Source organism: Malikia sp. (genome assembly GCF_028687635.1).
Taxonomy (GTDB): domain Bacteria; phylum Pseudomonadota; class Gammaproteobacteria; order Burkholderiales; family Burkholderiaceae_C; genus Malikia.
On record NZ_JAQTZS010000027.1, the window covers coordinates 1 to 42,335 of the forward strand.

39 protein-coding genes and 1 pseudogene are annotated in these 42,335 nt (G+C 66.5%); 14 read left to right on the top strand and 26 right to left on the bottom strand.

Annotated features, from left to right (window positions below; all coding sequences use genetic code 11):
• Window positions 1-122: 122 nt before the first annotated feature.
• A pseudogene (locus tag PHR85_RS12860) lies at window positions 123-488 on the top strand (ABC transporter permease); the annotation flags it as partial.
• Between the two features lie 21 nt (window positions 489-509).
• On the opposite strand, the gene PHR85_RS12865 reads toward PHR85_RS12860, so the two are convergent.
• The 10 genes from PHR85_RS12865 to PHR85_RS12910 form a co-directional block, all read right to left on the bottom strand.
• On the bottom strand, window positions 510-1,286 hold the full coding sequence (locus PHR85_RS12865; protein ID WP_300054853.1) for an ABC transporter ATP-binding protein: 777 nt from the start codon (window positions 1,284-1,286) through the stop codon (window positions 510-512).
• A gap of 64 nt (window positions 1,287-1,350) precedes the next feature.
• On the bottom strand, window positions 1,351-2,682 hold the full coding sequence (locus tag PHR85_RS12870) for an ABC transporter substrate-binding protein (protein WP_300054855.1): 1,332 nt from the start codon (window positions 2,680-2,682) through the stop codon (window positions 1,351-1,353).
• 40 nt (window positions 2,683-2,722) lie between these two features.
• Window positions 2,723-3,790: a branched-chain amino acid ABC transporter permease gene (locus tag PHR85_RS12875; RefSeq protein WP_300054857.1), complete on the bottom strand. Its 1,068-nt coding sequence runs from the start codon at window positions 3,788-3,790 to the stop codon at window positions 2,723-2,725.
• Window positions 3,791-3,795: 5 nt separating this feature from the next.
• On the bottom strand, window positions 3,796-4,677 hold the full coding sequence (locus PHR85_RS12880; RefSeq protein WP_300054859.1) for a branched-chain amino acid ABC transporter permease: 882 nt from the start codon (window positions 4,675-4,677) through the stop codon (window positions 3,796-3,798).
• 13 nt (window positions 4,678-4,690) lie between these two features.
• Window positions 4,691-5,482 carry an ABC transporter ATP-binding protein gene (locus PHR85_RS12885; RefSeq protein ID WP_300054860.1) on the bottom strand — a complete coding sequence of 264 codons (792 nt, stop codon included), beginning with the start codon at window positions 5,480-5,482 and terminating at the stop codon, window positions 4,691-4,693.
• Window positions 5,479-6,444 (bottom strand): AMP-binding protein, encoded by a 966-nt coding sequence (locus PHR85_RS12890; RefSeq protein ID WP_300054861.1) that lies wholly within the window; start codon window positions 6,442-6,444, stop codon window positions 5,479-5,481. The genes PHR85_RS12885 and PHR85_RS12890 overlap by 4 nt, the downstream gene beginning before the upstream one ends.
• A gap of 49 nt (window positions 6,445-6,493) precedes the next feature.
• Window positions 6,494-7,507, bottom strand: coding sequence for a porin (locus PHR85_RS12895; RefSeq protein WP_300054863.1), 1,014 nt, complete (start codon window positions 7,505-7,507; stop codon window positions 6,494-6,496).
• Window positions 7,508-7,548: 41 nt separating this feature from the next.
• Entirely contained in the window at window positions 7,549-8,985 is a 1,437-nt protein-coding gene (locus PHR85_RS12900; protein ID WP_300054865.1) for an LLM class flavin-dependent oxidoreductase, read from the bottom strand.
• A gap of 25 nt (window positions 8,986-9,010) precedes the next feature.
• Window positions 9,011-10,267 carry an SfnB family sulfur acquisition oxidoreductase gene (locus tag PHR85_RS12905; RefSeq protein ID WP_300054867.1) on the bottom strand — a complete coding sequence of 419 codons (1,257 nt, stop codon included), beginning with the start codon at window positions 10,265-10,267 and terminating at the stop codon, window positions 9,011-9,013.
• Window positions 10,268-10,305: 38 nt separating this feature from the next.
• On the bottom strand, window positions 10,306-11,544 hold the full coding sequence (locus PHR85_RS12910; RefSeq protein WP_300054868.1) for an acyl-CoA dehydrogenase family protein: 1,239 nt from the start codon (window positions 11,542-11,544) through the stop codon (window positions 10,306-10,308).
• 252 nt (window positions 11,545-11,796) lie between these two features.
• Here PHR85_RS12910 and PHR85_RS12915 point away from each other — a divergent pair, with 252 nt between their 5' ends.
• The 5 genes from PHR85_RS12915 to PHR85_RS12935 are packed head-to-tail and all read left to right on the top strand — an operon-like array spanning window position 11,797 to window position 17,854.
• Window positions 11,797-13,881: a molybdopterin oxidoreductase family protein gene (locus PHR85_RS12915; protein WP_300054869.1), complete on the top strand. Its 2,085-nt coding sequence runs from the start codon at window positions 11,797-11,799 to the stop codon at window positions 13,879-13,881.
• Window positions 13,882-13,918: 37 nt separating this feature from the next.
• Window positions 13,919-14,938: an amino acid ABC transporter substrate-binding protein gene (locus PHR85_RS12920; protein WP_300054870.1), complete on the top strand. Its 1,020-nt coding sequence runs from the start codon at window positions 13,919-13,921 to the stop codon at window positions 14,936-14,938.
• On the top strand, window positions 14,935-15,969 hold the full coding sequence (locus PHR85_RS12925; RefSeq protein WP_300054872.1) for an ABC transporter permease subunit: 1,035 nt from the start codon (window positions 14,935-14,937) through the stop codon (window positions 15,967-15,969). Before PHR85_RS12920 ends, PHR85_RS12925 begins: the two co-directional genes overlap by 4 nt.
• A gap of 11 nt (window positions 15,970-15,980) precedes the next feature.
• Entirely contained in the window at window positions 15,981-17,081 is a 1,101-nt protein-coding gene (locus PHR85_RS12930) for an amino acid ABC transporter permease (protein ID WP_300054874.1), read from the top strand.
• Window positions 17,082-17,098: 17 nt separating this feature from the next.
• On the top strand, window positions 17,099-17,854 hold the full coding sequence (locus tag PHR85_RS12935) for an amino acid ABC transporter ATP-binding protein (protein ID WP_300054876.1): 756 nt from the start codon (window positions 17,099-17,101) through the stop codon (window positions 17,852-17,854).
• A gap of 59 nt (window positions 17,855-17,913) precedes the next feature.
• Here the strand turns inward: PHR85_RS12935 and PHR85_RS12940 are convergent, their stop codons facing one another.
• The 12 genes from PHR85_RS12940 to PHR85_RS12995 all read right to left on the bottom strand — a co-directional run bounded on the left by PHR85_RS12940 (window position 17,914) and on the right by PHR85_RS12995 (window position 31,676).
• Complete coding sequence (locus PHR85_RS12940) at window positions 17,914-19,740, bottom strand: family 2A encapsulin nanocompartment cargo protein cysteine desulfurase (protein ID WP_300054878.1); 1,827 nt, start codon at window positions 19,738-19,740, stop codon at window positions 17,914-17,916.
• On the bottom strand, window positions 19,715-20,644 hold the full coding sequence (locus PHR85_RS12945) for a family 2A encapsulin nanocompartment shell protein (protein WP_300054880.1): 930 nt from the start codon (window positions 20,642-20,644) through the stop codon (window positions 19,715-19,717). The genes PHR85_RS12940 and PHR85_RS12945 overlap by 26 nt, the downstream gene beginning before the upstream one ends.
• Before the next feature lie 78 nt (window positions 20,645-20,722).
• Window positions 20,723-21,655: a serine O-acetyltransferase EpsC gene (epsC, locus tag PHR85_RS12950; protein ID WP_300054882.1), complete on the bottom strand. Its 933-nt coding sequence runs from the start codon at window positions 21,653-21,655 to the stop codon at window positions 20,723-20,725.
• Window positions 21,656-21,662: 7 nt separating this feature from the next.
• Window positions 21,663-22,130: a rhodanese-like domain-containing protein gene (locus PHR85_RS12955; protein ID WP_300054884.1), complete on the bottom strand. Its 468-nt coding sequence runs from the start codon at window positions 22,128-22,130 to the stop codon at window positions 21,663-21,665.
• 172 nt (window positions 22,131-22,302) lie between these two features.
• Window positions 22,303-22,890, bottom strand: coding sequence for a DUF4879 domain-containing protein (locus PHR85_RS12960; protein ID WP_300054887.1), 588 nt, complete (start codon window positions 22,888-22,890; stop codon window positions 22,303-22,305).
• 63 nt (window positions 22,891-22,953) lie between these two features.
• A complete protein-coding gene (locus PHR85_RS12965; RefSeq protein WP_300054890.1) occupies window positions 22,954-23,880 on the bottom strand; it encodes a CysB family HTH-type transcriptional regulator in 927 nt (308 codons plus the stop codon).
• Window positions 23,880-24,095 carry a molybdopterin-binding protein gene (locus PHR85_RS12970; protein ID WP_300054893.1) on the bottom strand — a complete coding sequence of 72 codons (216 nt, stop codon included), beginning with the start codon at window positions 24,093-24,095 and terminating at the stop codon, window positions 23,880-23,882. Before PHR85_RS12970 ends, PHR85_RS12965 begins: the two co-directional genes overlap by 1 nt.
• A gap of 15 nt (window positions 24,096-24,110) precedes the next feature.
• Window positions 24,111-25,124 carry a sulfate ABC transporter substrate-binding protein gene (locus PHR85_RS12975; RefSeq protein ID WP_300054895.1) on the bottom strand — a complete coding sequence of 338 codons (1,014 nt, stop codon included), beginning with the start codon at window positions 25,122-25,124 and terminating at the stop codon, window positions 24,111-24,113.
• Window positions 25,125-25,310: 186 nt separating this feature from the next.
• Complete coding sequence (locus PHR85_RS12980) at window positions 25,311-25,739, bottom strand: group II truncated hemoglobin (RefSeq protein ID WP_300054898.1); 429 nt, start codon at window positions 25,737-25,739, stop codon at window positions 25,311-25,313.
• Window positions 25,740-25,785: 46 nt separating this feature from the next.
• Window positions 25,786-28,314 (bottom strand): FtsX-like permease family protein, encoded by a 2,529-nt coding sequence (locus PHR85_RS12985; protein ID WP_300054934.1) that lies wholly within the window; start codon window positions 28,312-28,314, stop codon window positions 25,786-25,788.
• A 70-nt stretch (window positions 28,315-28,384) separates the two neighbouring features.
• Complete coding sequence (gene lolA / locus PHR85_RS12990) at window positions 28,385-29,011, bottom strand: outer membrane lipoprotein chaperone LolA (protein WP_300054938.1); 627 nt, start codon at window positions 29,009-29,011, stop codon at window positions 28,385-28,387.
• A gap of 133 nt (window positions 29,012-29,144) precedes the next feature.
• Entirely contained in the window at window positions 29,145-31,676 is a 2,532-nt protein-coding gene (locus PHR85_RS12995) for a DNA translocase FtsK (protein ID WP_300054901.1), read from the bottom strand.
• 96 nt (window positions 31,677-31,772) lie between these two features.
• On the opposite strand from PHR85_RS12995, the gene trxB reads away from it, so the two are divergent.
• Entirely contained in the window at window positions 31,773-32,720 is a 948-nt protein-coding gene (gene trxB / locus PHR85_RS13000; RefSeq protein ID WP_300054904.1) for a thioredoxin-disulfide reductase, read from the top strand.
• Window positions 32,721-32,729: 9 nt separating this feature from the next.
• Here the strand turns inward: trxB and PHR85_RS13005 are convergent, their stop codons facing one another.
• Window positions 32,730-33,653 carry a bestrophin family protein gene (locus tag PHR85_RS13005; protein WP_300054906.1) on the bottom strand — a complete coding sequence of 308 codons (924 nt, stop codon included), beginning with the start codon at window positions 33,651-33,653 and terminating at the stop codon, window positions 32,730-32,732.
• Window positions 33,654-33,917: 264 nt separating this feature from the next.
• Here PHR85_RS13005 and rpmB point away from each other — a divergent pair, with 264 nt between their 5' ends.
• The 7 genes from rpmB (at window position 33,918) to PHR85_RS13040 (ending at window position 40,230) form a co-directional block, all read left to right on the top strand.
• The gene (gene rpmB, locus PHR85_RS13010; protein WP_105728404.1) at window positions 33,918-34,151 is read left to right on the top strand and encodes a 50S ribosomal protein L28; all 234 of its coding nucleotides are present in this window, start codon (window positions 33,918-33,920) and stop codon (window positions 34,149-34,151) included.
• A gap of 19 nt (window positions 34,152-34,170) precedes the next feature.
• Window positions 34,171-34,341 (top strand): 50S ribosomal protein L33, encoded by a 171-nt coding sequence (rpmG, locus tag PHR85_RS13015; RefSeq protein ID WP_105728403.1) that lies wholly within the window; start codon window positions 34,171-34,173, stop codon window positions 34,339-34,341.
• A 172-nt stretch (window positions 34,342-34,513) separates the two neighbouring features.
• Window positions 34,514-36,478, top strand: coding sequence for a diguanylate cyclase (locus PHR85_RS13020; RefSeq protein ID WP_300054912.1), 1,965 nt, complete (start codon window positions 34,514-34,516; stop codon window positions 36,476-36,478).
• Window positions 36,479-36,610: 132 nt separating this feature from the next.
• A complete protein-coding gene (locus PHR85_RS13025; RefSeq protein WP_300054915.1) occupies window positions 36,611-36,874 on the top strand; it encodes a hypothetical protein in 264 nt (87 codons plus the stop codon).
• Between the two features lie 5 nt (window positions 36,875-36,879).
• A complete protein-coding gene (locus PHR85_RS13030; RefSeq protein WP_300054918.1) occupies window positions 36,880-37,713 on the top strand; it encodes a DUF692 family multinuclear iron-containing protein in 834 nt (277 codons plus the stop codon).
• 5 nt (window positions 37,714-37,718) lie between these two features.
• Complete coding sequence (locus PHR85_RS13035; protein ID WP_300054921.1) at window positions 37,719-38,252, top strand: hypothetical protein; 534 nt, start codon at window positions 37,719-37,721, stop codon at window positions 38,250-38,252.
• Between the two features lie 91 nt (window positions 38,253-38,343).
• Complete coding sequence (locus tag PHR85_RS13040) at window positions 38,344-40,230, top strand: hypothetical protein (protein ID WP_300054924.1); 1,887 nt, start codon at window positions 38,344-38,346, stop codon at window positions 40,228-40,230.
• Here PHR85_RS13040 and PHR85_RS13045 read toward each other — a convergent pair whose 3' ends face one another.
• The 3 genes from PHR85_RS13045 to PHR85_RS13055 form a co-directional block, all read right to left on the bottom strand.
• Window positions 40,231-40,998: an amino acid ABC transporter ATP-binding protein gene (locus PHR85_RS13045; RefSeq protein WP_300054926.1), complete on the bottom strand. Its 768-nt coding sequence runs from the start codon at window positions 40,996-40,998 to the stop codon at window positions 40,231-40,233.
• Window positions 40,991-41,641: an amino acid ABC transporter permease gene (locus PHR85_RS13050; protein ID WP_300054928.1), complete on the bottom strand. Its 651-nt coding sequence runs from the start codon at window positions 41,639-41,641 to the stop codon at window positions 40,991-40,993. The genes PHR85_RS13045 and PHR85_RS13050 overlap by 8 nt, the downstream gene beginning before the upstream one ends.
• A 100-nt stretch (window positions 41,642-41,741) precedes the next feature.
• The coding region (locus PHR85_RS13055; RefSeq protein ID WP_300054931.1) for an amino acid ABC transporter substrate-binding protein at window positions 41,742-42,335 on the bottom strand (594 nt) is incomplete at its 5' end.

A 42,335-nucleotide genomic window follows, 5' to 3' on the forward strand; every position in this document is an offset into this window, starting at 1 on the left:
CCTTGCCCCTGGCCAGCACAGCCGATGAATACGAGGCCCTGCTGCCCTGGCGGCTGACGCCTCGCGCCTGAACTCCGTACCCCAGATCCTGTCACCGGGCAAGGGCGGGGTTAATCACGCGCATACGGCCCATCCTGCTCAACACCGTCGCTGGCGTCCACCAGCTCGACCCGCGCTGGATGATGCTGGGCAAAAGCCTGAGCGCGACGCGCTGGGAAACCCTGCGCCGCATCGTGCTGCCGGGCGTGCTCGGCCATATCCTGACCGGCCTGCGGCTGGCGATCGGCATCGTCTGGATCGTGCTGGTGCCCTGCGAGATGCTGGGTGTCAGCGCCGGCCTGGGCTACTTCATCCTCGACACGCGCGACCGCCTGGCCTACTCCGAGCTGATGGCGGTGATCATCCTGATCGGTGCGCTGGGCTTCGCCCTGGATGGCGCCGCCCGCACGCTGCACCGCCGCTGGACCCATGGCGGGCGCAACGACTGAACAGCCCGGCGTCAGCAGACTTCAAGCGGCCTTTGCGCCCAGGTAATAGTCCCTGATATCTGGGCGAGCGAGCAGCTCGGAGGCTCTACCTTCGCTAACCACGTGCCCGTTTTCCAGTACATAGCCGTAATGGGCATGTTTCAGGGCCACGTTGATGTTTTGCTCGGCCACCAGAAAACTGACTTGTTCACGCGTGTTGAGTTGCGTGACTATCTCAAAGATCTCCTCGACGATCATCGGTGCCAAGCCCATCGAAGGCTCGTCGAGCAAGACCAGCTCCGGACGTGTCATCAGGGCCCTGCCGATGGCCAGCATCTGCTGTTCTCCGCCAGAGGTGAGTCCGGCGTGGGTCTTGCGTTTGGTCTTCAGGCGTGGAAACCACTCGTAGATATGCTCGATATCCCGCTCGCTGTCGCGCTTGCTTAGCTTGCGCATGAAGCCACCGCTGCGCAGGTTTTCCTCCACGGTCAGCTGTGGGAACACATGTCGCCCTTCCAGCACATGGACGATACCTTGCCACGCCAACTGGTTCGGGGGTACTCCGGCGGTGTCCTTGCCGTGGAAATGAATGCTGCCCCGGCTGACCACGGCGCGGTCGGCCTGCACCAGGCCCGAAATCGCCTTGAGCGTGGTACTTTTGCCTGCCCCGTTGGCGCCAAGCAGGGCGATGATGGCGCCTTTCTCGATGTGCAGCGATACCCCCCCGACCGCGAGGATGGCGCCGCCATAGATGACTTCGATGTCATGAACCGCCAGCAGATGCCCTGGTTCATGTGCCGGCTGAGTGGCATTGCTCATGATCTGTCCAGTGAGTTGATTGCCAAGAGAATCCGTGAAAAGCGGGGGCTACCCCTCGCATCGCTCATTGCTCCTTGCTGCAATCGCGCGGCTTGATGCCTTTTTCCTTGGCGTAGGCGGCCGACTTGGCGTCGATCAGCGGACGCAAGGTCTTGCGGTCGGCCTGCACCCAGTCGGTGATCAGGTTCCACTTCTTGCCGTCCCATTGCTGGACCTTGGCGGAGCCGCCACCCTCGTGGTCGGTGCAGGACAGCTTGAGCGGCTGCATCAGACCCAGGAAGCCGATCTGCTTGAGGCGGGCTTCGTCAAGATTCAGGCGCTCCAGACCCCAGCGGCCTTCATCACCGACGAGCGGGCGGTTGCCAAACTTCTTCTGCCCGGTACGGATCGCCTCGACGGCGATGGCCGCATTGATCAGTCCCGAGTTGTAGTAGACGCTGCCGAAGCTCTTCCGGTCCTTCAGGTCGCTCTTGCCCTTGTCCAGGATATGCTGCTTGATGCGCTGGTGGATGTCGAAGTTGGCCCCGCCCGGATACGGCGTCAGCGCCAGATAACCCCTGCCAGCGTCGCCAGCCGGCAGCACGTCCTCGTCGGAACTGGCCCAGATGTCGCCGATGATGCGATCGACCGGGAAGCCAAAGCGGGCCGCCGTTTTGACGGCCACCGGGGTCGAGACACCCCAGGTGCGCAGGAAGACCCAGTCCGGCTTGGCCTGGCGCACCTGGCGCCATTGCGCCGACTGCTCGTTGCCCGGATCGGCCACCGGGATCTGGATGTTCTCGAAGCCGTACTTCTTGGCCAGCAGTTCCAGCGTGCCCTGGGTTTCGCGTCCGTAGGCGGAGTCGTGATAGACGGTGGCGATCTTCTTGCCCTTGAGCTTGTCGAAGCCGCCCTCCTTCTGCGCGATGTAGTTCACCACCACCGATGCCTCGCTGTAGAAGGTCAGCATGACCGGGAAGTTGTAGGGGAACACGCTGCCATCGGTGGCCTCGGTGCGGCCGTAGCCGAGCGTGATCAACGGAATCTTGTCGGCGGCCGCCTTGTCCGACAGGGCATAGGCGGCCGGCGCACCATTGGGGTGGTAGATCGCGACCGGTGCGCCGTTGAGCCCGTTCTTGAAACGCTCGTAGCACTCTATGCCCTTTTCGGCCGTCCATTCGGTCTCGCACTCCTGCCAGACGAGCTTGACGCCGTTGATGCCGCCTTCGACCTCGTTGATGTAGCGCAGGTAGTCGATCATCCCGGCCCAGACCGGAATGCCGCTGGACGCATAGGCGCCGACGCGGTAGGTGGCGAGCGGGAAGAACTGCTGATTGGGCGCGGCCTGGGTCGATGTGAGAGCGGCGGCGGCGGACACAGCGACGAGCAGGGATGCTATGGTTTTCTTTAGTTTCATAGACTCTTTCAATGAGAATGATTGAGATGGGAGAAATGGGTCAGAAGCGCAACGGCCAGACCGCGAGTCGTTCACGGAACTTGCCGAGCAGTTGCACCAGGCCGTCGGGTTCCTTGATGAGCAGCCAGATGATCAGGGAGCCGAAGATGACCTTCTGCAGGTTCTGCAACTGGCCGGCATCGACGTTGCCGCCCATCAGGGCCTGGCCGGCGTAGCTCAGGAAGATCGGGAACAGGCTGATGAATGCCGCGCCGATGAAACTCCCGCCGATGCTCCCCATGCCCCCGATGATGATGATGAACAGGATCTGGAACGAGCGGTTGATGTCGAAGCTGCTGGCGCTGGCGGTCCCGAGGTAGGCGAAGGTCCACAGCGCGCCGGCAATGCCCAGGTAGAACGCGCTGACGGCAAACGCCCGGCGCTTGAACTGGTCGACCGGGATACCGATCACGGCGGCGGCGGTGTCCATGTCGCGGATGGCCATCCAGTTGCGCCCGGTCTGGCTGCGCACCAGGTTGAAGGCAACCCAGGTCAGCAAGGCCACCGAGGACAGCGTCAGCAGGTAGCGCCCCGCCGGTGAACTCAGGTCCTGGCCAAAAACCTCCAGCCTCGGGGCCGCGATGGTTCCCGACGACGAGTGGTTGTAGAACCACGAGAACTTGGAAAACACCCATTCGAGGAAGAACTGGGCCGCCAGGGTCGTCACCATGAGGTAGAAGCCCTTGATGCGCGAGCTGGGAATGCCCGCCACGAATCCGGCCAGCGCGGCGATCAGTCCCCCGATCAGCATCGCCAAGGGCAGAGGAACCGCCGGCAGACGCAGCAGGACGCCGTAGGTGGCAAAGGCGCCGACCGCCATGAAGCCCGCCGATCCGACCGAGGTCTGCCCGGCGTATCCGGTCAGCAGATTCAGACCGAGCCCTGCCAGGGACAGGACCAGAAACGGGATCAGGATGGCGTTGAGCCAGTAATCGTTGCCCAACCAGGGAACGAGCACGAATGCGGCGAGTAGCAGGATGGGCAGGCCGAGACGGGGGCGCCTGAATACGATCTCCAGCGGAGCCGTATCAAAAGAGCGTTGGATGCTGTGAGCGATGGAGGTGGGCATGGTCGTCAGACACGTTCGATGACCCGTTCGCCGAACAGGCCGGCAGGACGGATGTAGAGAAAGGCCAGGGCCAGGAAATAGGCGAACCAGGGCGTGATGCCGCCGCCGACGTAGGAACCGAGATAGGCCTCGGCCAGGTTTTCCGCGGCGCCCACGATGAGGCCGCCGGCAATGGCCCCCCCAATCGAGGTGAAGCCACCGATGATCAGCACGGGCAAGGCCTTGAGCACCACCAGCGACAGGGAGAACTGAACGCCCTGGCGCGCGCCCCAGAGCAATCCCGCCACCAGGCCCACGCCACCGGCCACCGCCCAGACAATCTGCCAGATGCGGTTCAGGTTGATCCCGATCGAGAGCGCCGCACGCGTGTCGTCGGCCACCGCACGCAGCGAGATGCCGATCTGGGTCTTGTTGAACAGCAGCGCCAGCACGAGCACCAGCACCGCGGCCGTGAGGGCCGCGACCGCGTCGAACTGGCTCACCATGACGTCGCCGATGAAGACCGGGACGTCCTCGATGCCCAGATCCAGCGAGCGGACTTCAGCGCCCATCAACCCCTGAGCGGCCCCTTCGATGATGAAGCTCAGGCCCAGCGTCGCCATGAACAGCACGATCTGGGGCCGGTTGACCAGCGGTCGCAAGACATGCCGCTCGACCGCGATGGCGAGCGCGATCATCACCACGATGCTCAGGATCAGGGCACCGAAGACCGAGACGCCCTGCTCCAGCAAGCTGACGAAGACCAGCGCCGAGAACAGGAGCATGGACCCCTGCGCAAAATTGAAGACCCCGCTGGCCTTGTAGATCAGCACGAAGCCGATGGCCACCAGCGAGTACATGGTGCCTGCCAGCAGGCCACCAATCAAGGTTTCGAGAAAGAATGTCATGGTCTTGCCGGTCTCAATGTGCTGCGCCCAGGTAGGCCTCGATCACTTCGGGATTGGCCTGTACCTCTGCCGGTGTGCCATCCCCCACCTTGCGGCCGTAATCCAGCACCACCACATGGCTGGACAACCCCATCACCACGCCGATGTCGTGTTCGATCAGGACCACGGTGGTCCCCAGGTCGCGATTCACGTCGCTGATGAAGCGGCTCATCTCCTGTTTTTCTTCGGCGTTCATGCCCGCCATCGGCTCATCGAGCAGCAGCAGCGCGGGAGCCGAGATCAGGGCCCGCCCCAGCTCGACACGCTTTTGCAGGCCATAAGCCAGCGTCCCGACCGGCATGTCGCGCTGGGGCTGCAGTTCCAGAAATTCCAGGATGCTCTCGGCATGCTCGGTGAACGCCATGGCCTCCCTTCTGGCCCTGGGCAGGCCCAGCGCCTGTTCGATGAACATCGTGTGCGAGTGTCTGGACAGACCGGCGATGATGTTGTCGATGACGCTCATCTGCTGGAACAAGGCGTTGTTCTGGAACGTGCGGCCGATGCCGCGACGCGCGGCGTCCAGCGGCCTGATGCGGTGGAAACTGCTGCCATCAAAGACCACCTCGCCGGAATCCGGTCGGTAAACGCCGTTGAGCACGTTGAGCAGGGAACTCTTGCCGGCGCCATTGGGGCCGATCAGCGCACAGATTTCTCCGCGACGAACCGAAAAGGACAGACTGGAGATGGCCTTGACACCCTTGAACGAGAGCGAAATGTCGCGGACTTCCAGAATGTGATCCGTGGCCAGGCCTTTTTTGAGCGTCATGCCGTTTTCTCCAGCCCGGTACCGAGCAATGCCGCGACGGCCGGGATGGATCGCGGTGACTCGGCGCCGGCCATCAGGTTTTGCAGACGCTGCAGTCCGAAAAGTCGCCGGACCTTGGCGCGGATATGACGGCGGATACCCCGGCTGTGGTCGGCCAGCGTCCACTCCCAGATGCGATGCGGCAAGGATCCGGGGGCAGCCAGCCGGTTTTCGATTTCATCGGCCAGAGCCCGCAGGCGGTCCTCGGACAACAGCAGGGACGACGGTGCAACATCGCGGCGGTCACGTGCTGCCGACCCGATGGTTTCCGGGAATGCAAAGGTTTCACCCTTTTCGAGCCAGTAGTTCAGCAGGTGCGGCAAGGTCAGGCTGGACTCGGTACCCTCCTCGCTCCAGAGGGTCCCGGCGCTGCGCCGGGCCGTGGCGGCGACACGCCTGGGCGCTGCCACCTGCTGCGCCGGGAAGCCGGATTCCAGCGGCACCAGATGCCAGTGGTTCACCTGGCGCGCGGCAGCCTGATTGGAAATCAGCAGCAGTTCATGCCGGCCGCTGGCCGCGGCCTTGATCCAGCGGGCCATGCCATCGCGCCCATGAACATAAGCATGGGTAGGCTGAGCCTGATCGATGACTTGATTCAACTGCTCTGCGTTCGCCAATCGGGAGATGGTCACGACCTCGCCGCCCAGTTGGTAGGCCGCCAGTGCCAGCATGATCAGGGTGGGCTCGAAGGGACCGCTGACGGCGAGCGTGGACCGCGAATCGAAGCCCTGATGCCGCAAGACAGAGGCCAGCCTTGCCACATCGATTTCGACCTCGGCCCAGCTCCAGGCGACCCAGCGACCGCGGCGCTTGTGCAGCAATGCCAATTGCTGCGGCCGGACGCTTGTCCAATGCCTGATTCGACCCAAGGTCGTGGGGTTCAAGGTATCGTCAACCTTGAGATTCGATGCGTTCTGGTTCATGGTGGACTCTCCCGAGCGGTGGCCAACGCACCGCTCCTTCGCTTGAAAATCAGAAAGCGTGGCGAATGCCGAACTCCACGGCATTGCTGTTTTGGCCGGCAACAGCCACCAAGGAGTTATTGCCGAAGGCCGCCGCACCCTTGTTATCGATGTGCGAATAATTGCCGTAGACCGCCGTGCGCTTGGACAGGTTGTGGACATAACCCAGGGCGATCTGGCTGGCGTCGTTCGCATCGGTGCCGGCACCGGAGGCATTGACGGACGCGTAAGAAGCGCGAACCTCGCCGGCACCCACTGGCACGCTGGCACCGATCAGGTAGCGTTGCAGCTCCTGATCGTTGGCGGTGTTCTTCTGGCTGTTGAGATGCCCGTAGAGCGTGCCGAACACCAGGGTGTAGGAGGCGGCAATGGTGTCGTTCTTGTACTTGCCACCCGTGATGTCGGTACTGCCGAGCGTGGCGGCAACGTTGAGCTGGTTGTTCGTCCAGCCCAGGGTGCCACCGCGGTACTGCTTGCCCGATGCCGCGCCTTCTTTCAGAGCGATCTCGATCTGACCGTACAGACCCAGCGAGTTCTCCGGCAGGAAGTAGCCGATCGTGTTGTCGGACCAGAAGCCTGTGCTCACATCGCTGCCCAGGGCGCTGGTGAGGTTGCTCGATGCACCGATCCCGGTATCACCAAATGGGTCGAAATTGCCGTAACCCAGATACTGGGCGGTGAAGTAGCGCCCCAGGCGCAGTTCGCCCAGATTCTGCTCCGACAGGCTGAGCGTCGAGCGACGGTTGAATGGCTTGGCCGCATCGATGGCTGAACCCGTGTCGGGGTTGATCCCTTGTTCGAGCCAGAAACTGGCCTGCGCCGTGGAGCTGAGCTGATCGCTGCCCTGGAAGCGGATCTGGCTGGCGCCGATGCCGTTGGTGCTCACGCTGTTTTGGGTGGTATCGCCGTTGCTGCTGTGGCGCAGGTTCAGGTCGACCAGACCGGACAGCGAGACGGAGGACTGGGCCGATGCAGCACCCGCGATGGCGGTCAGAACCGCGAGAAAGGCGAATGATTTCTTCATGCTGGATTTCAAGATGAGGGTTGGTTTTCTAGAGAAAGCGCTCAGGCAAGGACCGGATCGGGGGTCTGGTTTTCCGTCGCGGCCTGCGTGCGCAGCAGGGCTTGTTCGCGCTTGACCGCCTCGATGTCGCGATAGCGCGCTGCCGGGTGGTTGTCGGGCAGGTAGGGGCCGTCGCCGAACAGCTTTTCGCGCAAGGTGCCGGGCTGGTAGGCGGTCGGATAGACGCCACGGCGCTGCAGTTCGGGAACCAGGTAGCCCACCACGTCCTCGAAGGTTTCATGCGCGACGCCGTAGGCCAGGTTGAAGCCATCGACATCGGTTTCCTCAACCCATTGCTGCAGGATGTCGGCCACGGTGCTGGGTGAACCCACGAAGACCGGACCCAGGCCGCCAATGCCGCCCCAGCGCGCCAGTTCGTCGATGGTCCAGGCCTTGCCGCCGTTGGTCAGGTGGTCCACGACCGAGACGATGGCATTGGTTTCGACTTTCTTCACCAGATCGGTCGGCGCGTATTGCCCGAAGTCGATGCCGCTCCAGCCCGACAGGAACACCAGCGCGCCGTCATAGGACGAATATTGCTGGTATTCCTCGAACTTGGCCTGGGCCTTGGCGTCCGTCTCGTCGACGATGATCGTCACGAGGTTGTAGACCTTGAGCTTGCGCGGGTCACGGCCGGCAGCAGCGGCCTGGCGGCGCACGTCGGCCACATAGTCCTTCAGCACCGACTTGATCGGAGACGCCACAAAGACACATTCCGCATGACCGGCGGCAAAAGCCTTGCCGGCACCCGATGCCCCCGCCTGATAGAGCACGGGCGTGCGTTGCGGCGACGGCTCGCACAGGTGGTAGCCCGGCACGTCGAAGTACTTGCCCTGGTGGCCGATCTCGTGGACCTTCTCCGGATGCGTGAAGATGCCGCGCTGGCGATCGCGCACCACGGCGCCCTCCTCCCAGCTGCCTTCGAGCAGCTTGTAAAGGACCTCGACGTATTCGTGGGCCACGTCGTAACGGTTGTCGTGCCGGCGCAAGCCGCCTTCGCCAATGTTCCTGGCGCCGCTCTCCAGGTAGGAGGTGACGATGTTCCAGCCCACCCGCCCCTTGCTGTGGTGATCGGCGGTCGAGAGCCGGCGCGCGAAGGTGTACGGGTGCTCGAACGAGGTCGAGGCGGTGATGCCGATGCCCAGATGCTCGGTCACCATCGCGATCGGCGCGGCGAGCTGCAGCGGATCATTGACCGGGATCTGCGCCGCCTGCTGCAGCGCGTGGTAGTTGCTGCCCTGGTAGACGTCGTAGTAGCCGATCACGTCGGCGATGAAGATGCCGTCGAAGATGCCTTTTTCAAGAATCTTGGCCAGATCGGTCCAGTATTCGAGGTCCTTGTACTGCCAGGATCGATCGCGCGGATGCTTCCACAAGCCGGGCGACTGGTGTCCGACGCAATTCATCTCGAAAGCGTTGAAGTGTATTTGACGAGTCATTTTCAATTCCTGATGAATAGCGGGCTCAGTTCCAGGCGTGTCGCGGCGGCGCGATATCGTTCAGGTGGTAATTGCCGACATGGAAGTACTTCCAGCGCACCGGATCGTGCAGCGTGTGGGTGCGGGCATTGCGCCAGTGGCGGTCCAGGTTGTGCTCCTGCAGGGTCGAACGCGTGCCGGCCAGCTCGAACAGCTTGTTGGTGGCGGCAATCGCGACCTCGGTGGTCAATACCTTGGATTCGCTCGTCGCCAAGGTGGCGCGATCGACCGTCTCGTCGCTCGGATGGGCCAGCGCGTCGTCGATCGCGCGGCCGGCGCGCTCCAGCAAGGCCTCGGCGGCATGCAGGCGGATCACGAGTTCACCGACGGCGCTGACCGTGAACGGGTCCTCGCTGGCCGACTCCTTGCCGCTGTCGATCCAGGGCCGGCTGCGGGTGCGGACAAAGGCGATCGTCTCGTTGATCGCCGCCGCGGCGATGCCCGCGTCGATCGCCGACTGGATGATCTGCGAGATCGGGCCGGCCGCGGTCGGCCGGTCGAACGCCGCGACCGGCACCAGGCGGCTGGCCGGCACCCGCACGTTGTCGATCCGGATCGAACCCGAGGCGGTGGTGCGCTGACCGAAGCTGGACCAGTCGTTGATCACGGTCAGGCCGGGCGCGTCGCGCTCGGCAAAAGCCAGCCAGCCCTTGCCGTCCTCATCCACCGCCACGATCGGCACGATATGGGCGAGCAGCGCGCCCGTGGTGTAGAACTTCTGGCCGTTGACCACGGCCACGCCATTCTCCAGCCGCAGCCTGGTCTCGAATGCCGCCACGTTCTTGCTGCCTTTTTCGGAGAACGCGTTGCCCAGCCTGATGCCTTGCAGCACCAGTCCGAACAGCTCCTGCTGCTGCTCGGGCGACGCATCGAGCTCGATGTGCGCGACCAGGGCCAGGTGGTTCTGGGTGATCTGCGCGATGCTGGAATCCGCCGCGGCGATGATCCGGATCACCTCGGCCACCGTCGCGTACGACACGCCCGCGCCGCCATGGGCCTTGGGCACGGTGATGCCCCAGAGGCCGCTTCGCGAGTAGCTGTCGATCTCGGCGATCGGCAGGTAACCCTCGCTGTCGCGCAAGGAGGCTTCGACGGCGAACTCGCCGGCCAGCCGGCGCGCCACCTCGATCGCCTCGGCAGCGCTGCGGATGACATGCGCGGGCTGGCTTGGGCGGGGCAAGGCCGGGAAGGGCTGGGCGGTGTTGACGCGCGGGCGGGCAGTCTCTGCTTGGGTGCTGGTCATTGAATTGTTCCGGTTGGATGGGATGTTTGAAGACAACTTCACTTGGCGGCAGGACTGCCACCGATCAGCCAGACGTAGGGCGGTTCGGTGCCGTTGATGCGCCAGTCGCCGACGATGCGCGCCTTGTAGACCAGCGGGTTGTGCGAGCTGACGGTCCGGGCGTTGCGCCAGTGACGGTCGAGTTCGAGCTTCTCGCTGGCGGCGGAGGCGCCCAGGGCGTTGAACAGATCGGTCGTCGCGCGCAGCACGAGATCGGCCAGCACGATCTGGCCCTGCGCCGACTCGATCTCGGCGGCGATGTTGGCGGCCTTCTCCGCCGCCTCGTCGCCTGAAAAGCGGGTCTCGTAGGCGCGCTGTGCCGGCTCGGCGGCGCGCACGGCAATCGCGGCAGCGGCATAGGCCTGGGCCGAGATCTGGCCCACCACCTGCTGGATCTGGGCGTCGTGGCGCGCCAAGGGTGCGTTGCCGGTGCTGAAGATGCGCTTGCGCTCGGCCACGGCACGCGCGACGTCGCGCTCGGCCGCCCGCGCGATTCCCGCCAGGGTCGCGAGGTGGAACAGTTGGTAGAACGCGGTCTGGTACTTGAAGCGCTGCGAGAAGTCGATCACCTCATCGGGCTCGACCTCGGCGTTCTCGAAGACCGAGGTTCCGCTTCCCGTGGTGCGCTGCCCGAAGCCATCCCAGTCGTCGAGCAGGGTCACGCCCGGCTGCTGGGCCCTGACGGCCGCGATCACGTCGACGCCGTTGTCGCTGCGGCGCGCGAGCAGGTCGATCCAGTCGGCGAAGATGCTGCCGGTGCTGTAGAACTTGCGCCCATTGACCCGCCACGGGCCGTCGCCCGGCGTGACCTGGGTGGCGATGTTGCCGATCACCACGTCGCCGACCTCGGTCCAGGCGTTGCCGACGGTCTCGCCCGCGACGAAGCGCTCGAACCAGCGGTCACGCTGCGGGCTCTGCGGCGCGTTGAGCTTGTCCTCGACGAACGCGAAATGCCCGCGCAGCGCCTGCGGGAGGTTGGAATCGGCCTCGGCGAGCTCGATCAGCAACTGGAACAGCTGCGGCAGCGAGGCGCCCGCGCCGCCATGCGTAGCCGGTACGCGCACCGCACCGAACCCGGCCTCCTTGAGCCAGCGGATCGGCTCCCGCGGCAAGGTCCGGGTCCGCTCGCGTTCGAGCGCGCCTTGCGCGATACGGTCAAATAGGGGCCGGAACCGACTGGCCAGCGACTCGTAGTCGGTACCGGTCGAAAGAACAGGCAGATGATCTCTGTGCGTCATGTGGACTCCTTGCAATGGACGGCGAAACGGAATTTCATGCCCCGATTCTTGGCACGGCCTCATCGGACTTCAAGGAATATGATCTTTCAAGGATATGAATAAAATTTCGTGGATTATTCGAAGCGTTTATCGCTCGAAAAATGAATATCCAAAAATACCGGCTCGGCCATTGAAAAACCAAATAAGGAAATTCGGAATCTTTCGTTGCTGAAGGTGATGTCGATCGGCGCGGCGATAGACAATCAGCCCATCATGTCCATCCCTCAGACCCAGACCCATTTCGAGGTGCTCGGTGCCTGCCCGCACGACTGCCCGGACACCTGCTCACTGATCACCACCGTTCACGCAGGCCGGGCCGTTCAGGTGCGGGGCAATCCCGAGCACCGGCACACCGCTGGCGTGCTGTGCGCCAAGGTCGCGCGCTACCCCGAGCGCACCCACCACCCGGAGCGCCTGCTGCACCCGCTCAGGCGCGTCGGTCCCAAGGGTTCTGGCCAGTTCGAGCGCGTGAGCTGGGATGAGGCCCTGTCCGACATCGCCGCTCGCCTGGGCAGGATCGCCGCGCGCGACCCCCAGGCCATCCTGCCCTACAGCTATGCCGGCACCATGGGCCTGGTGCAGGGCGAGTCGATGGACCGGCGCTTCTTCCACCGCCTCGGCGCTTCCCGGCTCGACCGCACCATCTGCGCCTCCGCCGGCGCCGCCGCGCTCGAAGCCACGCTGGGCGGCAAGCTGGGCATGAAGGTCGAGCATTTCGCCGAATCGCGCCTGATCCTGCTCTGGGGCACCAACTCGGTCGGCAGCAACCTGCATTTCTGGCGCCACGCGCAGGAGGCCAAGCGCCGCGGTGCCAGGCTGGTCTGCATCGACCCGCGCCGCTCCGAGACCGCCGAGAAATGCCACGAGCATCTGGCCCTGCTGCCCGGCACCGACGCGGCGCTGGCCTACGCGCTGATGCACGAACTCGTCGTGCACGACTGGCTCGACCACGACTACCTGGACCGGCACACGCTGGGCTGGCCGCAGCTGCGCGACCGGGCGCTGGAATGGCCGCCGGAACGAGCGGCTCAGCATTGCGGCCTGCCAGCCGAGCAGATCCGTGCGCTCGCGCAGGACATCGGGCGCTGCTTCGAGCAGCGCGAACCGGTCGCGATCCGGCTCAACTACGGCATGCAGCGCACCCGTGGCGGCGGCAACGCGGTGCGCGCTGTCGCCTGCCTGCCCGCGCTGATCGGCGCCTGGCGGCACCGGGCCGGCGGGCTGCTGCTGAGCAGCTCGGGCAACTTCCCGGTCCGGCGCGATCGCCTGCAACGGCCCGACCTGCTGGCGGCGTCGGGCGTGAGGCGGCCACGCCTGGTCAACATGAGCACGATAGGCGCCGACCTGCTCCGTGCTGCCTCGCCGGAGTTCGGGCCGGCCATCGAGGCGCTGCTGGTCTACAACAGCAACCCGGTGGCCGTGGCGCCGCGGTCGGGCCAGGTCGTGGCGGGCTTCGCGCGCGAGGACCTGTTCACGGTCGTGCTCGAACAGTTCCAGACCGACACGGCCGACTACGCCGACTATCTGCTGCCGGCCACCACGCAGCTGGAACACTGGGACATCCACACCAGCTATGGCCACACCGACGTGCTGCTCAACCGCCCGGCCATCGCCCCGCTGGGCGAGGCGAAACCCAACACCCAGATCTTCCGCGAACTGGCGGCCCGCCTGGGCTTTGACGAGCCCTGCTTCGGGCAGGATGACGAATCCCTGTGCCACGAAGCCTTTGGCACAGCGGTAGACTGGGACATGCTGTTCAAGCAGGGCTATTTCAGCTTGTCGCTGCCGGACGCGCCTTTCGCCGACGGCGGCTTTCCGACGCCTTCGGGCCAATGCGAATTCTTCAGCGCGGCGCTCGCCGCTCAAGGCCTGGACGGACTGCCTCAGGTGCTGCCCAATCACGAGCCCAGCGGCAGCAGCACCGCCTATCCGCTGGCGATGATCTCGCCACCGGCACGCCACTTCCTCAATTCGACCTTCGTCAACCTGCAGAGCCTGCGCGCCATCGAGGGCGAGCCGCTGCTCGAGATCCATCCCGACGACGCGGCCACGCGCGGCATCGAGAGCGGGGCCATGGTGTGCGTCTTCAACGACCGTGGCCGCTACCACTGCAAGGCACAGGTCAGCATCCGGGCCAGGCCTGGCGTCGTGAACGGCCTTGGCATCTGGTGGCGCAAGCTGGGCCACAACGGGACCAACGTCAACGAGCTGACGCACCAGCGGCTGACCGACCTGGGCCGTGCGCCTGCGTTCTACGATTGCCTGGTCCAGGTCGCTTTGCTCTTCTGTCCGCTATAGTTTGCCCAACCAAAAATCAACCATTGGATTGCACACCATGAAGCACTTGGCTACTGGCCTGCTGGCCCTGTCCCTGCTGGGCCAACAGGCGGCCCACGCGGGCAAGACGCTGGACACCATCAAGCAGCGCGACCAGATCGCGATCGGCGTCAGCACCGGCGTGCCGGGCTTCTCGGCCGCCGACAGCCAGGGCAAGTGGGCCGGGCTGGACGTGGACATCGGCAAGGCGGTCGCGGCCGCCTTGCTGGGCGATGCCGAGAAAGTCAAGTGGGTGCCGCTGGCCTCGCAGCAGCGCTTCACCGCGTTGCAGTCGGGCGAGGTCGATGTGCTCTCGCGCAACACCACCGTGACGCTCACGCGCGACGCCTCGATGGGCCTGGCCTTCACCGCAGTCGTCTTCTACGACGGCCAGGGCTTCATGGTGCCGGCCAAGACCAGGGTCAAGAGCGCCAAGCAGCTCAAGGGCGCCACCGTCTGCGTGCAGTCCGGCACCACCTCCGAGAAGAACCTGAGCGATTTCTCGCGCAGCTACAAGCTCAACCTCAAGCCGGTGGTGTTCGACAAGTTCGATGCCGCCAATGCCGCCTATTTCGCTGGCCGCTGCCAGGCCTACACGACCGACACCTCGGGCCTGGCCTCGGTGCGCGCCAAGGACGCCAAGGACCCGAAGGAACACCTGATCCTGCCCGAGATCATCTCGAAGGAGCCGCTGGGTCCGCTGGTGCGCCGGGGTGACGACGAGTGGCTGGCGATCGTGCGCTGGGTGGTCCACGGCCTGATCGAGGCCGAGGAAAACGGCATCACCCGGGCCAATGTCGATCAGCTCAAGGCCGACAGCAGCGATCCGGTGGTGGGTCGCCTGCTCGGCAAGACCGAGGACACCGGCAAGCTGCTGGGTCTGGAGCGAGACTGGCTGGCGCGCGCGATCAAGGCGGTCGGCAACTACGGCGAGATCTACGAGCGCAACGTCGGCGAGAAGACCACTGTCGGCCTGCCGCGCGGCAAGAACCAGCTCTGGACCCAGGGTGGGCTGATGTACGCCTTGCCGGTGCGGTGAGCGAGCCGGACTTCATTCCGTCCCGCCAGGCGCCACCCAGGCCAAGATCGCTCGGATCCTGGCGCCATCCGGCCACGCGCGCGCTGCTGTGGCAGGCCCTGGCCCTGGCCGCGCTGCTCGCGGGTCTGGCCTGGCTGGTGCACAACACGCAAGCCAACATGGCGGCACGCGGCATCCAGAGCGGCTGGGACTTCCTGGGCCAACCCGCGGGCTTCGACATCGGCGAGCAGGCCATCTCCTACGAAGCGACCGCGCCGTACTGGCGCGCCTTCCTGGTCGGCCTGCTCAACACGCTGCGCGTGTCCGTGCTGGCGGTGCTGCTGTGCACGCTGCTGGGCGGCCTGATCGGCATCGGGCGTGGCTCGGGCAACCTGCCGCTGCGGGTCCTGTGCCGCGGCTATGTGGAGCTGTTTCGCAACATTCCGCTGCTGGTGCAGTTGCTGTTCTGGTACCTGTTGCTGGTGGAGTACCTGCCCGATCCCTCCCAGGCCTGGCAGTGGCACGGGACCTTGTTCCTCAGCAAGGCCGGTCTGGCCCTGCCCTTTCCCGTGCCGGATGCCGGGGGCTGGCGCTGGAGCGTGCCGGCGCTGCAAGGCTTCGGTGTCGAGGGCGGTGCCGCGCTGTCGTCCGAATTCCTGGCCCTGCTGGTCGGCTTGACCTGCTACACCGCCGCCTTCGTGGCCGAGGCGGTTCGGGCGGGCCTGGCGGCCGTGCCCCGGGGCCAGCTGGAGGCGGCGCAGAGCATAGGCCTGAGCCGACGCCAGACGCTGTGGCTGGTCAGCGGCCCGCAGGCCTTGCGCGTGATGCTGCCACCGTTGACCAACCAGTACCTGAACCTGACCAAGAACTCCTCGCTGGCGGTCGCGATCGGCTACCCGGACCTGGTTTCGATCGCCAATACCACGCTGAACCAGACCGGCCGCGCGATGGAGTGCATCGTCATCATCATGGCGGTCTACCTGAGCTTGTCGCTGCTGACCGCCGGCCTGATGGGCGGGTTCAACCGCCGCGCGGCCCTGGTCGAGCGCTGAGGCCGCATCGCATGGCACCCTACGAAATGGTTCCCGCCCGTCCGGCGCCCCTGCGTCCCGGCGGTGCCCGGGGCTGGCTGCGACGCGAGCTGTTCGGCAGCTGGAGCGGCGGCCTGACCACGCTGTTGTTGCTGGCCGCCCTGTGCGGGTTCCTGCCGCAGATGGCTGACTGGGCGCTGCGGCAGGCGGTCTGGTCCGCCGATGCCGAGGCCTGCCAGGCGGCGCGCGGCGCGGGTGCCTGCTGGGGCGTCATCACCGAGAAGCACCGCCTGATCCTGTTCGGGCGCTATCCACTCGATGCGCAATGGCGCCCGCTGCTGGCCAGCGCCCTGCTGCTGGCCCTGGTGGTCGCCAGCGGCCTGCGGCGTTGCTGGAACCGCTGGCTGCTGCTGGCCTGGGTCGCGGTCTGGCTGGCCTTCCTTGCGCTGATGGGCGGCGGTGTGGCCGGCTGGGCCACGGTGCCGACCGAACGCTGGGGCGGCTTGCCGCTGACGCTGCTGCTGACCACCCTGTCCATCTTGCTGGCCTGTCCACTGGCGGTGCTGCTGGCCCTGGGCCGACGCTCCCGCCTGCCGGCGCTGCGCGTGCTGTGCGCCTCGTATATCGAGCTGGTGCGGGGCGTGCCGCTGATCTCGGTGCTGTTCATGGCCAGCTTCCTGTTCCCGCTGTTCCTGCCGCCCGGTGCGACGCCGGACGTGCTGCTGCGCGTGCTGCTGGGCATCGCGCTGTTTGCCGCCGCCTACCTGGCCGAGACCGTGCGCGCCGGCCTGCAGTCGGTGCCGCGCGGGCAGATCGAGGCCGCCTCCAGCATCGGCCTGGGCTGGTGGCAGACCCAGCGCCTGGTGGTGCTGCCGCAGGCGCTGGGCGCCGTGGTGCCGGGCCTGATGAACAGCTTCATCTCCATCTTCAAGGACAGCTCGCTGATCACGATCGTGAGCCTGTACGAGCTGACCGGCTCGCTGGGCCTGGCGCTCAGCGGCGACCCGGTCTGGCGGCCCTACATGATCGAAGGCTATCTGTTCATCACCGCGATCTACTTCGTGGTCTGTGCCGCCATGTCGCATTACAGCCTCTGGGTCGAGCAGCGGCAGGCCCGCGGCCGCGCCCGTTAACCCTTCACGCCCGCCCCATGCCCGACCCCATCATCCGCTTCGAGCGACTCAACAAATGGTTCGGCCCGGATTTCCACGTGCTGCGCGACATCACGCTCGAGGTTGCGCGCGCTGAACGGCTGGTGGTCTGCGGTCCCTCGGGTTCGGGCAAGTCGACGCTGATCCGCTGCATCAACGCGCTCGAACCGTTCCAGGAGGGCAGCCTGTCGGTCAACGGCGTGGCACTGGACATCGAGGGCCGCGAGGACGAGCGCGCGGTGCAGCAGGTGCGCCGCAGCGTCGGCATGGTGTTCCAGCAGTTCAACCTGTTCCCGCACCTGAGCGTGCTCGACAACCTGACGCTGGCGCCACGCCATGTCGGGCGCGTGCCCCGGCGCGAGGCCGAGGCACTGGCGCTGGCGCAGCTCGAACGGGTCCATATCGCCGAGCAGGCACACAAGTTCCCGCTGCAGCTCTCGGGCGGGCAGCAGCAGCGGGTGGCGATCGCGCGCGCGCTGTGCCTGGAGCCGCAGATCCTGCTGTTCGACGAGCCGACCTCGGCGCTCGACCCCGAGATGGTGCACGAGGTGCTCGACGTCATGACCGAGCTGGCCGGACAGGGCATCACCATGGTCTGCGTCACGCACGAGATGGACTTTGCCCGCTCGGTGGCCGACCGCGTGCTGTTCATGGACCAGGGCCAGATCGTGGAACAGGCTGCGCCCGAGGCCTTTTTTGCGCGACCGGAGTCGGCGCGGGCGCGGGATTTCCTCGCCAAGCTGATCGCGCATTGAGCGCAAGAAGGCCCGCCCAGGCATGACGCCTGGGCGGGCCTCTGACCCTTCACGGTCCGTCAGCGCCGGCCGTTGCTCAACCGCTGGATCACCGCGATGAAGCGGTCCACTTCCTCGCAGCTGTTGTAGAACGCCAGCGAGGGGCGCACCGTGGTCTCGACGCCGAAGCGGCGCAGGATGGGCTGGGCGCAGTGGTGACCCGTGCGCACCGCGATGCCCTCCTCGTTCAGCGCTTTCCCGACCTCCTCGGTGCTGTAGCCCTTGAGCACGAAGGACAGCACGCTGGCCTTGTCCTTGGCGGTGCCGATCAGCCGCACGCCCGGAATCGGCTTGAGCTGATGCGTCGCGTAGTCGAGCAGGTCATGCTCGTAGCGCGCGATGCGCTCGATCCCGATCCGCTGCACATAGTCCAGCGCCGCGCCCAGGCCCACCGCGTCGGCGATGTTGCCGGTACCGGCCTCGAACTTGTTCGGGGCCGGCTGGTACAGCGTGCGCTCGAAGGTGACGTCGGCGATCATGTTGCCGCCGCCCTGCCAGGGTGGCATGTCCTCGAGCAGCTCGCGCTTGCCGTAGACCACCCCGATGCCGGTCGGGCCGAAGATCTTGTGCCCGGAGAACACGAAGAAATCGGCATCGAGTTGCCGCAGGTTGACCCGCATGTGGCTGACCGACTGCGCCCCATCGACCAGCGCCTTGGCGCCAGCGGCATGCGCCAGCGCCACGATCTCCTGCACCGGCACCACGGTGCCGAGCGCGTTGGAGACCTGCGTCACCGACACGAGCTTGGTGCGCGGGTTCAGCAGCTTCTTGTACTCGTCGAGCAGCAGCTGGCCGTTGTCGTCGACCGGGATCACGCGGATCTTGGCGCCCTTTTGCGCCGCCAGCTGCTGCCAGGGCACGATGTTGGCGTGGTGCTCCAGGTGGGAGACGATGATCTCGTCGCCTGCGCCGATGTTGGCCGCGCCCCAGGTCTTGGCCACCAGGTTGATCGCCTCGGTCGTGCCGCGCACGAAGATCACCTCGTCCACCGAACCGGCACCGATGAAGGCGCGCACCTTCTCGCGCGCGGCCTCGTAGGCGTCGGTCGCGCGCGCGGCCAGGGCATGGGCGGCACGGTGGATGTTGGAGTTCTCGTGCTGGTAGAAGTAGGCGATGCGGTCGATCACCGACTGCGGCTTGTGCGTCGTCGCGGCGTTGTCGAACCAGACCAGCGGCTTGCCGTTGACCCGCTCCCGCAGGATCGGGAAGTCGCGCCGGATGACGTTGACATCGAACGGCGGACGGCGGGCGTCATGCGACCGCGGCGGATTCGCGAAGCCTTGCGGCTGGGACCCGATGAAGTAGAACGGGCTGCCCGCTGCCGCAGCGGTCGGCGCCGAATAGGCGTTCGATTCACCCAGGAAATAGTACGGCGAGGAGAGGCCGGCAGGCGGCTGGGCACCGAAAGGCGACACCGGAGCCTCGTGACTGCGCGGCGAGGACGCCACATGGCCTTCGGGCACCGCCAGCGAGAGCTGTCCCAGTCGGCTGTCGAGCGCGGGGGGCACGATCGCCGCATGGTCCGGCAAGCCATTGGGCGCCGCCGAATGCGGCACCAGCGCCGGCACCGACGACACCTGGTTGGCGGCGCTGTTCGGGCTGGTCGGCACCACATTGGCGCCGGGCGCGATCGTGCCCGGCAACTGCGGGCCATTGGCGTGCGGTCCCAGCGAGGTTCCGCCCGGCAGCGGGTTGACCGGAGCCGACACGCCGCCATGCGAGGTCGTCAGCGGAGCCTGCCCCGGCAGCGCGGCGAAGAAGGCGCCGGCCAGACGGGTCAGCTCGCCGACGTCCAGCGGCGAGGCACCAGCCCCCGGCAGTTCACTTGTAGCTGTCGGGGTAGTCATGGAACTTGCCAATCTCAACATCATCCAGCACGGCCAGCGCATCGGGGCTCTGCACCGCCAGCGAGCAGTACAGGCTGATCAGGTAGGAGGAAATCGCCTGGCGGTTGATGCCCATGAAGCGCACCGACAGGCCCGGGCTCTGTTCGCCCGCCAGACCCGGCTGGTACAGGCCCACCACGCCCTGACGCTTCTCGCCCACGCGCAGCAGCAGGATCTTGGTCTTGCCATCGGCCACCGGCACCTTGTCGGACGGGATCAGCGGGATGCCGCGCCAGGTCAGGAACTGCGAACCGAACAGGCTCACCGTCGGCGGCGGCACGCCACGGCGGGTGCATTCGCGGCCGAAGGCGGCGATCGCCAGCGGGTGCGTCAGGAAGAAGGCGGGTTCCTTCCAGACCTTGGTCAGCAGCTCGTCGAGGTCGTCCGGCGTCGGGGCGCCGGTCAGCGGGTAGATGATCTGGCTCTCGTCGACGCTGGCCAGCAGGCCGTAGTCCGGGTTGTTGATCAGCTCGGATTCCTGGCGTTCCTTGATCGTCTCGATCGTCAGGCGCAGCTGTTCCTTGATCTGGTCGTGCGGGCTGCTGTAGAGGTCGGAGACCCGGGTGTGCACGTCCAGCACGGTCGAGACCGCGTTGAGGAAATACTCGCGCGGCTGGTCCTCGTAGTCGACGAAGGTCTGCGGCAGCTCGGACTCATCGCGCTTGGCGCAGGCCACCAGCACGTCTTCCGGGTTCTTGACCCGGTTCAGGCGGTAGATGCCGGCTTCGACCGGCTGCCACTGCAGCAGGTGGGTCAGCCAGCGCGGCGTGATGGTGGACAGGACCGGGACGGTCTTGGTGGCATTGGCCAGTTGCCTTGCGGCGTTGTCGCCCAGCGCGAGCTGGGACTTCGAGGGTTCCGACATGGAGACTCCAGACAGGGTTGATGAAAACAGGGGGGTGAAAGAAATGGGGTAGGCAATGGCGGACCGAAGCGGGTCACCTCAGGCATCCAGCAGTTCGCCGTTCTCGCGCGTGTGCGCCTGGCTGATGTGGCTGCCCGGCGCCACGCTGTGCGTGAGCCAGACATTGCCGCCGATGGTCGATCCCTGGCCGACCGTGACCTGGCCCAGGATGGTCGCTCCCGCGTAGATGACCACGTCATCCTCCACCCGCGGGTGGCGCGGCAGGCCCTTCTTGAGCTGGCCATCGCCGTCGGTCGGGAAACTCTTGGCGCCCAGCGTCACCGCCTGGTACAGGCGCACGTTGCGGCCGATGACGGCGGTCTCGCCGATCACCACGCCGGTGCCGTGATCGATGAAGAAGCCGGGACCGATGGCCGCGCCCGGGTGGATGTCGATGCCGGTCTGGCCATGCGCGATCTCGGCGATCATCCGGGCCAGCAGCGACGCGCCCAGCAGGTAGAGCACATGCGCGATCCGGTGGTAGGTCACGGCCAGCACGCCGGGATAGCACAGCAGCACCTCGTCGACGCTGTGCGCGGCCGGGTCGCCCCGATAGGCCGCCAGCACGTCGCTGTCGAGCAGGCGCCGGATGACGGGCAGCTCGACCGCAAACGCCTGCACGATCTGGTGCGAGCGCAGCTCGATTTCATGCGGGGACAGGTGTGCGTAGCGCAGGGTATGACCGAGTTCGAGCTTGACCTGCGGCAGCAAGGCATTGAGCGCCTGGTCGAGCGTGTAGCCGATGTAGAAATCCTCCGACCGCTGGCGCAGATCGGGCGGACCCAGACGCATCGGAAACAGGATGCCGCGCAGCTGCCGCAGGATCTCGGCGAGCACCTCGCTCGACGGCAGTTCGCGGCCACCGGGCTCGCGCGTGCGGTGTTGCGAGCGGCGCCAATCCTCGCGCGCCAGGCGCAGTCCGGCGACGACCTCCGCGATCTTGAAGGCCGGTTGCAAATCGTTGTGACTCATGGCACCCTCAGTCCTGCAGCCAGGGCAGCCCGTGGAAACGCCAGCCGTCCTGCGTGCCGCGCCGCTGATCGGCATCGCGGTCGCCCTCGAAGCCTTCAAGCACATTGAACACGTTCTTGAAGCCGGCCTTGACTGCCGCCTCGGCCGCCAGACCGGAGCGCTTGCCGCTGCGACACAGCAGCAGCAACACGGCATCCTTGGATAACTTGGCTTCCAGCTCGCGCACGAAACGCGGGTTGCGCGTCAGGCTGGTGCCGGTCGCCCAGGCCACATGGACGCTGCCCGGGACATGACCGACGAACTTGCGCTCCTCGCCGCTGCGCACATCGACCAGTTGCGCCTGGCCACTGGAAAACAACTCCCAGGCCTGCTGCGGTGTCACGCCGCCGGCATAAGCCAGGTCTGCCGCGCCGGACTGATGGCGTGCTGATGCCAGCGCGGCAGGCAACTCCTGGGTGGGGATATCGGTGCTCATGGTGGGACTCCTTGGTGCTGACTCAGGACCTCACTGTAGAGAACCGAGCACCAAATCCCAACCAATGTTTTCAAGCTTTCAAAGCAGGAAAACGAATATGCAAGCCCGCATGCCTCACGAATTCCAGCATGCCTTCAGCACCGCCCCGATGCCTCATGGGCAGCTTGAAAAATCAGAAGATGGAAATCGAATCGCTCATGGTGTTCCACGGCGGATTCGTCGAGCTGTTCTGGTAGGAGAACGACCCATTCTGCTTCCCGTCCAGCTTCCAGTACCTGCGAAAACCCACCACGGTTTGACCGGCCGAACAAGACAGCACATAAGCGCTGCCATTCCAGCAGATTCTCTGGGTGAGGTGATTGGCCGCGATCGGCAGGACGCCGCCGTTGAAACGCGCCACCCGCACGTGGCCATAGCCGAGTTCGTCGGTCACGACGCGCAACTGCGCTCCACCGTGATCTTGGGCCGTTGTAGTCTGCGCTGCCCCAATGGCTTCCCAGCCGATCTGGCTGGAGCCGATGTTGCTGATCTGGAGATAGCTCAGGGCCGGCGCGGAACCTGCCGCCACATAGGCTCCGCTGGCACCCGAACGGCTGGCGCTGCCGGGGACGGGCAAGGTCGCCAGCTGGCGAACGTCGTTCACACTCGGCACCAGGCCGAAACGGATTTCGACCTGCCGTGCGGCGGCATCGGCGGCCTGAGCCAGTCCGGCCATCAGAGCCAGGACCGAAATGACTGTAGTCTTGATGAGATGCGGCATGGTGACGGTGGGGTGTGGCTGGTTACCTCGCAAAAATGTACCTCAACGCCCGGACAGCATGCCTCACGAATCCCCGAAAGCCTTGAGCACCTCGTCGCGCGTGAGCGTCGGCACGAAGGTCTCGATGAAACCGAAGGCAAAACCCGGCAACCAGAGGTTGCGCCGCATCCCCAGCCGCGTGAGGTTGATCTGGAACAGATGGCCGGCGTCGATCGCGTGCAGATGGCGGTCGCGTTCCTCGTCGATCGCGATCGAGGCGACGATGCCCACCCCCATCTCAAGCTCGACATAGGTCTTGATGACGTCGGCGTCCATCGCGGTCAGCACCACGTCGGGCTGCAGTCCGGCCGCCGCGAAGGCCGCATCGATATGCGAGCGGCCGGTGTAGCCCAGCTCGTAGGTGATGATGGGGTAGGCCGCCAGGTCCTGCAGCGTGAGCTCACGCTCGAGTGCCAGCAGTGGATGGCCCGGCGGCAGCACGATGCTGTGGCTCCAGCGGTAGCAGGGCAAGGTGACCAGCTGGTCGTAACCCGCCAGCGCCTCGGTGGCGATGCCGATGTCGGCCTCGCCCGACAGCAGCATCTCGGCCACCTGCTTGGGGGAACCCTGGTGCAGGTGCAGGCTCACGCGCGGCCAGCGCTGGCGGAAATCCCTGACCACATGCGGCAGCGCGTAGCGGGCCTGCGAGTGGGTGGCCGCGATCGACAGCTTGCCCTCCTCTCGGCCCTGCAGCTCCTGGCCGGCGCGCCGCAGGCTGTCGGCATCGAGCAGCACCCGCTCGACGATCGGCAGCAAGGCCTTGCCGGCCGAGGTCAGCCCGAGCAGGCGCTTGCCCGAACGCTCGAACAACTCGACGCCCAGCTCCTCTTCGAGCTCGCGCACCTGGCGGCTGACGCCCGGCTGGGAGGTGTGCAGCGTGGCGGCGACCTCGGTCAGGTTGAAGCCGCAACGCACCGCCTCGCGCACCGAGCGCAGTTGCTGGAAGTTCATTACAGCTTGGCCAGCGAGACTTCGGTCGACTTGACCAGCGCGACCACCTCGGAGCCGATCTTGAGATCGAGCGAATCGACCGAGCGGGTCGTGATGACCGAGGTCACGATGCCCCAGGGCGTCTCGACATCGATTTCCGAGACGACGTCGCCACGGATGATCTCCTTGACCTTGCCCTTGAACTGGTTGCGCACGTTGATGGCTTGGATGGACATGATTTTTTTCCTTGGTTACTTCTTGGTGTAGATCTGATCGAAACTCGCGCCGTCGGCGAAATGGTCCTTGCTCGCCTTGCTCCAGCCACCGAAGGCCTGATCGATGCTGAACAGGTTCAGCTTGGGGAACTGCTTGGCGTACTTGGCCTGCGCCTTGGCCGAGATCGGACGGTAGAAGTTCCTGCCCGCGATGTCCTGGCCCTCGTCGCTGTAGAGGTAGTCGAGATAGGCCTCGGCCACCTGGCGCGTGCCCTTCCTGTCGACGTTCTTGTCGACCACGGTCACGGCCGGCTCGGCCAGGATGCTGATCGAGGGGTAGACCACGTCGAACTTGGCGCCGAACTCCTTTTCGAGCAGGTAGGCCTCGTTCTCCCACGAGATGAAGACATCGCCCTGGTTGCGCTGCGCGAAGGTAATCGACGAGCCGCGCGCGCCGGTATCGAGCACCGGCACGTTCTCGTACAGCTTCCTGACGAAGTCGCGCGCCTGCGCCTCGCCACCATGCTTGCGCTTGGCGAACTCCCAGGCCGCCAGGTAGTTCCAGCGCGCGCCGCCCGAGGTCTTGGGATTCGGCGTGATGACCTTGATGCCGGGCTTGACCAGGTCATCCCAGTCCTTGATGCCCTTGGGATTGCCCTCGCGCACGACCAGGATGATGGTCGAGGTATAGGGCGAACTGTTGTGCTTGAGGCGCTTTTGCCAGTCCTGCGGGATCAGCTTGCCATTGTGGTACAGCGCATCGGTGTCGCCCGCCAGCGCCAGCGTGGCGACATCGGCATCGAGGCCGTCGATGATGCCGCGCGCCTGCTTGCCCGAGCCGCCATGCGACTGCTTGATCGTGACCTCCTGGCCGGTCCTGGTCTTCCAGTGCCTGGCGAAGGCGGCGTTGAACTCGACGTAGAGCTCGCGCGTCGGGTCATACGAGACGTTGAGCAGTTCGACCTTGTTCTGGGCCAGGGCCGGGCCCAGCGCGGCGGTGAGTGCGGTGGCGGAGATGGTCTGAAACAGCCAGCGGCGGCTTGCTTGCATGGTGGTCTTCCTTCGGATCGGGTTGCCTTGAACGTGATGATCCGTGGAATCCCTGCCAACAGGAACGAATAAAAACTCAGTTGTTAATTACCAATACAACTAAACAGCCATCCATTCAGCCGCACAACCAGACCGCCATGGCCGATGCACTCTGCGCGCAACGCCAGTGCTCATCGGCCCGCAGCTTCAGGCCCCGGCCCGGTTCCGCATCCAGTCCGCCGTGTTGAAAAAGCTTTTTTGCAGCTGGACGCGCAGCGCTCCGGGCACGCCGGTCTCGGCCATGGCCTGGTCCATGCAGGCCAGCCACTGGTCACGCTCCAGGATGCCGATGCTGAACGGCATGTGGCGCATCTTCAGGCGCGGATGGCCGAAACGGCTGACATAGTGGTCGGGACCACCCAGCCAGCCGCACAGGAACCAGCACAGCTTCTGGCGCGCATCGTCCAGCGCCGGACCGTGGCTGGCACGCAGCTCGCGGTAGCAGGGTTCGAGGTCCATCAGGTCGTAGAAGCGGTCAACCAGCGCCTGGACCGCGGGTTCGCCGCCGATCCACTCGAAAGCGCTCTCGTACTGTCGCACCGGCTGCTGGCCGGCCGTCTTGTCGTCTTGTTGCATGGCGGCGTTTATACCGCGACCGCCAAGCGCCTGCCGCGCAGCGGGATCAGTCGGCGGCGCGGCGCAGCGTCTGTGCCACCGGCGCGCGCAGCACGCCGCGCAGGCCCCACCAGCCGGCCGCCAGCGCCAGCAGCGCGCCCGACAGCGCGCCGGCCAGCGGCACCCAGGGACTCGGGTGCCAGGCCAGGCCGAAGACTTGACGCGCCAGCACCCAGCCGACCACCACCGCCACCCCGGACGCCAGCGTGCCGGCGAGCAGGCCGGCGCCCAGCAGTTCGGCGCGCTGGACCCGGCGCAGCAGGCTGGAGCGCGCCCCCAGCGCGCGCAGGATCGCGAACTCGCGCTCGCGCTCGCCGCGCGTGGCCGCGATCGCGGCGAACAGCACCACCAGTCCGGCCAGCAGCGTGAAGCCGAACAGCGCCTCGACCGCCCGGATCACCTGGCCCAGCACCTGCTGCACCTGGGCCAGGGTCTGGCTCAGATCGACCAGGGTCAGGTTGGGAAAGGCACGCAGCAGGGTCGCATCGAAACCGGGCCGATCCGGGGCGCGAAAGGCGCTGATGTAGCTCAGCGGCGCGCCGGGCAGGCGGCCGACCGGGTAGATGGCGAAGAAGTTGACCCGCATCGAACTCCAGTCGACCTGGCGCAAGCTGGTGATGACCGACTCGCGCGCCATGCCCGCGATGTCGAAACCCAGCCGGTCGCCCAGCTTGAGGCCCAGGGTCTCGGCCAAGCCGCTCTCGATGCTGATGCCGTCGGACTCGTTGGCTTGCCAGCGCCCCGCCACCACCCTGTTGTGCCCGGGTGCCTCGACGCTGTGCGAGAGGTTGAACTCGCGCTCGGCCAGGCGGCGGGCGCGTTCGTCCTGATAGTCCTGCGGATTGACGGGCCGGCCGTTGATCGTGACCAGGCGACCCCGGATCATCGGGTACCAGTCGTAGCGGCTCACGCCCTGTTGCTCCAGCGCCGCGCGGAAGGCCTGCTGCTGGTCGGGCTGGATGTTGATCACGAAGCGGTTGGGCGCATCGACCGGCGTGGCGGCGCGCCAGCTCGCGACCAGGTCGGTGCGCAGCAGCACCAGCAGCACCAGCGCGAGCAGCCCCACCGCGAGCGAGCTGACCTGCACCACCGCATAGCCCGGGCGCGCGGTCCATTGGCGCACCGCCAGGCTCAGCCAGGACGGTGCCCCACCCTGCCCCAGCAAGCGACGCAGCAGCCGCACGACCAGCCAGGCCAGCAGCGCGAACAACCCCAGCGCCAGCGCGAAGCCGCCGACCGCGATCGCGCCCAGCTTGAGATCGCGGCTGGCGGCCAGCAGCAGGCCAGCAAAACCCAGCGCCCCCAGGCCCAGCACCGCGAGCGAAAGCGGCTTCGGGTTGCCGAGCTCGCGCCGGATCACGCGCAGCGGCGGCACGCGCGACAGCTGCAGCACCGGCGGCAGGCCGAAGGCCAGCATCAGCGTCAGGCCCACGCCGAGGCCGAACCAGACCGGCCAGAGGCTGGGCGCGGGCATGGGCGTCTTGATCAGATCGGCCAGCAGCCAGACAAAGCCATGGTGCACCGCGTAACCGATCAACACCCCGAGTCCGCCCGCGATCAGCCCGGCCAGTCCGAAGGCCAGGCTGTAGGCGCGCGCCATCGCGGCCTGCGACAGCCCCAGCACGCGCAGCATGGCGCAGTCGTCGAGGTGGCGCAGGGCGTAGAGCCGGGCCGACATCGCGACCGCCACCGCGCTCAGCAGCGCCGCCAGCAGGGCGACCAGGTTGAGGAACTTCTCGGCCCGCTCCAGCGTCTGCTGCATCTCGGGCCGGCCGCTATCGAGCGACTCCAGACTGACGCCGCGCAGGCCGTCCTGTGTCAGCCTGGCCTCGACCCAGCGGCGAAAACGCTGCACGGCGGCGTCGTCGCCCACCAGCGCGAGCCGGTAGTCGATCCGGCTGGCCGGCTGGACCAGGCCGGTCGCGACCAGATCGGCCTGGTTCATCAGCACGCGCGGCGCGAAGCTCAGGAAACCGGCGCCCCGGTCGGGCTCCTGCAGCAGCAGGCCCGCGATGCGCAGGCTGGCGTCGCCCAGCAGCAGCGACTGACCCGGCTGCAGGCCCAGCACATCGAGCAGGCCGGACTCGACCCAGACCGAACCCGGCTCGGGCTGGGCCTGGGTGAGCTGGCCCGGCGCACCGATCTGATCAGCCACGCGCAGCTGGCCGCGCAGCGGGTAGCCCGCCGCCACCGCCTTGAGCGCGACCAGCCGGGTCGCGCCGCCGAGCGCGTCGGGCGCGCGCGCCATGGTCGGAAAACCCAGGTGAGCCGTGCTCTGCAGACCCAGGGCCTGCGCCTGCTGCAGGAAGGATGGCGGCAGCGGCTGGTCGCTGCGCACGACCAGGTCGCCGCCAAGCAGCTGGCGCGCGTCGCGTTGCAGTCCGCCCTGCAGCCGGTCGGCGAAGAAGCCGACCGCGGTCAGCGCCGCGACCGCGAGCGTCACGGCCAGCAGCAGCAGGGTCAGCTCGCCGGCGCGCCAGTCACGCCAGAGCGAGCGCAACCCGAGCGCCCAGATCGAAGGATTCAATTTGCGCATCATGCGGCCAGCTTACCGCAGCGGGGTCAGGCCTGCCGCAGACGGGACTACCAGCAGCGCCGGCCCGGCCTCACTGGCGCAGCACGTCGGCGCCGGCCGGCGGCTGGAAGGCGAAATGCCCGGGCTTGAAGCCGGACTGGGTGTCGAGCGCGCCGAACTGCATCACCGAGCGCTGGCCGAAGCTGTCGAGCATCTCCAGCGTCGCGAGCTGGCCCTGGCGAAAGCCCAGCCGGATCGACTGCAGCTGGCCGTCGCGGGCCTTGGGCGTCGCCAGCACCCACTGCTGGCCATCGGCGTCGGGCGCGTTGGCCAGCGTGAACAGGCCGGACAGGCCCTTGAGGTCGGACGCGGTCGCGATCAGCGCCGCCGGCGTGTTGCCGAGCACCTCCTGCTGGCGCCGCGCGGTGGCCTGGTTCAGGTCGGCGTCGTACAGCCACAGCGTCTGGCCGTCGGCCACGATCAGCTGCTCGAAGGGCTTGACGTAATGGAAGCGGAAGCGGCTGGGCCGCAGGAACTCGAAGCTGCCGCTGCTGGTCTTGCCGCGCGCGACGGCCTCGCCATCGCGCCGAGGCGGGGTCACGACCTGGGTGAAGCTGGCGCGGCCCTGGCGGGTCTGGCGCAGAAAGGACTCCAGGTCGGACAGGCCGTCGGCGCGGGCCGGCAGGGTCCAGGTCAGGACGCCAGCCAGCAGGGCCATCGGGGCCGTCAGGCGCAGCAGGGATTTGAGCAAGGGCATAGGATCTGTGAGCGGTGCGGCGCCAGCAGGTTCCGGGCAGGCCGCCGAAGTGATGTAAAGATGGGTAACGCCAGCCCGACTGCAAACGGCCGGATCAGTCGCCGCCGCGCGCCGCCACCAGGATGTCGCGCTGGCCGCTGCTGGTCAGCGCGCTGATCAGGCCGGCCTTTTCCATGTCCTCCAGCAGACGTGCCGAACGGTTATAGCCGATCTTGAGCTTGCGCTGCACATAGCTGATGCTGGCCTTGCGGTCCTGCAGCACCACCGCGACCGCCTGGTCGTAGAGCGGGTCCTTCTCGCCGTCGCTCCCCTCGCCATCGGCCGCGAAATCGCCGCCCTCGCCTTCCACGGCGCCACCGTCGAGGATGCCGTCGATGTAATCGGGCTCGCCCCCCTGCTCCCTGAGGAAGCTGACCACCCGGTGCACCTCGTCGTCGCTGACGAAGGCGCCGTGCACCCGGATCGGATAGCCGGTGCCGCTGGGCATGTAGAGCATGTCGCCCATGCCCAGCAGCGCCTCGGCGCCCATCTGGTCCAGGATGGTGCGGCTGTCGATCTTGCTGCTGACCTGGAACGAGATCCGGGTCGGGATGTTGGCCTTGATCAGGCCAGTGATCACGTCCACGCTCGGGCGCTGGGTGGCCAGGATCAGGTGGATGCCGGCGGCGCGCGCCTTCTGCGCCAGCCGCGCGATCAGCTCCTCGATCTTCTTGCCCACCACCATCATCAGGTCGGCCAGCTCGTCGATCACCACCACGATATGCGGCAGCCGTTCGAGCGGCTCCGGCGCCTCGGGCGTCAGGCTGAAGGGGTTCGGCATTGACTCGTCGCGCGCACGCGCCTCGTCGATCTTGGCGTTGTAGCCGGCCAGGTTGCGCACGCCGACCTTGCTCAACAGGCGGTAGCGCTTTTCCATCTCGGCCACGCACCAGTTCAGGCCGTTGGCGGCCTGCTTCATGTCGGTCACGACCGGACACAGCAGGTGCGGAATGCCCTCGTAGACGCTGAGTTCGAGCATCTTGGGGTCGATCAGCATCAGCCGCACGTCGCGCGCGTCGGCCTTGTAGAGCAGCGACAGGATCATCGCGTTGATGCCGACCGACTTGCCCGAGCCGGTGGTGCCGGCCACCAGGCAGTGCGGCATCTTGGCCAGGTCGGCCACCACCGACTGGCCCGCGATGTCCTTGCCCAGACCCATCGTCAACAGGCTCTTGGCGTCCTGGTAGACCTGCGAGCCCAGGATCTCGCTGAGCTTGATGGTCTGGCGCTTGGCGTTGGGCAGCTCCAGCGCCATCAGGTTCTTGCCGGGAATGGTCTCGATCACGCGGATCGACACCAGCGACAGCGAGCGCGCGAGGTCCTTGGCCAAGTTGACCACCTGCGAGCCCTTGACGCCAGTGGCCGGTTCGATCTCGTAGCGCGTGATCACCGGGCCCGGCTGCGCCGCGACCACGTTGACCTCGACCCCGAAATCGCTCAGCTTCTTCTCGATCAGACGGCTGGTCATCTCCAGCGTCTCGGGCGAGACCGTGGAGGACTGGTGCTGCGCCGGGTCGAGCAGATCGACCTGGGGCAGGCTGGAGTCGACCGGCTTGTGCGACGGAATGGCCTGGAGGTGCTGAGGCGGCTGGCGCTCCTGCGTCCCCCGGGCATCGAAGCGCGGCTCGCTGGGTGCCACCTCGGCAAGCGGCGATTTCGGCTCCGGCGGCAAGTCCGTCTTGTCCCGGGCCTGGATCCCGGGCACCAGCTGGGCCAGACGCGCGAGCTTGCCGGGTTTGATGACGGGCGCGGGCTCGGCCTCTTCAGCCCAGGGTTCGGGACCGATCTTGGGTTCGATCTTGGGTTCGGCCTTGCTGCTGGCACGCTGCGGGGGCTTCTCGTTCGATGGATAGTCGGCCTCCTCGCGCTCGCGCTGACGCGCTGCCTGCAGGCCGAGGCGCTGGTCATGACCGGCCGAGAGCCGCTGGCGCACTGCCTCGAAGCCGTTCTCAAGCCGCTCGCCGACCCGCTCGGCCAGCGCGGCCCAGGAGAAGCCGAACACCTGGGACGAGGCTGCCAGCCACAGCGGCAGGCCCAGCAGCACGGTCCCGGTCGTGCCCAGCCAGCGCTGGCCCCAGGCACCACACAGCGCGCCAAATGCACCGCCAGCGCCCGCCGGCAGCGCGGCGTCGAAGCGGTAGAGCCAGGCCCACTCCAGGGCGCAGCTCGTCGCCATCAGCAGCAAGAAGCCGGACCACAGGCCCAACTGGCGCCAGAGGCGCCGGGGCCAGCCAGCAGCGGGCGCGGACTCCGGGCGGCGCTGCGTGCTACCCCGCAGCGAGATGAACAAGGCCGCCAGCCAGGCCCGCAGCGCGGCCAGCACCAGCCACCAGGCCGACAGGCCGAACAGGGAATAGTTGAGGTCGGCCAACAGGGCGCCGAAGCGGCCACCCCAGTTGCGGGCGATGCTGGTCGTGCCCGAGGTCGACCAGGCCGGATCGGCCAGGTCGTGGCTGACCATGGCGACCAGCCAGAACAGCAATCCGATCGCCGCCAGCAACAGGGTGGAATCCTGGACGAAACGCACCACGCCGCCGGGCGCGCGCCCTTCACTGTCGGCGTTGAGGGTATTGAGTGAATATGTCATATATGCAAGTCCGCTAGCTTAACCCAGGGTTCACCGGGGCTGGGCAAGGAGACGGTGGCTTTTCTACAATAGCGCCTCCTATTAGAGAGCAACCAAATGAAACACGCGAAAGTCCTGATCCTCGGCTCCGGCCCGGCCGGCTACACCGCTGCCATCTACGCCGCGCGCGCCAACCTCAAGCCGCGGCTGATCACCGGCATGGCCCAGGGCGGCCAGCTCATGACCACGACCGAAGTCGACAACTGGCCGGCCGACGTCATGGGCGTGCAGGGCCCCGAGCTGATGCAGCGTTTCCAGCAGCACGCAGAACGCTTCAACACCGAGCTGGTGTTCGACCACATCAACGCGGTCGACCTGTCCAAGCGCCCGTTCGTGCTGACCGGCGACTCGAGCCAGTACAGCTGCGACGCGCTGATCCTAGCGACCGGCGCCTCCGCGCGCTACCTGGGCCTGCCGTCCGAGGAAGCCTTCATGGGCCGCGGCGTCAGCGCCTGCGCGACCTGCGACGGCTTCTTCTACCGTGGCCAGGAAGTCTGCGTGGTCGGGGGCGGCAACACCGCCGTCGAGGAAGCGCTCTACCTGTCCAACATCGCCAGCAAGGTCACGCTGGTGCATCGCCGCGACAGCTTCAAGGCCGAGGCCATCCTGATCGACAAGCTGATGGACAAGGTCAAGCACGGCAACATCGAGCTCAAGCTCCACAGCGTGCTCGACGAGGTGCTGGGCGATGCGTCGGGCGTGACCGGCGTGCGCCTCAAGAACGTCCAGAGCGGCGCGACCGAGGACCTCAAGCTGACCGGCTGCTTCATCGCGATCGGCCACAGCCCCAACACCGGCATCTTCGAAGGCCAGCTCGAAATGAAGGACGGCTACCTGCGCACCCAGGGCGGCCAGGACGGCTTCGCGACCCAGACCAGCGTGCCGGGCGTGTTCGCCGCCGGCGACGTGCAGGACAATGTCTACCGCCAGGCCATCACCAGCGCCGGCACCGGCTGCATGGCCGCGCTCGACGCGCAGCGCTTCCTGGAGCAGAACGCGGGCTGAGCCCGGCCCTCAGGTCAGCACATGGTCCTTGGTCGGCTGGTGCGGCGGAGGCAGCCGATCGGCATCATCGAGCTCGAGCAGGGTCCGCTCGATCGTGACGCACATCGCATCGAGCGCCAGATCGTTGGGCTCGGTGCCGAAAGGATCCTCCAGCTCGCTGGCGATCGCGTCCAGCGCCATGAAGGCGTAGGAGATGAAGACCGAGATCAGCGGGGTCAGCAGCCCGGCCGAATCGAGCAGGCTGAACGGCAGCAGCGTGCAGTAGACATAGACCGTGCGGTGCAGCAGCACGCTGTAGGCATAGGGAATCGGGGTGCTGGCCAGCCGCTCGCAACCGCCGTGGTAGGCGGTCAGCTCGTTCAGATTGGCGTCCATGGCCTGTACGCGAATGTCCGACAGCCGGCCCGCCGCGTGCTGCTCCTGAACCCACAGCCCCATCTCGCGCAGCAGCAGCACGCAAGGGTAGCTGGCCTTCGTCAGGCGCTGGACCAGGGCTGGCGGCAGCAGGCGCTCCAGGTCGGCCCGGGGCGGGGTCTGGCGCAACTGGTGCTTGAGCTGATAGGCAAAGGCGATCAGCAGGGCCGTGAACTCGCGCACGGCCGGGTCATCCGGCCGGCGCCCGGTCAGGGTCTGGGCCTGGCGCAGCAGCGAGCGCGCCGTCACCAGCAGCATGCCCCAGAGCTTGCGCGCCTCCCAAAAACGGTCATAGCTGGCGCTGTTGCGAAAACCCAGGAAGATCGCCAGCGCGATGCCGATCAGGCTGAACGGCGCCGTCGACAGGTGCAGCCCCCAGGCCGCGAACTGCGACATGCCCAGCACCGCCACCACGGCCATGCCGAAGTTCAGCAACAGCCGGAACAGGATCTTGTGCAACACCGAGCCATGCCAGACGAAGATGAGACGCAGCCAATGCTGCTTGGGACGAACGATCATGGGGTTGACGCAAAACGGATAAAGCGTGATGTTAGCGGAGCGAAACCGGGCGCAGAAAACCGGCATGCCAGCAGGCCAGCGCAGCGGGTATAATGCGCGGTTTGCTGGATCCTTCCCTGGTTCGCCAGGTGCTCGGCTCGGCAATATTCACCGCTCGCGAGCCGGAGCCGTCCACACAACACCAGATGAAGTGGCAGGCGGCACAACACAGGACACGGGCGAGGTGCGGCGTCAGCCGTTAATTTTTTCACTGGAGTGTCCATCATGGCACGCGTCTGCGAAATCACGGGCAAGAAGCCCATGGTCGGGAACAACGTTTCCCACGCCAACAACAAAACCAAGCGCCGGTTCCTGCCGAACCTGCAATCCCGTCGTTTCTGGGTCGAGAGCGAGAACCGTTGGGTTCGCCTGCGCGTCTCCGGCGCTGCCCTGCGCCTGATCGACAAGAACGGTATCGATGCTGTGCTCGCCGACCTGCGCGCACGTGGCCAAGCCTAATCACTGAAGGAGCTGAACCATGGCAACCAAAGGCGGACGCGAAAAGATCAAGCTGGAATCCACAGCCGGCACCGGTCACTTCTACACCACGGACAAGAACAAGAAGACCACTCCTGAAAAGCTGCTGATCAAGAAGTTCGATCCGAAAGCTCGCAAGCATGTCGACTACAAGGAAATCAAGCTGAAGTAATTCAGCCCCTTGTCCGAAAAAGCCGCCGGCACTCCGGCGGTTTTTTTTCGTCTGTCGCTTGGCAGGCCCCCGCCTAGGGATATCCCTAGTGAAAATCAGAACTTACAGCAGGCAAGCGCGCGTCGGACGTGAAAAAATCAGGGTTTACACGTAGCTCGTTCGTCCACACCCGATGCCCCAGATTGAATCCGCCCACGGCCTGGCCATCATCAACCGATGGATCCGCGCCTACGTCAAGCCCCAGGCCAGGCGGCTCTACCCGCACCGGGCCAAGGCGGGACTGCTGGCCCTGCTGGGGCTGACTGGACGGCGGCTGGCCTGGAACGCGGCTCGGCGCCGGCGCTTGGACAGCCCGACCGCCACACTGGAGTTGCCACCGGCCGGCATGGAGGCAAGCGAGGACCGCTTTCACGCACTGTTCGAGCAAACCCGGTACCCCGCGCTGCTGATGGAAGGCGAGCGCTTCATCGCGGCCAATCGCGCCTCGCTGGAGATGATGCGCGTGCAGCGGCTGGAGGACTTCCTGCAACTCACTCCGGCTGAGACATCACCGTCATGCCAGCCCGACGGCCGGCCATCGGCTGAAAAAGCCGCCGAGATGATCCGCCTGGCGCGCGAGCAAGGCGGCCATGAATTCGAATGGGAACACCTGCGCGTCGACGGCGAGACCTTCACGGCCAGCATTCAGCTGACTCCGATCCGGCACCGCGGACAGGACCTGCTCTACGTGCTGTGGCGCGACATCTCGGCACAGAAAAGGACCGAGCGCGAACTGGCCGTGGCGCGCGAAAGGACGATCAGGCTCGAACAGCAGCAGCGCCTGTCCGACCTGCTGGAGCAGGACATCGTCGGCGTGGCGCAGACCGACGCGAAAGGCTGCTACACCCTGGTCAACGACCGCTACTGCGCGCTCCTGAGGCGAGAGCGCGACAGCCTGCTGGGGCGCCCGGCGGCAGAAGCCACGCTTCCGGAAAACCGCGAATTCATCGAACAACTGCTTGACCGTTTGCAGCAGGAAAAGAGCTCCCTCGTCATCGAACAGCGTCTCCTGCGTGCCGACAGCCAGCCCTACTGGCTGCAGCTGGCAGTCACGGTGCACCGCAATACCGACAGCAGCGTCGAAAGCTACATGGTGCTGGCACTCGACATCACTGAGCGCAAGCAGCAGGAAAAGGCCTGGCGCCAGACCGCCGAGATCCTGACGGTGGCCGAGCGGGCGGCAGGCGCAGGGGCTTGGCGCTGGGACTATCTCCGTGACACGGCAGAATGGTCGCCCGAGATGTTCAGGCTGCTCGGCCTGGACCCGGCCCGGCATCCCGCGAACCACGAGTCCTGGCTGAGCGCCATCCATCCGGCAGACCGGGAAGCGGTGCTGGCTCGCCTGCGCCATATCCTGGAATCCGCTGACAGCTTCATGGATTCCTACCGCATCCTGCAGTCGGACGGCAAGATCATCTGGATCGATTGCCATGGCCAGGTCACGCGCGACGCGCAGGGCCGCGCCACCGAACTGGCGGGCGTCTGCATCGATGCGACCGCGCGCAAGCAGGCGGAGCAGCAAATCCTCCAGCTCAACGCCGAACTCGAGGCCAAGGTCGAGGCGCGCACCACCGAGCTGCTGGCCGCCAACGAGGAACTGCGCCAGCTGGCCCGCCACGATGCACTGACCGGCCTGCCGAATCGGCTGGCGGCCAATGAGCGCCGCCGCCTGGAATTCGTCGCGCTGCAGCGCAGCGGACAGCCCTACGCCGTGCTGCTGATCGACATCGACCACTTCAAGCGGGTCAACGACAGCTTCGGCCACGCCGTCGGCGACCGCGTGCTGCAGCAGATGGGACGGACCCTGGCGCAATCGCTGCGCGAGAGCGACTTCGTCGCGCGCTGGGGCGGCGAGGAATTCCTCGTGCTGCTGCCAGACAGCGGCCTCGATGCCGCGCGGCTGGTGGGCGAGAAGCTCAGGCAGGCGATCGAGTCCTGCCCCGACACCGATGCCGGCCTCATCACGATCAGCCTGGGCCTGGCGCTGGCAACCCCGATCACGCCCGACGAGGACACGCCGTTGCGCGAGGCCGACGCCTGCCTCTACGCCGCCAAGCGCGAAGGCCGCAACCGCCTGGTCGCGGCCAGCCCGGCCTGAACCCTGGTCCGAAGGCACCAGCGTCCCGTCCGGAACAGCCAGATTTGACATCTTCCTGCTTGACCCCATAGACTGCCAACATCACTCCCATTCCAGAGTGATGAAATCATCGAAACCCAATAGGGAGTCAACATGACAGAACAGGAAAAATCCGCCAACGTCAACGCATCGCAGTTTGGCGCCGGCAAGCTGCGCCCCGGCACGCTGCAGGTCACCGTGGGCCAGGAGATCACGCGTGCCTCGCTGCACGAGATCGTCGACACCATCGTGCACCTGCACGGCTGCGCGCCCTGTGGCCTCGGGGGCCTCGACATCCTGATCCGCCAGCAGGACCCGCTGCTGAGCGAGGCATTCAAGAAGATCCCGGCGGTCGCGGACGTCACGCTGCACCAATGAAGCGCGTGAAGGCACGCATCGGCACCAGCTACGAAGCCGCCGATCCGGCCTTCGTCGAGCGCATCCTGCCGCTGGTCGACTATGTCGAGCTGATCCCCGACACGCTGGCGGTCAGGGAGGGGCGGCGCACGCGGATCCCGGCTCGGACGCTGCGCCAGCTCGAAAGCATGGCCGAGCAGGCCACGCTCATCGTCCACGGCGTCGGGCTCTCGATCGGCTCGGCCGACGACTGGAACGAGGACTATTTCCAGCTGCTGGACCAGATCCTGGAGACGGTTCCCGTCGCCTGGCACAGCGAACACCTGGCCTTCACCCATGTGGACGGTCATTTCACCGGCACCATGCTGGCCTTGCCGCGCACGCGGGAAGCGCTGGACCTGGTGGCGCGGCGGACGCGGCGCATCCTGGCGCGCTACCCCCTGCCCTTCCTGCTCGAAAACACCGTCAACCTGCTGCCCGACCCGCCGGCCGAAATGAGCGAGGCCGCCTTCCTGAACCGGCTGGCGGTCGAGAGCGGCTGCGGGCTACTGCTCGACCTCTACAACCTGGAATGCAACGCGCACAACCAGGGCTACGCGGCGGCCGATTTCCTGGCAGAGCTCGACCTGAGCCGCGTGCGCGAGCTCCATCTGGCCGGCGGCACCGAGCATTCCGGCCTGATGCTCGACATCCACTCGCGGCGCACGCGCGACACTACGCGCCAGCTGCTGCCCGAGGTGCTGGCCCGCGCGCCCGCGGTCGAGGCCGTCATCTATGAGGTCATGCCCGAGGCGCTGCCAGTGCTCGGGCACCCGGCCTGGGCCGACGAAATCGAACAGCTCGAAACGCTGCTCGCCTGAACGCCATGGACCTCCAGACCTACCAACGCAGCCTGCGCCGGCTCGTCATTGGCGCAGCCGCCGAGCCCGATGACCCCACCTACGCGCAGAGCCTGACGGGATCGACCGGGCTGGCCGTCATGCGCGAGGTGATCGGCTTCTGGCGCGCGCACGCGCTGGAACGCTATTGCGTGCTGAGCTCGGCCTGGCTCAAGCGCCAGGGATGTTTCGATGCCAGCATCCAGCGCTTCATCGCCGGCGGCGAGTTCTCGCCCGACGTCGCCGAGGCCGGCCAGCAGTTCCTGCGCCACTTGAGCGGCGACCCCGACCCGGTGGTGCGGGCGCTGGCCCGCTTCGAGATCGCGCTGCACGAGACCCGCTACGACACCGCCGAAAGCCGGACAGTGAACTGGCCCTGCGACCCAGGGCCGGTGCTGGCCGCGATCCTTGACAGCGGCCGCATCGAGATGACGGGCGAACCGATACCGCACCGGGTGACGGTCAGCCGCGCGCTGCCAGGCGGCTACGCCTGCGAGCCGCTGCCGGCCGACTCCGGCTGAACAACAAGGTCACCAGCAGCAGCCTGGTCCCCGGCCAGGGACCAGGCCACCACAACCCGCCCGCAAGGCGATCGACGACAGGGAGAAACACATGAGCTACCACTTCAAGGGCCGCCTGAGCGGCCATATCTGCCCGGAATGCCCCGAGTTGCTGTCCGGCGTGCAGGTGCTCCTCTACCGCGTGGCGCGGACCGAGGTCACGGCGCTGGCGGTCGCCAGCCCCAAGGACAGCTTCGCGATCCTGTCCGAACAGGAGGTCGCGGCCAAGGCCGGACGCCTGATCGCCGAGGCCCGGACCGACGAGAAGGGCGACTTCAGCTTCGAGCTCGACGAGCGGCAGAAATACTCGGGCGAGCCGTTCGAGATCGACCTGCGCTGCGACACCGTGCGCGGCGCCGGGCCCAACGCGAAGCCGCTGCAGCTCACGCTCACGACGCTGCAGCCGCAATGGCGCCAGACCGAAGCCGGCTGGATCGCAGCCTGGGAATACGGCATCCCGCACCGGCACTGGTGCGCGGTGCGCGCGCGCTTCGACGCCTGGACGATCTGCGGGCGCGTCACCGTCTGCGACGGCGCGGGCCCGGTGATGGGCGTGCGCGTGCTGGCCTTCGACGCCGACTGGATCCAGGACGACCCGCTCGGCAGCGGCATGACCGATGCGTCGGGCGAGTTCCGCATCGACTACACCGGCAGCAGCTTCCGGCGCACGCCCTTCTCGCCCGCGATCAACCTGGAATGGAGCGGCGGCCCCGATCTCTACTTCCGCATCGAGGCCGCCGACGGCACGCCGCTGCTGATCGAGCCCAGAACCCTGGCGCGCACGCCGGCACGCGAGAACATCGGACATTGCCACTGCGTCAAGCTGTGCATCAAGGAAGCACCGCCGTCGCAGACACCGCCGACCCAGCCACTGTTCACCAATGTCGGGCAATACCATGTCGACCCGGTCTACGCCGACTTCAGCGCCGACGGCCTCACCACGGACGCCGGCTACGCCTTCACGGGCGATATCCCGCTGATCGGCATCCTGCCCGAGGCCACGTCCAGCCTGGCCGCCGATTACCGTTTCCGCATCGCCGAATACGACGCGACCGGCACCGTGCTGGGGGCCGCGTTCGACGTGACCCAGGCGATGGCGGAACCGACCATCATCGGCAAGCTCGAGTACTGGGCCTGGAGCAGCCTGCACGGCGCCTGGATGATCCGCGCTGCCGACTACTGGGTCAACCGGCCAGGCTCGACGGTCAGCATCGCGCAGCCCGTCGGGCCGGCGCTCTCGGTGGCGGTCAACCAGGCGATCGGCGCCGACGGCTGGATCACGGTGCCGCGCGACAATGACTTCGCGCCCGGGGGCAAGGGGCGTTTCGTGCCGATGGGCAATCTGCTGCAGCTCAGGACCACGGCGCTGAGCTCCGAGAGCCAGGATCTCACGCTGCCGGCACCGGGAACCGCGGCCGGACAAGGCGTGCCGGCGGGCCGCAAGTCGCGCGCGCACTGTTTCAAGATCTTCTTCGAGGCGCGCGACCATGTCACCCACGCCGCGCTGCCCGGCAGCAACGCGCTCGACAAGATCGTTTGCAGCAACACCCAGTACCGCTACCAGCGTCACCCGTCCTGGGCCGGCAGCATCGTCACCACGACCGCCGTGGTCTCGCTCGACATCGGCGAGCTCTCCAGCCCCGGTGCCGGTTGCGGCAAGCTGACCAACGAGCTGCACGCGCTCTACACGGTCTATCACCCCTTCGTCGCCAGCGCGCGGGTCTATTTCGAGGGCAACCCGCCGCTGCCGGCCGACCAGCCGCTCGTGCTGGCGGGGGGTGAAGCCGTCTCAGCGGCGGGCGGCCTGCTGATCGACATCTCGGGCCTGCCGCCCTGCGCCTATGTGCTGTGGCTGGAGGCGACGCTCAACCTCACCTCGGGCTGGGGCCGCATTGGCAACGCCACGACATGGGATCACATCGCCTTCTGCAAGGGCTGATCAGAGCAGGTTGGCCAGGAAGGCGCGAGTGCGCGGCTGCTGCGGCGCCCCGAACAGCTGCTGCGGCGTGCCGGCCTCGACCACCTGGCCGCCGTCCATGAAAACCACGCGACTGGCCACCTCGCGGGCAAAGCCCATCTCGTGCGTGACCACCACCATGGTCATGTGCTCCTCGGCCAGCGCGCGCATGGTGCGCAGCACCTCGCCGGTGAGCTCGGGGTCGAGCGCCGAGGTCGGCTCGTCGAACAGCAGGATGTCGGGCTGCATGGCCAGCGCACGCGCGATCGCGACCCGCTGCTTCTGGCCGCCCGACAGGCGCGACGGGTAGCTGTCGCGCTTGTCGAACAGGCCGACCTTGCGCAGCAGCTCCTCGGCCAGCGGCTGCACCGCCTCGCGGCTCAGGCCCTTGACCGTGACGGGCGCCTCGATCAGGTTCTGCAGCACGGTCAGGTGCGGGAACAGGTTGAAATGCTGGAACACCATGCCCATGCGGCCGCAGAGGCCGCGGATCTCGGCCTCGGGCAGGTAATGGCAATGGCCATGCGCATCGGTCGAGACCAGCGGACGGCCCTGGATCTCGATCGCGCCGCGCTCGATGGTCTCCAGATGGATCAGGCAGCGCAGCAGGGTGCTCTTGCCCGAGCCCGAAGGGCCGATGACGGCCACCACCTCGCCACGGGCGACCTCGAACGACACCCCGCGCAGCACGGTCAAGTCACCGAAGCGCTTGTGCAGGTCGATGGCACGGATGACGGCATGCTCAGTCATAGACGGCGACTTTCTTTTCCATGCGCTGGAAGAACCAGGTCAGCACCAGCGTCATCAACAGGTAGAAGGCGGCGGCAACCACGAAGGGCGAAGTGGTGAAATCACGCTGCACGATGCCGCGCGCCGCGCGCAACAGGTCGTTCATGGCCAGCACGTAGATCAGCGAGGTGTCCTTGATCAGGGTGATGGTCTCGTTGCTCATCGGCGGCAGGATGCGCTTGACCATCTGCGGCAACACGATGCGGCGCATGGTCTGGAGATGGGACAGCCCCAGCACCTTGGAGGCCTCGTACTGGCCACGGTCCACCGACTGGATGCCGGCCCGGAAGATCTCGGCGAAATAGGCGGCGTAGTTGAGCGTGAAGGCCAGGATCGCCGCCGGGAAATCCGGCAGCCGGATGCCGATCACCGGCACGAAAGGCAGCGCAAAGTAGATGAACAGCATCTGCAGCATCAGCGGCGTGCCGCGCATCAGCCAGACATAGCCGCTGACCAGCCGGCCCAGCCAGGCGCGGCGCGACAGACGCAACAGCGCCAGTCCCAGACCGAGCGGCACCGCCAGCAGCATGGTCAGCAGGAACACCTGCAAGGTAGTCAGCGTACCCTGCAGCAAGGGGGGAAGAATGTCGAGCAGATAGGACATCGGAGCAACAGCCCTGGAAATGAAAATCCGGCCTCGCCCAACCCGGGGTGGGTTGGCCCGAGGCCGGACAGGTAGGCTTGGGCCCTGGGGACCAGCCGCCTTACTTCTTGACGATGTCCTTGCCGAACCACTTGGTCGAGATGGTCGCGGCGGTGCCGTCGGCCTTCATCGCATCCATGGCGCCCTGCAGCTTGGCCAGCAGCGCGGTCTCGTCCTTTCGGGTGCCGACGCCATAGTCCTCGGTACCGAAATTCTCGTCCAGCACGCGGTACTCGCCCGGCTTCTTGGCGGTGTAGTAGCGGCCCACGACCTCGTCGACGACCAGCGCATCGAGGCGGCCTGCCGACAGATCCATCAGCGCCGTGACGTTGTCGCCGAACTTCTTGATTTCCTTGATCGCCTTGGCGGTGTCAGCATCCTTCTGGATCGCCTCGACCGCGCTGCTGCCATCCTGCACACCGACCACCTTGCCGGCCAGCTGGGCCTTGGCCGTGATGGGCGACTTGTCCGTCACGACGATGATCTGGTGGTTCTCCAGGTAAGGCGTGGTGAACAGGATGTTGGCCTTGCGCTCCTCGGTGATGGTCAGGCCGTTCCAGAGCACGTCGACGCGCTTGCCGTTGAGCTCGGCTTCCTTGGCGCTCCAGTCGATCGGCTTGAAGCTGACTTCGAGGCCGCTGCGCTTGCCGGCTTC

Bases quoted from the DNA above. Each gene is read 5' to 3' on its own strand.
- PHR85_RS12865 (WP_300054853.1), bottom strand. From the start codon at position 1,286: ATGAGCAATGCCACTCAGCCGGCACATGAACCAGGGCATCTGCTGGCG.
- PHR85_RS12870 (WP_300054855.1), bottom strand. From the start codon at position 2,682: ATGAAACTAAAGAAAACCATAGCATCCCTGCTCGTCGCTGTGTCCGCC.
- PHR85_RS12875 (WP_300054857.1), bottom strand. From the start codon at position 3,790: ATGCCCACCTCCATCGCTCACAGCATCCAACGCTCTTTTGATACGGCT.
- PHR85_RS12880 (WP_300054859.1), bottom strand. From the start codon at position 4,677: ATGACATTCTTTCTCGAAACCTTGATTGGTGGCCTGCTGGCAGGCACC.
- PHR85_RS12885 (WP_300054860.1), bottom strand. From the start codon at position 5,482: ATGACGCTCAAAAAAGGCCTGGCCACGGATCACATTCTGGAAGTCCGC.
- PHR85_RS12890 (WP_300054861.1), bottom strand. From the start codon at position 6,444: ATGAACCAGAACGCATCGAATCTCAAGGTTGACGATACCTTGAACCCC.
- PHR85_RS12895 (WP_300054863.1), bottom strand. From the start codon at position 7,507: ATGAAGAAATCATTCGCCTTTCTCGCGGTTCTGACCGCCATCGCGGGT.
- PHR85_RS12900 (WP_300054865.1), bottom strand. From the start codon at position 8,985: ATGACTCGTCAAATACACTTCAACGCTTTCGAGATGAATTGCGTCGGA.
- PHR85_RS12905 (WP_300054867.1), bottom strand. From the start codon at position 10,267: ATGACCAGCACCCAAGCAGAGACTGCCCGCCCGCGCGTCAACACCGCC.
- PHR85_RS12910 (WP_300054868.1), bottom strand. From the start codon at position 11,544: ATGACGCACAGAGATCATCTGCCTGTTCTTTCGACCGGTACCGACTAC.
- PHR85_RS12915 (WP_300054869.1), top strand. From the start codon at position 11,797: ATGTCCATCCCTCAGACCCAGACCCATTTCGAGGTGCTCGGTGCCTGC.
- PHR85_RS12920 (WP_300054870.1), top strand. From the start codon at position 13,919: ATGAAGCACTTGGCTACTGGCCTGCTGGCCCTGTCCCTGCTGGGCCAA.
- PHR85_RS12930 (WP_300054874.1), top strand. From the start codon at position 15,981: ATGGCACCCTACGAAATGGTTCCCGCCCGTCCGGCGCCCCTGCGTCCC.
- PHR85_RS12935 (WP_300054876.1), top strand. From the start codon at position 17,099: ATGCCCGACCCCATCATCCGCTTCGAGCGACTCAACAAATGGTTCGGC.
- PHR85_RS12940 (WP_300054878.1), bottom strand. From the start codon at position 19,740: ATGACTACCCCGACAGCTACAAGTGAACTGCCGGGGGCTGGTGCCTCG.
- PHR85_RS12945 (WP_300054880.1), bottom strand. From the start codon at position 20,644: ATGTCGGAACCCTCGAAGTCCCAGCTCGCGCTGGGCGACAACGCCGCA.
- epsC (WP_300054882.1), bottom strand. From the start codon at position 21,655: ATGAGTCACAACGATTTGCAACCGGCCTTCAAGATCGCGGAGGTCGTC.
- PHR85_RS12955 (WP_300054884.1), bottom strand. From the start codon at position 22,130: ATGAGCACCGATATCCCCACCCAGGAGTTGCCTGCCGCGCTGGCATCA.
- PHR85_RS12960 (WP_300054887.1), bottom strand. From the start codon at position 22,890: ATGCCGCATCTCATCAAGACTACAGTCATTTCGGTCCTGGCTCTGATG.
- PHR85_RS12965 (WP_300054890.1), bottom strand. From the start codon at position 23,880: ATGAACTTCCAGCAACTGCGCTCGGTGCGCGAGGCGGTGCGTTGCGGC.
- PHR85_RS12970 (WP_300054893.1), bottom strand. From the start codon at position 24,095: ATGTCCATCCAAGCCATCAACGTGCGCAACCAGTTCAAGGGCAAGGTC.
- PHR85_RS12975 (WP_300054895.1), bottom strand. From the start codon at position 25,124: ATGCAAGCAAGCCGCCGCTGGCTGTTTCAGACCATCTCCGCCACCGCA.
- PHR85_RS12980 (WP_300054898.1), bottom strand. From the start codon at position 25,739: ATGCAACAAGACGACAAGACGGCCGGCCAGCAGCCGGTGCGACAGTAC.
- PHR85_RS12985 (WP_300054934.1), bottom strand. From the start codon at position 28,314: ATGCGCAAATTGAATCCTTCGATCTGGGCGCTCGGGTTGCGCTCGCTC.
- lolA (WP_300054938.1), bottom strand. From the start codon at position 29,011: ATGGCCCTGCTGGCTGGCGTCCTGACCTGGACCCTGCCGGCCCGCGCC.
- PHR85_RS12995 (WP_300054901.1), bottom strand. From the start codon at position 31,676: ATGACATATTCACTCAATACCCTCAACGCCGACAGTGAAGGGCGCGCG.
- trxB (WP_300054904.1), top strand. From the start codon at position 31,773: ATGAAACACGCGAAAGTCCTGATCCTCGGCTCCGGCCCGGCCGGCTAC.
- PHR85_RS13005 (WP_300054906.1), bottom strand. From the start codon at position 33,653: ATGATCGTTCGTCCCAAGCAGCATTGGCTGCGTCTCATCTTCGTCTGG.
- rpmB (WP_105728404.1), top strand. From the start codon at position 33,918: ATGGCACGCGTCTGCGAAATCACGGGCAAGAAGCCCATGGTCGGGAAC.
- rpmG (WP_105728403.1), top strand. From the start codon at position 34,171: ATGGCAACCAAAGGCGGACGCGAAAAGATCAAGCTGGAATCCACAGCC.
- PHR85_RS13020 (WP_300054912.1), top strand. From the start codon at position 34,514: ATGCCCCAGATTGAATCCGCCCACGGCCTGGCCATCATCAACCGATGG.
- PHR85_RS13025 (WP_300054915.1), top strand. From the start codon at position 36,611: ATGACAGAACAGGAAAAATCCGCCAACGTCAACGCATCGCAGTTTGGC.
- PHR85_RS13035 (WP_300054921.1), top strand. From the start codon at position 37,719: ATGGACCTCCAGACCTACCAACGCAGCCTGCGCCGGCTCGTCATTGGC.
- PHR85_RS13040 (WP_300054924.1), top strand. From the start codon at position 38,344: ATGAGCTACCACTTCAAGGGCCGCCTGAGCGGCCATATCTGCCCGGAA.
- PHR85_RS13045 (WP_300054926.1), bottom strand. From the start codon at position 40,998: ATGACTGAGCATGCCGTCATCCGTGCCATCGACCTGCACAAGCGCTTC.
- PHR85_RS13050 (WP_300054928.1), bottom strand. From the start codon at position 41,641: ATGTCCTATCTGCTCGACATTCTTCCCCCCTTGCTGCAGGGTACGCTG.